The organism is Nocardia sp. AB354 (assembly GCF_049538315.1).
GTDB classification, from domain to species: domain Bacteria; phylum Actinomycetota; class Actinomycetes; order Mycobacteriales; family Mycobacteriaceae; genus Nocardia; species Nocardia nova.
Genome location: NZ_JBMVFU010000013.1, coordinates 171913 through 225356, shown reverse-complemented (window position 1 = coordinate 225356; position 53444 = coordinate 171913). Strand labels below are relative to the sequence as shown.

The following is a 53444-nucleotide window of genomic DNA, read 5'->3' as shown; positions in this document are numbered from 1 at the left end:
TGGCGGGACCACGGAAAAGACCGGGGCCGCGGAACCACCCTCACGCGAGCAGGGCCCAACGATCGCGGCCGACGGAGCCGGTGGTCGACAGCCCGGGCAACCCATCCGTCCCGCATCTTCCGACGCCGCCGCGGCGCGGTCGGGAACACATTCCGAGACGGCGGCTCCGGTCGAGCGGCCACCGGCCGAGAAGCCGGTCGCCGCAGGGAAGGCGACCGCACCCCGATCGGTCGAGCCGGTGGGCGAGACCTCGCCGCCGCCGAAGCTCCCGACGAGCGCCCCGCCACGCCCGGTCGGCGAGGTTCACGAAAAGACCGGCGCGCCAACAGGAAACAGCGCGCACGCGAAAGCCGGGCCGAGCCCGGCCGGAGAACACACGGCGGTCGCGGACGGTGCCGGTACGCAAACATCGGCACGACCCCATCCAGCTGCTGCGGGCGAGGCGGGAACTCCCGGCGCTCGCGGCGAACCGGGATCGTCCAGTGCTCGCGGCGAACCCGGATCGTCCAGTGCTCGCGGCGAACCCGGATCGTCCAGTGGCGAAGAGCATGCGACCCCGCAGCGAGAGGAGACTGCCGAGCAGTCCGGTCAGGAAAGACCCGAAGGCTCCGGCCGGACCGAGGCGGACGGCACCGAAACATCTGCCGTGGAGGAACATTCGTCGTCGGTGCACGACGAGCAGAGCGTTCCGTCCGCCGATCACGACAGTCTCGCCGACGCCGCCGGTATGCCGCGCAGCGACCGCGACAAGGCGGTCGATCTGCTGATCGACTTCCACCGGGCATCCGCCGAGCATGTTCCGGAAGGTCAACGCCTGTCCAACCTTCCGGACGACGTGCTGATGGCCGGCCTGCACAGCGGCGATGAGCACCAGTCGTTGCTGGCGACGATGGAGATCATCCGGCGCGGCACGATCAGCGAGAAAGTGCCCGGCGGAATGGTGTTGCGGGTCGAACAGGCGGAAGCCGTCTACGCGATGAAATCGCGTCCGGTGGAAATGAAACCCGGCGAGGGCAAATCGCTGGTATTCATGGCCGGCGCAATCCAACGTGCGGTGCAACACGGCTCGGTTCTGCTCGTGACCACCACCGATGGACTGGCCAATCGCGAAGTCAGCACGTATCGGAAGCTGTTGACAGGCGATGAGGAATTCGCCGACATGCAGAATGTGCTGGGCACATTCGGGATCGACGTGTTCCGCGCCGATCAGCAGAACGGTTTCGGGCCGATCACGAAGGGGCGGCCTGCGATCGTGGTCGCGACCGGCGAGACAGTCGGGCATCTGTGCAACGCCGGTATCAAGCCACCGCGCCATGCGCTGATCGACGAGATGGACGGCATCATCGACCGCGGCGAACGGCAGTTCCTCCGGTCGGAAGGTGCCGAGCAGGCGGCGCCGGAGGCCACGGCCCAGCAGGTGTTCGGCGCACACGACTTTCTCACCAAGGCACTGGCGGACGGGTCGCTGACGCACGACGATTTCGGCCTCAGGCGAATAGCCGAGGAAATCGGCATGCAGGCCGACGGCACACCGGAGGTCATGTACTGGTACGACGGTCAACCCGAGCTGACCCCCGAGGGTCGGGCGAAGGTCGAGGCGCTGCCCGGCGGACAAGACTGGCTGGATGGAATGGGGGCCTCCCGGCTGGAGACCGCGGCCCACGCAGAGTTCCTCGTCCGTAAGGGTGTCCACTACGAAATGGACACGGGCAAGATCGTCATCATCGATCAGGCCGAACATGGGCTGCAACGCAACCCGAAGACCTCGAGCGAATCACGGTGGAGCGCGGAGCCGGGTAAGGCGAGCCTCGCGCAGGCCATCGAGGCCAAGGAGATCCGCGCGGCGGAGAGCCGCAGGGAGAGCGCCGAGGAGCATCGGATCGTCGTGCGCGCGGATGCGGAGTCCGCCAAGCGTATCGATTCGGTCGAAATCTACCGTGTCGGAAGCGAATCCTTCTTCGATGAAGTGACAGGTGCGTCCGGCACTCTCACCGACCTGAACCCGGTGCTGCAGAAGATTTACAACCTGGAGCCGGCGCACGAGGTCGGGCGGTCGCAGACCCATCAGCTGGTGGAGGGCCAGCACGATGTGGTCGAGAGCACACACGCCAAACTGCGCACGATCGCCGAATACGCGAACGAGATGCGAGCCGACGGCAAGGGCCGGTTTCAGGAGATCCTCTGTCACCGCAACGATTTGGTCGCCCGTCAGGTCGAGGCGCTGGTGCGCGCGGGTGTGCCGAGAGATGCGATCGAAGCGGTGGACGCCAAACGGATCATCGGCTGGGGCGCGGACTGGGAAGCCCAGTTGCAGAAGGTGTTCGACGAGGCCGGTGAGCAGGGCAAGATCCTGGTGATCAACCGGCAGGGCCAGCGCGGGGTCGATATCTCGGTATCGGATGCGGTGAAGGCCAAGGGCGGCATGCACGTCTGGATGACCGAGGCGCCGGAACAGTCCTATATCCACGAACAGGCCAAGAACCGCACCGCACGAAACGGTCAGCGCGGTAGCGCGCAAGTGGTGATGTCGACGCAGGACGCGTTGATTCGCAATGCCATGCATCTGCGCGGGGTCCGTGAAGCAGTAATTCATTACGAAGAGGCCGTGGCCGCCCACGACGCCGACCCCACGCCCGGTAACCACGAGGCAGTCGTCGAGGCGAGCCGCGCCGTGCGGGAACTGGCGCCCGAACTGCAGCAGCGCGCTCTACGGCATTCCACCGCGGAGTTCATCCGGCACCACGCATACGCCACGCACCACTTTCCCGTCACCCTGGCCGAAGCCGACACCGGGCTCTACTCCAGTGAGGCCGACTTCACCCGCCCGGATCTGCCGGCGGACCGGACAGCGCGCCTGGCCGGGTTGCTCGGAATCCCCGCCCCGGCCCTGGCGAGTCACCTCGCCGCACTCGAGCGCAACGGTGCGATCGACCCGATGGGAGAACTGCTGCACCGGGCAGGTATCCCGCCTGTCGCCGCGGAGGCATTGCGCCAGCATGTCGAGGCGACCGCTCCCGCGACGGCACTGCAACGCTTCCTTGCCACAGATACACAGGCACTGGACGAGCTGACCCCGATGCGAAACCGGCTCGCGGCCCAGCTCGGTCTGCCGCTCGCGCAGGTCGAAGGGGCCGAAGGTTTGCGCACCGTCGATCCGTTGGTGACGGCAGCGCGGGACAACCTGGCGAAAGCGCTCGGTTATCCACCTTCCGGCATTACTCCCGGGGTCGCCCGCGACATTCTCGGCGAAGCGCTCGACGACCGCCTGACCGCCACGAACGCCGCACAGCCCGCCGACCGCGGCGATACCACGTCGGTAGCGATGGACTCCGAGGATCTTGATGCCACGCACTCCGTGGCGGTGGATTCGCACGCGGTGGGCGTCGACGGCCGGGCGGCCGCAGACATCGTCGCCGCCGCGTCACAGTATCTGGCCCTCGCCGCCCTGTTCGATTCGGTCGTGCAGATTCATCGCCGCAGCCCGAACAGCTGCGTCAACAATGCCGTGACCGGAATGCGAGTGTTGTGCCCCGGCAAGGCCGACCGCTTCGCGATGCCCGCCGCCACCCTGAAAGGCCACGACCGGAACGTGGTGCGGCAGATATTCGGCGCCGGGCTCGAGCGTGCCGCATCACTGGACGAAGTGGCCGAATCGTTGAAGTCCCGGCCGGGCGGCATCACCGTGCTGGTCTACAAATGGAAAGACACCCAGGCATCCGGTAGCACCGACGCCGACAACCACATGGTGCTGCTGGTCAACGACAGTACCTCGGCCGAGAACCCGAACCTGGTCGTCGTCGACCTGGCTGCCACCCGCGACGGCGACGCCACCAACGACTACGGCCCGAAGGACCTGCGCAGCCGGCGCGCGATGCTGAACAAGGCCGTCGGATTCGACGAGTGGCGCCTCGAGCAGGAAGTATTCATCAATCGGGTGCCTGCGGACCAGCAACGGTTCGAGACCATCGAGTTCGACCGGGACGGAAACCTCGCCTCCGGCGCCCGCGGGGGCGCCCCCGACGCCGAGACCCTGCCACCACCACAACGAGTCACCGTCGCGCCGGAATTGATCGACGCTGTCAATTCGAGTTTCTCCGGGCTGCCGGACCTGGACGAACTGACGCCGGTTCGAGCCGGCGCCGCGAGGGTCGCGGTGGGCGACCCGGACGGAGAAGATTCGATCGGCAGTCGCCCGCACGATGATTCTCACCCTTCCGAAAATGCTGGATTGCAACATATTTCGGCGGACAACGCAACGAGCACTCCGGTACGCCCACAGCTGTCACCGGACGAGCCGACGACGGACGAATCATCGCTGGACCGGGCGCGTGCGGAGTGGATCACCGCTCGGCGCACCGGCACCGGAATGACCGTGGCGGGCCTGGCCCGAGCGGTCGGCGTGCACCGCAGCAGTATGGGCCGGATCGAACAGGGAACCTCGCGTCCGCGCCCCGGGCTCTTCCTGGATATCGGCCGCACACTGGGGGTGCCCCGATCCGAACTCATGGCCGCAGCACGCCGTTTCTATCCGGACGACGACTTCGACCTGGACCCGCGTGCGTATCCGCCGGCCGCGCCGGGGCGCTGGATCTCGGCGCTACTTCACGACCGAGACATGTCGTGGGAGCAAGTGGCGGAGGCCGGCGGGATCAGCGCGAAATATCTCAGCTCCGTCGGCAGAGGCGAAACTGTTCCCACCGTCGATGTGCTCCGGTCGCTGGGTGAGGCATTGAACGTCGGCAGCGACGTGCTGAGCGTGGCCACCGATCAATTCGATCCGGCGGCGCGATTCGATCTCGATCCGTCCGCGTATACGCCTGGGCAGCAAGGGCTTTGGCTGAGATCGCAGCGTCTGTCCAGCCTTGTTTCACAACAGGCGGCGGCGCAGGCCGCGGGTATCAGCGCCATCCATCTCCGCTCGATCGAGGCGGGCGAGCGGGCTCCCGGAGTGGTTGTCTTCCTGTCACTGTGCGACGCGTTGAATATCGAGGCCGGCGCGATCAACCAGGCTGCCGGTCGGTTCTATCCGGATGCGAGGTTCGATCTGGATTGGTCTTCCTATGCCCGTGGTGAACAAGGGCTGTGGCTGCAAGCCCGGCGTTACCACCATCGCCGGTCACGAGCTGATGTGGCAGCCCCCGCGGGTTTGACCGCGAAGTACATCGGCCAGATCGAGCGTGGCGAAAGGACACCGAGCCGCAACGCTTTCCGGCTGCTCGGCCGGCACCTGGGGATCAGCCCGATAGACCTGCACGCGGCCGACGACCACTTTTACGCTTCGGCCGTCACGGGGCCGTCGAACCCCACCGGGAGCCGCCCGCACGACCCTGTGCTCACACCGCTCGACCCCGGAGCGTCGGACACCATCGGCAGCAGGCCACCGGCGAACACGGCACACTCGCCGACGCCCGGCGCGCGCACGCAGTACACCGTGCGTGCATCCGGCACGGCGCAGGGCCCGTCCGGCAGAGCGGGCGAAGAAGCACGCACCCGCGAGGTTCGCGCGGAGCGTCACCGCCTCGAGGAACTGCTGAACGAATCGTTCGGCTGGCTGGACTCCGACGGCGTCGACATCGCGATCCTGCTCATGTCGGAACTCATCGCGAACGCCCTCGCCGACACCGACGGCAAGGTCGAGGTCGTCATCACCCGGACCGATACCCCGGCAGGGCGCGTACTTCGTTTCGAAGTCCACGACGAGAGCACCTTCGTGCCCGAAATCGGCGACATGCCCGCTGAATTCTCCGAACGGGGCCGTGGTCTGCCCATCATGGCAGCCGCCGCGGACGAATCCGGCATCACGGTATTCGAGGACGGTTCGGGGAAATCCTCGTGGTTCGAACTGCATCGGCTGCTGCCGGCCGGCGATTCGGCGGAGACCGCGACCGAGGGGCATACCGGTCGTTCGCAGCACTCGACGGCGCTGGATCGGGCGCAGCGTGGAAATTTCGTGGCGTTTCGCGAACTGCGTGAACGCCATGGCGAAAAGACGTTTCGTCGCGTGTACGGATTACTGACGCGGGGCGTACGACTTCCGGCCGGGGAAGCCGCTCGATTACGGCGTGTGAGTCAGTACCTCAACGAGGAGATCTACCGGGCCGCGGAGAGCCGACGCTGGCCTGTTGCTGCGGAGGAAGATCCCGGCGCGTGGATCCTCGGCGTTGCGCAGCAGGCTGTCCAGGCATGGTCCGGTCTGACCCCAACCCAGCGCCGGGTCATCACCGAAACGATCACATCGCAGCGGCAGAACCGCGAGCCGGCTGAACGCGCGGCTGTCGAAACGTTTGTCCAGTCCTTCCGTGCACGACTGCCGAGCGATATCGCACCGGCAGCCGACGACCATCGTGAACGGCTTTCCCTAGGAGTGGAATACGGCCTGACCGATTCCGAGCTCCTCCTCATTCGAATGGTTGCCGCTGGGCTGTCGAACGAGGCCATTGCCGATCGACTGAACCGCTCGGCGCGCCGAGTCCAGTTCTACCTCAGGCAAATCGGCAACAAGCTCGGCGACAGCGGCCGGCCGGGCATTGTGTCGGCAGCACGAGACCTGGGTCTGCTCTCGGATGACGAAATCGCGGTGCCGCTGCAGAAACCGTCGAACCTCGCGTTGACCGCGCGGGAAGTATCGATTCTCACAATGGTTGCCGACGGCAGGTCGAACAAAGAAGTCGCGGCGGAACTCGGTCTGGCAGCGCATACCGTGAAGGCTCATCTCGCCCGCATCGGTGGCAAACTCGGCATCGGCGATCGCGCCGGGATGGTGGCGCGGGCCTTCCACGCCCGCCTGGTGCCGGTGACCGACGGTGCCGCCACCGCGGAATTGCCCGAGGTGGACCGAGCGGTACTCGGGCTGGTTGCGGAAGGTATGAGCAACAAGGAGATCGCAGTCCATCTCGGGCTCTCTCCCGGCCAGGTGGATCACAGCCTGGACAGGATCGCGGCCGATCTCGGTGTTCGTGATCGGGCCGGCATGGTGGGGACCGCGCTGCGCACCGGCCGCCTCGAGGTTCCGCCCGCCATCGCGACTACCGAGCCCGGTTTGCTTCCGGGCGCCGGTTCGTTGTCCGAGGCAGAAGTCGCGATTCTCGGCCTCGTCAAGCGGGGCATGACGACCAGGCAGATCGCAGCGGCCCGGGGCATCGCACCCTCGACCGTCAGCACGTATCTGATTCGCATCGGACTCAAACTACGCACGAGCGGACGGGCCGCCGCAGTGGAGGAGGCGGAAAACCGAGGCATCGAATTGACGGGAGGGGCGCTCGGCGCCCGTTCCACGGCCGACAACGACTCTTACGAAGGAAATATCGGCGCTCGCCCAAGCGAACCCCCTGCCGCCGGTACAGGGACGTCCGCGCGCGCTGGGCGGAGCGACGACTCGGGGGCGCAAGCCGAGCTGTGGCGCCGGGTGACGGAGGGGGTAGTGCCTCCGATCAGCGACCTGGCGGCAGTTTTCAAGAGTGAAACCGATGATGTCCCATATTCCCTGTCCGGAACCGGCGCAGCACAGCCGAATTCACTGCCGTCCGGATTCGAAAGCACTGCCGCGGAGCCTGCTTCCGAGCCGGTCCGACCGCGCTTGAAGGTCGTGTCGGCCACACCCCACTACGAGCTCAATACCCTGCTGTCCCGCCTCGCCTATCACGCTGACGACGATTGGACCGGCGGGGACAGCACGTATATGCGCAGGCTGCCGGACGGTCGCTATGTGATCATGTTCTCCGACACATTCCTGGGGCGCGTAGAAGCCGATGGATCGCGTTCCCGCGAAACCCCTTTCGTGAGCAACAGTTTCGTCGAAATCGATCGCCGCGGCCGAGCGCGGACGATTCTCAGCGAAACGCCCGACGGGCAGGTCAGGGCGGTGATGCCACCGCACGACGGGCAGTTCTATTGGCTCGGCGGATCCCATGTCACCAGCCGGAACACCCTCGATGTGATGTTCCTGCGGTTCACCGGAGATTCACGTGTGGTCGACACCGGCGGTGACTTCGACGCCGCCCGCCTCCAGATGGCCATGGTCCCTGGTGGCAATGGAGAACTGGAGTTCCAGGGCAATGTGCTCGTTCGCTTCGATGCGGGCGATCTGAGCCGGATCGACGTCACCCCGATGCCCTCCGAAACCGGGGTGCACTGGGCGTCCTGGACGGAATACGACGACAGCGACAACTACACCTATATCTACGGAGTCGACGACGGCGGGACCGAGAAGTTCATGCACGTCGCCCGGGTACCGGGTGATGATCTACGGCAACCGTGGGAGTTTCTCGGCGAGGCGGGCAGATGGTCTGCGCGGGAGGCGGATTCGGTGCCGATCATGTCGGGAGTCGCCAACGAGTACAGCGTTTCCAAGTTGAACGACGGACACTTCCTGCTGGTCACCCAGGACACCACCTTTCCGTACAGCGCAGATATCATGGGGTATCTGGCCGAGTCGCCTACCGGCCCCTTTACTTCGCCGGCTGTCTTGTACCGCGCGACGGAACCGGGCCCGTTCGGTTTCTATCGAGACGCGGAGACGGTTGTCTACAACGCCCATGAGCAACCCGACCTGCGCCGCGAAAATCAGATCGTCATCACCTACAACACGAACAGCAGTGTTGAAGGCGTACTCGCCGACACGTCGAAGTACCGCCCACATGCGGTGAAAATCCGATTCGACATCGAAATCCCGGCCGGCGACGAGCGCAGCCTCACATCCCCGGCGCCCTCGAATACCGCCGATGACATCGCGGACCGACAATCCCAGCAGACTCAGGACAACGATGGCGGGAGCGTCATCGGAAGTCGGCCTGCCGCACGCGAACTGGATTTCGCGGGGGTTTCCCCCGAACAGTACGACGACATGCTCGAGCAACGCGTTCCGTTGGGCTTCGATTCCGGCCGGTGGGAAGAATGCGTCGCTCATATGCGGCGAGCTCTGGCGGCCGACGGCATTACCGATGCCGATGTCCGGTTGTTCGGCACGTCGGCGAAGTTCTATTCGGCGACGCCCGGAAAGTTCTTTCCTCAGAGCATCGAGGAGATGGAGCGCATGGCCGCCGAATTCGCGGCCGATCTCCCGCCGGAGGAACGCGGGCGACACGTCGAGGAAGCCGTCCGGCGCTATCGTGAGGGCGGCTTCGACAACGACGAGCCCAAACCGGAGAAGACGTTCTTCGACAGTCGATACGAGCTCGGACTGGACGAGTGGCGCAGCGACTACGACTTCCAGCTCTGCAGCGATGTCCTGGCGCGCCGCTTCGAAGACCTCGCACAACGCGAGGACCTCGACATCTATACCAAGGGCGACTGGTACAGCCCATACCTGCTCGGACGGGTGGCACCCCAGCTGCAGGCCTGGGTCCAGCACTGGGAGAGTGTGCAAGGCAGGTGGGTCAGCGTCGCCACCTACCCCGGGCATGTAGCGAACACCGATCCCGAATCCGACGACTGGATCGTGATCAGCCCGGAATATTCCACGGCCGCAACATATCGCGCCGCCGAAATGCCGGCCGTCGCATCGGATGAACGCAAAGCGCAGGCAGCGGTACCTGCCGATGAACCGGGAGAGAGCGGTTCGAATTCGGAGAACCCGATCGGCGGCAGGCCGCACGACTCGGCGGGAGCGGACGAGCCGAACTCTGCCGTTTCCCGCCCGGCCACAACAGAACTCGAAGGACTGCGTGCGACGCTGGCCGAGAAGCTGGGAGAGCGGGGATCGTCTCTCGCATCCGACGCTGGAGCGGGCTCCGCGCGGAAAGTGCGGGATCGCCTTCCAGATGAGCACGGCCTGGCGGCGGTGCTCGACTATCTTGCCGGATCGGTGTCGGCTGCTGTCGTCGCCGCGAGGGCCGAAGGGCTGGACGAGAAGGTGGTCGAGGCGGTTCGCGGGCTGGACCCGGCGGACCTCGAAGCTATGCTCATCGACCACGGCGCGGAGCGTGGGGTTGTCGACGACGTTGTCGCACGATTCGCCGGGATCCAGATCCTGGGGGCCCTCCCGAGCGCGGCACCTGCCGCAAACTCCGATGGTGTTGACTATCTGGTGCACGTGACCGCACCCGACGGGGCGGACGTGGGGCTGGCCAGGCGATTGGTTCGCCGGGTCATGGCGAACTGGGCAGGAGGGGTGGGGTGGCCCGATCCCGATCAGATCGCTTCGGCCGAACTGTTGGTGTCGGAGTTGGCGGGCAACATCTCCCGGCACGCCGGAACTCGCGGTTTCGTCATCGCGACCGTTACCGAACGTTTCGGCGCTCCGGTTGTGCGAGTGGGGATTCGCGACTACAGCCATGTGCTTCCGACGTGGCGGAACACCGCCGATGCCGATGCCGATGACAACGCGGAGTCGGGCCGGGGCGGGCCCATCATGGACATGCTCGCCACCGACTACGGTGTCGTCGAACACGTCGACGGCAAGACCGTGTGGTTCGAGATCCGTGGTGAGCGACCGGGCAGCGACTCCGACCGAGACAGCGGCGACGACGAATTGGATCGTCTGAGTGAACTGTTCCCCGACCTCGACGACGATTCGCCGAACCCGCCGTCCGGGCCGGAGGACCCGATCGGGAGCGCACCGTACCGACCGGGCGGCATCGGGTTTCCCGCGCTTCTCATCGAGGGCCTGAACGCGGGTGTGGTGCGCCGGGAACCGCTGCCGGGAGCGCAAGGGGTCAGCGTCGAGCGGGTTACCTTCGGTAATGACTACCAGAGCGACCGCGAGGTCTACGACGACGCCGACGATGCGGCGAAACAGTGGCTGACATCGCTGATCGGCGGTGCCATGGGCGCGCCGGTCGCCGGCACCCACCCCGCAACCGACGACTCCAGGGTGCTGTACCGGGAAATCACGCCCGGCGGGGCGGCCGATACCGTGCTGCCGCAAGGGATGTCACGGGCATACGATCTGGGATTGGTCAGCGAGGACACGGCGAGCGAAGGACTCGCGGTGTTCGGCCCGCTGGATCGTAGCTATCTGGATTCGGCTTCCGGCGAGTTGCTCGGTCTGCTGGACGCTGTCACCGGGACTCGGCGCAGCACACGGCATTGGAATATCGGCCCGGACGGTGAGGTGACCGGCGGGCGGACCGCACTCGACTCCGAGCAGGCCGTGCCGAGCCCGTTTGCCACCAAGTTCACGCGGTATATCGACGGTCGCTCGGTGTGGCAGGGCCACAGCTTCCCCCGCGCCGACATCACCGAGATGCGGGAACAGGTGTCCTACCTCGAGGACCGGCTGTTGGACTTCTCGAGTGCGCAGGAAGCCATGTTGCTCGACCTGCACTCACGGGTGATGACCGAGCTCGGCCGGGCCGAACGGCATGCGGTGCACACCCCGGAAGAGACCGCGCACGTCGGCGGTGTGAGCGCTGACGCCCAGGCCAAAGCCCGGTTGGTCGAGGAGTTCAACCTCAACCATCCGTACTTCGTCATCGCCGGATTCGACCATCCCCGCGTCCCCGTCGACGCGGTGCGAGAAATTCTGGAGACACTGGACGACCTGCTCACCCGATACCGGCACGCCCCGAATCTGGTTGCGCACATGAGCAATATCCGCGAACTGCGCATCGATTTCCTGGCGGACCCCGGCGTCAACGCCGAGACCCTCAACCGGGGCACCCGGAGCAAGTGGATGACGCTGAACCTGTCCCGGGTGGCCGACCGAGCTCAGGCACTCGAGGACGATCTGTACGACCGCTCGACCGGGTTCCACCCGGCCAGCGGACGGTCCTACCACGACGATGTCATCCATGAATTCGGGCACGCGATCGACCACGCCACCGGCAACCGGCTCAGCCGGGATATCGAGAGCGTGCTGCGGCGCGCATGGGCAGCGCTGCGAATCGCCGGCCTGATCACCGAATCCTACGAAGAATGGCTCGAGCGCCTTCCGGAGGCGGCCTTCACCGACGGAACGAAAACTACGCTCAGGCCGGCGGAGGCGATCGCGGTCGGGTTCGCCGTTGTGGAGATCGACGGCCCCGTCATCGGCAGTCCGCAATGGGTGATCCATCAGTACGTCACCACCCTGCGCCGACCGGAGATCTCACCGGACCTGGTGGTGAATCTTCCTTCCGGCGACACGAAATCGGGAACCGCCACCACAGCGGACCGGTCGGGGCCCGACGACGCCATCGGCAGTAGGCCACACGATCCGGAGAGGACGGAGTCGGCCGACCCGGACCTTCCGCGATCGGCGCCGATCGCGCACGCCGATCCGCCCGGCCAAGGTGTCGACGATGAGGAAAACCCCTCTGCCACAGCGGCTCCTGCCACAGATGCGATCGGGGGGAGGCCGGACAGCGAGCCGACCGGCGCTCGGCCGAGCCGAACGGAATACGACGGCGCAGAACTTGTCAGAAAGTACCATCCCGAGGTAGACGAATTCTGGAAGAAGCTGGTCGAGGTCGTCGTTCTCGACGAGAACGAGGAAGGTTCCTTCATCGGACCCGACGGAGAGCCATTCACAACCGGGCGCGGCCAGAATTGCTTCCTCATGCTGCGCTCCGGCAAAATTGTCACCACTAAAGACGGCAGTGGTGAACATCCGAATCTTTTATACTCTTATATAGAAACCCATGCCGATGAAAACGAGCGGCGAATATACAATAAGATCGAAGGACCGAGTATCGTCGCAGGTGGTGGCATCTGGCGCCTCGTCGGCGGAAGGCCGGAGATAATCATATTCTTCAGCGGCCTGTTCTTCGAACATGCAACCAGGTCTCCAAAATTCTGGGCCCAAGCTCGGCACCGACTGAGCCAGAATTTCGATTTGTCGACTATATTCATAGAGTTCGATAATCTTCATGTCGGAGGGGCGTGGCAGAATCCACCCGAGAACGAAGACAACTCCGCAGAAGAATTTATTCGAAGTTCGAGTTCTTTCCGAGATCGACCGGCACTCGCGGAAAAGGTAGCGAAGCATCTCCGCGGTGGTAACGAGGAATTCTGGTTCGAGGTCGAAAACGTCGGCTTTCCGCACGACGGCGGGCTGTCGATCGATGCGATCGTCCATCCCGTTCTCGGCGAACCAGCGGCAGTGACGATCGACGTCGGCCGAGGCGACACACCGGAGACCGCCCGTTACCGTCATTTCGATCCCGGCCCCGAACCCGAACGAACGGTCCCCGCATTTCGGATCGTGCACGAAACACTCACTCAGTGGCTCAGCGCATCGGGGATCGCCATCACCGCCCCGATCGAGGGCCCCACCGATGTGATCGGGGCGAGACCGGACCGGGCGAGCGGCAATCGCGACAACACCGCGGCATCGGCTCTCACCCCGTGGCAGCAACGCCCCGGGTCATCCCCAGCCATCGGCGCCAGACCGTCGAACGGTGAAATGCCCGACGGCACGGAGGCTTTCCGTCGCCGACCCGACGGCTCACCCTGGTCGCGCAGGAAGCCGCGGCGAGAAAAGCATGCACAGAGCACAGGTACCCACCGACAGACGGAGCCCCTCGCCGCTCCCTCGACCGAGAATCCCCGAGCCCAGCGAGCCATCGCCACACTGACGGAGTACTTCGGCGCGGATGCCACCGAGCGGACCTTGGTCCAGACGGTGGACCCCGACGATGTGACCGGCGCCTCCACGGCGCATACCGAGAAGGTCGCGCAGTGGTGGGAGTCGCTGGGCGCCGGGGCTCCGAATCGGTCCGGGCTGCCGCAGGTGCAAAGAGAGCTCGACCTTTCGGACGAACAGTACGAGCTACTTGCAGCCTATTCGTGGTTGATCGGCAATGCCGATGGCATCCCATACTCGGTGCGCGACCGAGCGAATCGGCTGGCGATCGAACAGCGCATCGAACAATTCCTGGAACGACGGCCCGGCCAGCTCCGGCGCTTCCGCACCACCCTCACCGCGGCCGAGCGAGCCGAGCTGAGGAATCTGCTCCACCTTCGGGACCAGCTGCCGCTGATCGAGAAGACAGCCGCGGGACTGACCGGCGGGCCGCGAGTTCAAGTGGTGGCGTTCGACCCCGCCGCGCACGGCGAGAACGGCCGCGTGATCGTCTCCATCGGTGACCTGGACAACGCCGAAATCATCAACGTGATGGCAAACGGTTTCGGCTCGACCACGGAGATGCTGTATCACCGTTCGGGGTATGCGATGAGCCTCAACGAGATGGCCACACTGCGCGCCGACGGCGCAGCGGTCGCGACGATCGGGTACATCGGCTACCACTGCCCCACCGATGCCTCGGTCGCGGTCCCGCGCAAGGCCGCGGACGGCGGTGACATGCTGGCCTGTGATATCACCGCCGTCCATGCCACACGCGCGCATTACGCCGGGCGTGGCAGTGGCGCACCGATGCCGCGGTTGTTCAACGCTGTCGGGCACAGTTACGGTTCCACCACCACCTGCTATGCCGGACAGGGCGGGCGCCTGGCCGGTGTGATCGATCAGGTGATCCTCACCGGATCCCCAGGTATCGGCTGGGCCATCCGACACGCCGATGATTTCGGTGTACCGGTGTGGGTGCTGGGCGAGCCGGCAGACCCCGTCGCTCAGCTGGGAAGCACTGCGCTGCAGGAGCAGCGAAGCAGCATCGACATCGGTTTGGGGCTGGCGCCGACGTCGGCCGAGTTCGGCGCCACGGTGCTGACCACCGAGGTCCCGGCGGGACCGAAGTTCGCAATGAGGCGATCGGATCGGCTCGACCGGAGTGTATTCAAGCCGCACGCCTCGTACTACCTCTGGCACGATTGGCCAAGCCGGATTCCCGCTCGTGCCCTGGACAATATCGGCTGGGTCGCCGTCGGGCGTGGCGAGCTCGCCGAGGTCAGGGAACACCACGCGGCCGATCGCCGCGGATGGTTGCGGGCACGGAGCACCGGCCGTCTCGGATCGAGGGATCGCAGCGAAAAGACGTCCGGGCCACCGCAATCGCCCACCCATCCGGACGAAGGCGCCGCCATCGGCAGCAGACCGAGGCCGAGCATCTCTCGGCCGCCCATGGGCGCGGCGCCGACGGAATACGCTGTGGCGACACCGGTCCGGCCGGACGCATACCAGCCGCACATGGCCGAGGACGTGCGGGTCCGGAAGCTGATCGTCCGCGACGGACTGTTCTGCGATTCGGATGGAACGCCGCACAACAGCGATGATTACGAGTACTTTTTGATCGGCGTCCAACCGGACGACTTCCGAGTCGTCGGCCCGGGAGACTTTCCGGAAGACGAAGTGGACGACGATTCGTACGACTTCGTGCACCCGCACGACATCGTCTTCTGCTCCTATGCCGATCCTGGCGATGGGCCGATCGGGGCCGGCCACTGGCGCAGGATGGTCAACGGTGTTCCGCAAGAGACCCTCCTCACCTGCCGTGCGTTCCCGGACACACTCGAAGAACGCGTGAAATTCGTGATGCAGACGCTCCATTGGCTTTCCGGGCACGGAATGGACCTCGCCGCGATAAATCTCAGTGGCACATTCCACGGCACCATTTTCCGTCTATCCGCACCCCTGCATTCGGCAGCGGAACTGATTTCACAGGAATACGCGCATCCGGAGTCGGTCTTCGCTTGTGCCACAACACAATTCTGGGTCTACCCCGCCGTGGTCGAGTCGACGCCGGCACGACTGTCGGTGTCGTTGCCCGTCACCCTGCTGAACGGCACCAGTGTCGAACACACAATGACCCTGACCCGCCACGGCGACACCATCACCGCGTCCTTCACCGAGCCCACTCACTCACCCGGCGCCACCGAAGCCGCCGCGGCGTGGACGCAACTACGGTCGGAACTGATCGATCCGTGGTTGGCGAATTCGAATGTCGTTGTCACCGTTGATATCTCCGCATCGGTCGCTGCGACGGACGAGGCCGCCCACGAGGAACAGCCCGGCCGCACCGACTCGGGCGCCATGTCGTCGGCCGACGAGGTGCCGGATATGCCGGACGCAGCCGACCAGCGCACACCGCAAGACCGCCGGGTCTACCACCGCCTGCTGGCCCAACTCGGCGACCCCCGCACAGCCCGCGACCTCGCCGCCAGAGCACACTTCCGCGCCGAGCGAGAACAACCACCCACCGACCCCGACGCCGCCGCAGAACACCTGCTCCACATCGCCGACACCATCCTCGCCGAACACCGCGCCGCCATGGCACAACTCGACGACGTTGTCGGCGACCAACCCGCGCTCCGACAACAACGCCTCACCAACCCCCAACACGGCGGCGTCTTCTTCCACAACCAGCCCGATGAGCCCCAGGACGCTGTGGGTACGGACGATGTTCCGGCGGAACCGAATCCACACCGTCTGACCGACCGCGAGATCGAAATAGAACACGAACGGAGCGAAACCGAGCGTGCGCGTGTGGATCTCGCGAGGGCACTCGGCGTGGACCCGCGCATAGTGGAACTGCGAGGGGCGCTGCTACAGGTCCTCGATCAGGCGCAAATGGAGTTGCGCCTCCTCAGCGACGAGGACTGGCCTCGGATCCAACCCGAGAAGCTTCCCGGCTGGCTGGGACGAGCTCTCGACCGTGAGTACCGCGCCCAGCGCGCAATGAGCGACGGAGCCACCGCGGAAGAACTCGCCCGGCTGGACGCGGATACCCGCCAACTCGAAGCAGATCTCGCGACGATTCTCGGGCAAGATCAGTTGGCCCCCGGTTGGCGCGCCGCCGACAGCGACGACAAGCTGCACGAACTTCGGCGACTGGCCACGCGCGCAAACGCTCCTCGAGAGATCGCAGATCTCGTCGATGCCGCCGCACGCTTCTTCGGCCTGGCCCGGCCGACACCGCCTGCCACGGATTCGCCGGCCGTGGCAGGAGCGCGCGCGAGCATTCGTGAATTGCTCACTGCCGAAGCCGATATCGCCGCGGCGGAGGAAATGCTCGATGCTCTGGTTCGCACGGCGGAGGGTCCGGTCGCAGTCCGGGTACGGCCGGAGGGAACCGAACGCGTGCGGGTCGAGGTGCTCGACCACAGCCGGATCGTGCCGGTGCGTGATGAGCCGGATGAGTCGACAGGGGAGGTGATGCCGACCGAGGCGGGTGAGGTCACCGCGCTGTTGGACAAGTCCGGCCGGTGGGGCTTCCGGATACACACCAACGGGTCGCGCACCCGATGGTTCGCTGCAGGGCAGACCCAGGCGGTACCGGTGTCGACCGAACCCGCGGTGCGGATGAGGTTCGAGCGGGGGCAGGTTCGGCAGGGCGTGGCGCGGGCTCGCAGGGATGTCGGCCGATTCCTGTCGCACAACACCCGGATGCCCCAGACGACGATCGACGCCGCGGTGCTCGCCCTGTCGGAATTGCTGGGGAACTCCGCACAGTACGCGAAACAAGGTGGAGCGGAGGTCACCGTGGAGGCGGACGACACCCGCGTGCGGATCGGCATCACCGACACATCACTCGGATTGCCGAAGTGGCGTATCGAAAGCGACGTCGATGCAGCCGACGAGGTCGCTCCCTCACCCACCATCGACCTCGACGACGTCGACGCGTTCCTGGCCGGTATCGACCTGGCGGCGCTGGACTCTGCCAGGACCGACCCGGACGAACTGGGGAACCGGGCCGATGGCGAGCATGGGCGGGGCGCGCGGATCGTGAGGGACAAAGCTTTCGCCGTCGGTACCGATCTGACCCGACACGGCAAGACCGTCTGGGTCGAATACCGCACTCCCCCAAGGAGCTACCCGGCCTCCCTGGACGACGTGCTCGACCTCCCCCGCGGGAGCGCGACCCGCGCCGACGGGGCTGTGATGCCCCCGTCACCGTGGACTAAGCGAGGGCAGTCCGCGGAAGGCCCATTCGCTTTCAACACGCCGCCGGGGAGCACGCCGGGGGCCGGGCTGGTCGGCTCCAGACCACGTGCACTCCGAGAAACACTGGCCCGTGTCGATGAGAGCGGCGTCGATCCGACGACCGCAGCGCAGGTCGAACGGGCCATCGTCCGCCGCTACGAGCAGCAGCACCGGAAAAGCGCCAAGAACGGTCGGTCGCAAAATTCGAGAAGTAGTGAAGCCGTAGCACAGACCATCCAGTGGCTCGATGGCCTCATGCTTTTTCGGGCACTCGAAGTTCTCGCATCCTCCGGCCGAGCGATGCCGACGCCGCCGCCGGATACCGGCCCCACAGCCGAGGACCTCGCTCGGGACCCCAGTCAATTGCCCGCCACCTTGGCGACAGCGCTCTCCGACCTCGCGAACGCAGATGCCACGGTGGCCGAACAGGCGAACCTTGCTGTTCTCAACATATTCAGCGAATACCTGCAGTCGACCACCAAATCGATATATCGCGATCACCAGTTGAGCAAGCTCAACTCTTCGATCGGCCTCGGCTTCCCGGAAAATGTCGCGAGTGTGCTGGCCCAGCTGTCAGCCAATTCCTTTATACGGACACCGAAGGCCCGCGCGCTGGTCGCGGACATCGCCGCGAAAACTACGACCCAGTGGCTCGACAAGACCCGCAGAAGGGCCGAGCGAAGCGAAAGTGACCCGGCGGACCTACTCGCCGACATCTACCGGCGCAATCACATGCCCCTGTCGCAGGCGCGGCGACGTGAACTCCAGGGCCGTTTGCGCGGCATACGAGCCGAATTCGAGGAACTTGCATCCCGCCGAGCGGCTGTACTGGCGCGGATTCCGGATTCGGCAAATATAGACGCGGCACGCTGGCCGGCGGGTTTTCTCACCGGACTCGCCGAGGTCGAACAGCTGACCGTCGCGGTCGACGCTTGGCTCGCCGACGGGGTTCCGATCACCCCCCGCATGCTGAAGGAAATCATGACTAGCGACCTCGCCCAGCTCGGCGGAGCCAAGGGAGAGGTCGCATTGGCCGAACAGCTCGATGGAATCCACGCGCTGGGCACTCCGGTTCATGCCGAGACGCCGGATGGCGGTCGTTTGGAGAGTGAAGTCGACGTCTCGACCGACGGAGGCAGGACCTGGCACGAGGCGAAGAATTACACCCTCGAGTCGCAGCGGCAGCGCCAGAGCAGGCTGGAGGCGCAGGCACGCAAGCAACTCCGCATCGCATATCTGAATCGCGATTACTGGGTGGATGGCCTCCCACCACAGATCAAGTGGCACTTCACGATCGGCGTCGACTCGGCGATCCAAGCCGCCCTGGAGGCCATACGGATCGAAGACGAAAATGGGCGGACCCTCGAGGACTACCGCATCGAGGTGATCGATGATTCCACCACCGCAGTCGCCGCTGGACCGCAGTCTGCCGCCGGGACCAAGAGTGAGCCCAGGAATTATCCCGCTTCTCTCGACGATGTGTTCGACCTGGCGCCGGGCCGAGTACGGCACGCAGACGGAACTCCAGTTGTGTCGTCGTCGTGGGCGAAACGGGGCGCACCGCACGAAGGCCCCTCAGCCTTCAACACGCCGCCGGGCGGCGTGCCCGGTGCAGGACGATCACAATCACGATCGAAGCCGGAAATCCGTCCATCCGCGGAGACTGCGCCTGAAAGCGAGGCCGACCTGGAAGCGAGGATCGCCGACCGCTTGTCGGCGCTCGGATTGGAAACCCAGGCCGAACTCCTTCTCGAGGCGAGCCTGTCGCTCGAGGAGAAATTTCTGGGCGTTGCGATCATCGCGGGGCAGCCCCGGCCGGAAGTCATCTTCGGCAAGCGCAGGTGGGCGGGTCACCTGGGTGCACGGTTGGTTGCACGACAGCACGGCAATCAAGAGCTGACCGTGGATTTCATCTTGGAATTGGACCGTGCCTTGACATTGTCGGAAGACGTGCCGAGAGGCCGAGAAATTCTGGAACCGAGATCAAGGGTAGGGATCTTGTACTCGGAGCAGACTTCCGATCAGATAGCAGCTATCGACGACAATCCACTCTTGACATATCTGCCACCACCGGCGGGTCCTGGCGACTACGGCGTGATCAAGTATCCGGATTTCGATTCACCCGCAGATCTCCGCCGAGAACTACAGGCGTTGTGCGACTGGTACAACGCGGCAAAGCGCGAATCCAATTACGATCCATACGAGCTCGCAGCAAGACTGCAACGCTGGTTCGTCTCCATCCACCCGGTTGAGCACAATGGACAAGCTTCTCGGATCCTGATGCATTGGTCTTTGGAGCAGGACGGAAAATTTCCGAGCGCAGTCCGAGAATTCGACAGCGTCCAGAATCGACCGTCGGACTGGGTGGCTGCAGTCCGGGCGGGGAGCCTGCGATACGGCGAATTCCTCGCCAAGCTCGGAGAAAGCGGCTCGGAAATAGATCCGGTTGCGCTGTTCGGTTACGAACAGCAGCGTGAAAATTATCGACAGATGAACGGCGAGACTGCCCCGTTTGCTCCAGGGCAATCGCGCGACCGCGTCAGATATACGCGGCTGTGGAAGTCGCTGACGTCAGGCGAAACTCGGCCGGAACCCAGCGCCGCGATCGACTCTCCGCCCGATGCCGCCACGGCCCCGCTCGAAGAGCTTCGTGCATGGGCGGCAAGCTACGATGATCGACAGCTTCGGCATCTCCTCGCCGAGAAACACGCCGCTCTCACGGCCCGCGTATCAACATTCGCCGACGAACGAGCATCGGCCGGCGAAATGGCGGGCGCAACGCGGGAACTGAGCGTGTATCTGCGAGAGGCGGTTCGTCGGCTGATGGCCAGGGCGTCCCTAGCCGGCCCAGTTCCGGATGATGCCCGCGGACTACTCGCCACGGCGCGCACCCTGACCGATCACTTCCCTGACGCGCAGGAGCTACATGCGGCCGCGCGCACCTTGGTCACGGTCCACCGTGTGCTCGAAACCGAGGATGCCGTGGCTCTCCTGGTCGCACCTGTCGGCACTACCATGGAGGAAACAGCGGCCGGGAGTGCTGCCGACCGCGATCCTGCCGCTCGCGCGCCGAGAGATCACGCCGATACGGATGCGCAAGCCGATGCTGAAATACAACGCGCAGCCCGGACAGCCGAGGCACAACCGGGCGAGCCGGTGCAAGCCGGCACCGCCGACCGAACGACGGCATCGGCGGCTCGGCGTGCCCTGGCCGAATTGATCTCGGCGCCAGTGCATATCGTGCACGCGGGAGCTGTGCGCTCGGTCGTGAACGCCGTCCAGCGGCGCATCGCCGAGGCGCCCGACGCCGTTCTCGTGGCGGTGGATATCTCCGAGCTGTTCGCCTGGATGTCGGAGTCGCTCGACGTGCACCATCGAGCCGAGGCGGTGACCAGGCAGTCCGCGCGGTTCGACGCTCTACCGGCGGATCGTCAGGACCGGCTCGACAATCTGCGGCGGGCGTTCGTCACATCCAGCGAAGCATTGTCCCGGCGTCTCGATCGCATGTTCGGCTGCGACCCGACGGCGCCGCTCGCCGCCCTGGATGCCGATGATCGCCTCCACAAGTTGCGACGGCTGGCCGAAGTGTCGAACTCGGCTCGGGCCGCTGCCCTGGTCGATTCGCTGACGCGCTACTTCGAGAACGGCCACGTCGAGAATCGTCGTTTCGACGACCACACGGATCCGGAATTGGCCGCTGCCGCAGCGCGATACCGCGAGCTGCAGGCAGCAGGATTCACCGGGACAGCGGCGCAGAAGGATGTTGCGAAGGTTGCCGGAACCTCGCAGTCGACGGTCAGCCAGGTACTGCGCCGACCGGCCGCCGATATCACCGCCGACCAACGAATCATCCTCATCGCCGCACGCTGGCTCGACTACCCGATGCCGGACGATCTGGTACGCGTCGCCGCGCGGTACGAATCGGAATTGCACAGCGGCACAGGTTCGATGCTGCCCAGCGCGCGGAAAACCTCCGGATCCGCAGCCGTAACGAACGACACCGGCCGCACCGACCCGGGCGCCATTTCGTCGGCCGCCGAGGAGCCGGATGCCGAGCGACCGGCCCCCGGCGCGATCGGCGCGAAGCCGGCACAAAGCACTTCGCTCTACGAATTCGAGCAGGGGCTCCGAATCGAGGGCGCCTCGCTCGTGGACGACCCGGCCGTCCCGTTGCGCGATGGCGACCTCGAGACGTTCTTCGACGCCGCGCTGAGGAGATTCGGTCCGCCGGATCTCATCGGGGGAAGACCTACCGAACCAGCGGGGCCGGCCCCCGAGGGCGATGCCACCTCCACGGCAGCTCCGACCGCTGAGGAAATCGCCGCTCGGAGGCGACGGGACTTCCTGCGCTGGATTCGTAAGGACCGACCTCGGTCGACAACCGAGCCGGCATCGCACGAAGGCCGGACAAACGCGACGGTTTCGAAGCGCGAACTGCTCGTCGTCAACAAGCCGTTCACGAAGTTGTTGTTCGGCGAGAAATTCTTGCCGGGCGAGTTCGTGAACCAAATCGGTACCGCCGCAGCGTCCTCGGGACTCACGTATGTCTTGCTGGGCCACGGGGAATCTACGACGACGACCGCCATGGCGGCTGCCGCGCTGTGGGTCCCGGGCGCATTCGAATTGCTGGCCGGCTATGCAACCGACTTCTGGAAACCGGAAAAGGTGGTGAATTCCGCACTGTGGGTGGGCTCGGCAGCCGCGACCACTGCTGCCGGGCTGGTGCTGGCCGATGCCTCCCATCTTGGAATCGCTTTGACTGCGGCGACACTGGTCGAAGCCACCGCGGGCACTTTTTATACGAGCACCTTCCTCAACGAAATGCGGAATCTGCTCACCGAATCACAGCTCGACTCCGGAAACCGCCTGATAACCAGCACCGGATCTGCCGCGGGGATCACCGGCGCAGCACTGGGCGCGGGGCTGGCCGGCGTCGCGCCCGCAGCCCCGTTCGGCCTGAACGCTCTCAGCTACTGGGGGAACCTGGCGAACGTCCGGGGATTCGTTTTCCCCCCTCGGGCCCGAAGGAAGCCACGCAACCTTTTCCGGGAGATCGGCGACGGAGTACGCGCACTGCGGCGGGAGAAATTCCTCACCCAACACACCGCTTTCGCCACTATCAACAATGCCGCGTTTGCCATGATGGGGCTCCGCACCGCCACCGTTCTGACCGACGCAGGCCTGCCGGGTTGGGCAAAGAGCGCGGCCGCTACCGCGCCTGCTGTCGGCGGGATACTCAGCGGCTTCCTGCCGAAAGCGCTCGATCGGATCGACGCCACCACCTTCTATCCGGCTGCACTCGCCAGTATGGCGGGCTTCTTCACGCTGATGGCATCGACGACCGATCCCGCTGTGATCGCGTCCGCGTCGCTCGTGGACGCGATGGTGATGGCGGCGGCGGGCAACCGGGTCATGAAATACGCACAAGACGCCTTCCCCGATGACCTTCGAGGCCGAGCGATGTCAGCGCGCCGGCTGTTCCTGAAAAGCGGACCGGCCCTCGGCTTCTTGGGGGCTGCCGCCGTGGCGAACGCGCATGGAGGCCAGGGCGGTGACGCCATGGCCGGTGTAGCCGCGGCCGCTACCGCGCTCACTGCCACGGGTTACAGCGCTCTTCTTCTCGTCAGGCGGGGCCGCGTTTCTCTCCGAGTCATCACACGAGGTCGCGGGTGGCTCGGACGATTGTCCCGCGCACACCGGGCCGAACCTGCCGAGGCGGAACGCGCCTCAACGAACGCCACCCGCCCCACCGAGACTTCGGACGAAGCTACGCGCCCGGCCGAGGACAGCCGGGTTTACCACTACCTCATGGCTCAACTCGGCAACCCGCGCATAGCCCGCGACCTCGCCGCCAAAGTCCACGCCCGCGCCCAGCGAGAACAACTACCCACCGACCCCGAAGCCGCCACACAACACCTGTTCCACATCGCCGACAAGATTCTCGCCGAACACCGCGCCGCCATGGCAGGACTCGAAGACGCCATGGACAACAAACCCGCACCCGGAAGACCACAGCGCCTCAACCCGCCCCAACACGGCGGCCGCTTCTTCCACAACGTCCCCGATGAACCCCAGGACGGTGTGGGCTCGAACGATGTTCCGGCGGTACCGAATCCACATCGTCCGACCGATCGCGAGATGGAAATTGTCGCGTTGCGCAGGGCAGCCCTGACCGACAACGAGATCGCAATGGTCACCGGACTTCCGTTGGCAGATGTGCGGGCGCTTCGGGAGAGTGCCGCGCGCAGGCTCGAAACCGGGCGGCACGCAGAGCAAGAGGTATCAGCCGGGGAAAGCGCGGTGATGCGAACCGACGGTACCGTGGCCGATTCGCTCGGGCTCCACGGGGACGATCCGGTCGTTCGCGAGACCCGGTCGTGGCCGGTGGAAGATCAGCGGTGGGCGCGCCGGCAGATCGATGCGGTGCAGTTGTTCGTCGCAGAGCTCATCCCCGCAAAGCACGGCGGTGGCGGACGAGTCGAGGGGGAGACAACGCCGGACGGACGACGAGTCTTCCACGTGCCGTTGGGTTCCGGTCGGCTGGTTCAGGTCGAACTGCATCCCGGCCGCCGGGCCGTGATCTCGATGGTGCTGCGCGAAAGCGACCGCGGAAGTTCGCACCACGGACCCCAGTTCCGACGACTCTTCCGCAATCTCACCCGGAGCTCCGGGCAGGTGGCAGGTGCACACCTCCTCGGCACCTTGGTGTCGGATATGGAGTCCGTGCAAACGGAAGCGCGTCTGGGGCCCGCGGACGGGTATGTGAGAGATATACATAGCGACGTACCGGTCACTGTCGAGGTGACATCCGGTCGGTTCGGCCCGAACATCAGGGCGGTGGTCGAGGCGTCCGGTCTTCGGGCAGGCGTGGAGCTCAGCTACGGCAACGCCCCCAATCCAACGGTCCGGAGCGATTTCCCACTTCGAATTGCTAGGCAAGTAGACGTAAATTGGGCCTCCAGTCGGGTGCACGAGATGCTGCGGGAAGCAACGGAGCGGTGGGACGGCTCGCAACATCCTGGCGAGGCGGCCGCAGCCTGGCTCATCGAGGTTGCCGGCAGCCACCGCATGGCCCATTGGAATCACGCCCGCATCTCGCGGCCGATGCATGTGACCGCCACCATATCCGGTGCGCCAGGGTTTCGAGTGGTACATCTGACTGCGACCGCCGCTGCGACCGGCCGGACTCATGAGTTCACGGCCCGGGAAAGATTCGCCCTCGCCGCCGCTGTCGTCGCGGAGTCCGCACAGCCCGCGGCCGGCGTTCCGATCGGCCCCTGCGATTCCCGGGCGGGCCGACCGATCCCCTACCTCGATCACAAGGCGTTGCTCGGGGGGCTGTCGCAGACACACCCCTCCTGGGCGCGGGTGATCGAGCAACGCGCCGACGGTCCGGTCCGATACGAGATCCACTGGCGCAACGGCGCATGGATGTTCATCGATCCCAGGACCGGAGCCACTCGACCGTTCTCGGACTACAAGCCTGCGAATTCGCCCACCTGGCAAGCGATCTTCTTCGACGCTGCCGGCGAGCCACTCCACCCCACCGCCTATTATGTCCGTGAACTGCAGCACCGGCGCAGCGCGATGTGGGAACGTCTCGGCCTCGATGTGCCGGACGACAATTCCCGCGCCGCATGGCGGCGACTCGCCCGGACACAGCGCGAGGTCGTCGACGCGGAAGTGGCCGAAATAGATGCCTCACTGGCTGAGCTGCGTTCCGATGATCCAACCACCCAGAACGCATTGGCCGAACCACTACTGATCCGGCGTGTGGCCGCGACGGATCGGCTGAACGATCTGGCCGAGCTGGATTCTCTGGCGGTGCGGTACGACCGAGCCGCATCGCGCCTGGTCGTTCCGGCCTGCGAAGAACTGTTCGCACGGGAGTTGGAACGACGTGCCGGCACGATCGTCACACCGCACGTAGCCCGCTTCGCACCGAAACTCGGTGAGCCGCAGGAACTGTGGGTCGTGGCAATCGAAGGCGGGCATATGCGGGCGCTCGAGGATGCCCTCTGTTCCAATCCGGAGATGGCTTCAGCGCTGTGGCGTGGATGGCGGATCCGGTACGTCCAGTTGACCGCCGGTGAGTCGGGGCTCGAAGAAACGATCCTGGATGCCTCGGACGTGGAACGGGCGTATCGGGCGTCGTTCCGTCGGCAGCTGGAGAAGGAGCTGATGGCCGCCTACCTGGAGTACCGCCGCCAGGACGAATCCGCCGAGAACTTCACGACGTGGTTGAAGCCGCTGAAGTCGGATCTGTCGAATGTCCCGGACGATGTGATGACCGGCGGATCATCGGCGCCGGTCCGGATTGCTATCGACCTGATGCTCGACGGTATCCCGGGCTGGGAGGATGCGCGGCCCGCCGGAGCAAGGAACCAACAGCTGATTCCGATCCGGGCCGGCTGGCTGGAGACCGTTGTCGTCCCGGTGGAGTTCCAGGAAGCGACTGTGGACGAACCCCAAGGATGGCGAGTCGCCCAGCCCCGTGGCAACGACATGGCCGACGTGATGGCTCGGGAATTCGCCCGGCTGCGGCCGTCCGAAGGCAACGGGCGCGCGATTTTCCGGTCCACCGCGCGACTCGTGCGACTGGTTGAGAAGACCCTGGCCGGCACCGGAGATCTGCCCCCTCTGCCGTGGGAGAGCGCGCCCATCGTCCTCTTCTCGGAACCACCACCCGAGTTGCCGAGGGCCGCGGCGGTGGCGCGAAGCTACGAACTGCCGACCGTCGAGGAATGGGAACGCTACCAGGTCGAGCGGAATACCGACGCGGCGGTGAATGCGGAGGTACGATCGGCGCTCGAATCGGCGCCCGTGCGGGGCGTTTTCACAGCGGCGAGCTGCGGGATCGGCGAACTCACCTTCATTCGTGAACATTTCGCCGACACGCCGGTCCAGCTCCCGGATGACGACACGGTCGCCATCCTCGACTACACCGGCTTCCACTCCCACGAGCTCGCCCAGTACGCCGCCGGACAGTGGACCGAAACAACCCTCGACGAGATTACCGCCCGCATCACCAATTCCGACGACTCTGCCCATCTGGCATTGGTCAGCCTCCAAAAACCAGGCGCTCGCGAAGATTACATCGACGGGCACCTATTCACGCTCACCACCCACATCCAACACGGACTCCGGATACACGAACGGGTCCCGGCCGCCGACGGCGGAGTCATCGACCGCTATCTGTCCGACGAGAAAGCGCGCCAACGCCATGAAGAGCTCCTGCAGCAGCAACTGGAGGGCGCCACCTTCCACGCCATCACCTACACAGCCGACGGCATGCCGGAAGACCGCCTGCACACCGAGGACCAAGAAACCAGCACGAACTGGCATGACGCACCCTCGCCCACCACCCGCCTGGGCCGGGCCGCCGATGAATCCGCTTTCGTCGCGACAAACTTCGCCGAAGCCCACGCACCGGAGACCACACACAACACAGCACCTATCGAAGGCCGAGCGACTCCATGGCGTACTCACCTCGAGTCCGATGCGCTCGGCCGGGCCACAGAAGCTGCCGAGGAAACTGAACTACAGGTAAACCCGCATGCGCGTACTCCGTGGTCCGAGCCGGTCGCGATCACGGTCGACAAGGATCGAGACGCTCTCGACGCGCCACATGATCAGCCTCGTAACACCGAGCAATCACCCGACCTCCCGGGCGTCCAATCGCCGGATGAGATCGGATCGCGGCCGACAGATCCCATCGGCAGCAAGCCGACCCTGTATGTAGCCGAACCCCACCGGCTCGCAGCGGAACTATTCGGTTTGGACCCGAGCTTCGCCTACATCGATGACCTGATGCGGATCGCGGCAGGCGAACCGCATGGCCCCGCCTGGATCGACAGCCCTGATTACTGGGAATGGCAACTGAATTGGCTGGCCGGGCGCGGGCCCCGGCTCAGTACGCTCGCTGCTTTCTCCGCCGCCGCCCTCGAAGCCGAAACCGTTCTCGGCCTTCCCAATACGAGCGGCCGAGGGTTGCTGCTCGCACAACTGCGGCCCCGGACGCCCGGCGAGATGATGGCGATCTACAAACTCGAAACGATGCGGGCAGACGAGCCGGACCGGCCGAGTGGCCCGGACACCGCGGCACATGCCAGCGCCATCGGCCGCGTCGAGCGCGAGCTGTCGCTGGACGAACTTCCGCAGTACGCATACCTCCCGACGGTGGCGGCGCGACCGATACTCCAGGCCGATCGCGACCTGACCAGGAAGTATCAGTCACCGGCCGAGTTCTGGTATTTCGATCCGATCCCGCGGGACGGGGTGTTCGGGGCGAACTACCCGGGCTGCCGCGCCCTGGACCGACAGTCGCCGGCGTACCACCGAGCGCGGCACGCGGGCGACAGCCTGCTTCCGCTGATCGCCTGCCGCCCTGTGTACGACCGCTTCCTGAACCACTGGATCGAGCCGTATCAGTTGCGTCACGCCGAACAGTTGCGCGACGAATTCCACGGCACGAGATCGTCGCCGGAGAATCGTATTGCCCAGTGGTTCACGTCGGTCGTCGCGAACGTGCTGGCCGCTCCGCCCGATGCCGCTCCTGAGATACTCCACCGTGCCCTGCACTCGCAGCTGCGCCGCCGAACCGGTAGGTCCGTCCCCACGGACGATGCGCATTGGCGGTTCGTATCGGCAGTGCACGAATTGCTGAGCGGAGACTACGACTTCGGCCACTACCTCCAGAGTCGCGACCATCCGGAAACCGAGGGATATGTCCGGACCGTGCGCGAGACCGTCCTGCGTCGTCATTCGCCGACGGCGGTCGCCCGAGTTCCGTTCATCGCCAACGTCATCGGTGCGTTCCCCGCCGACGCGAACCCCAACCCACCCGCACCGGACAGCCCTCGGGCCGAGCCACTGAAAGTCGGCGAATACGTCAGGGGCGAAACCAAGCTGACCAACGCCACTGACTCACTGGCCGACCCGACGGCAGTGGATGGACCGCGAAATCGCACGCCACTTCTCCACGGCCTACCCGGCGACGAACGACAGCCGAGCATGGACTTCGGTGTTCCGCTACTACCGCCCCCGGCGCAACGTCGCGGCCGTGGCGCCAGGCCGCCTTCGCTCGATGGAGTACTCGATGTTCGGAGCGAGATCGAATTCGTCGATCCGGGCGTCGATCGGGGGAACAGACGGGGCCGTCGAGGTGACGTCCTGAGTGTGTGGCACCGCTTCGGCAGTGACGACTCGACTCCGGACCCCACAGAGCTTTCCCCCGCTCTCGGTCGTGCGCTTCGTGCTGCTGAGGCGGACGCCGAGGACGTGGTCACCTATGCGCTGCAACCGGCGCAGGCGCTCGGCCTGGATGCGACGAAGCTGCGGCAGCGCGACCCCGAGGCAATCGCGCGCACGGTCCGAGCGCTGCGGATTCGACAGCGCCGCCGATTCGAATCGGTTCTACGCCGGCTCGTAGCCGACGACGCGTTGACCGAGTTGCTCGACCATCAAGACGCGATTTCCGAACTGGATGAGCGCGTCCGCTCGCTGCCCCGGCATCTCGAAGCCGCGAAAACATACCTGGACGAGGTTCGCACAGCGCTCGCGATCATGGCCGTACCGGAGCTGTTCGCAGCTGCCGGAGTGAGCCCGTTCATCGATGACGACGGGCAGATCGTGGAGGCGATCGGATACACCTCGGACGGCCGAGTGATCGTCGCATCGCCACTGCGCGATCAACGTGCGCTGCTGGACCTGCAGGCGCCTGGGTTCCGCCGACAGGCTCCGAAAAACGGCGTGTCGATCGAGTACTGGCACGTTCGTATCGACGACCAGGGACGCCTCGTCGTGGAAACGATATCCGGAGCACATCCGGACCCGGAGCGCACCGCGTACTACTACCGCGACCGCGACTACGTCTGGTGGCGTAAGGACCTGGCCGACGAAAGGCCGTTCGCCGAGAAATACGCAGAGGCCCTTGCCTCGGGCGAGATCGCTCGCGAGCACCTGAAAGGCGATACCGGAGATGCGACGATGTCCGCGGGAGTAAGCATTGTTCACTACCGCAACGGATTTCGTCACATCGAGAAGAAGGTACGCGATATCGATCAGCGCGACGCCGAGAAGCTGGCGGCCATCACCCTCGCGGACGCCGGCTCGCGGCCTGCCGAGGTACTGGGCGCGGATGAAATCCTGCCTGGCGGCAGCGAACTGGTGCTGCTCATCGAGTATGTGCCCGGATTCGACGCGAGCGACATATTCGGGGATTTCGAAGACGCTTGGCGAGATTTCTTCCACACTCCGACCGGGCAGCGTCTCGGTCGGGGCGATACGCTCGTCCGCCCCTGGGACAGACACGAGCGCGGGAGCAAGAACTGGCGACTCCAGCTCGGTTTCATCGTTCGGCCGATCGACAACGGGAACGCGTACCAGGACGCACTACCGCCAGGGGGATTCACCCTTCACTACGCCACAGTCGTGAACGAAAAGATCGAGTGGCGGAAGCACTACACTCCGCGTGCGGAGCTCGAGGCGGTCCGGGAACGAACACTCACGTCGAAAGCGGCATACGATCGGCGCAACCGAGCCGAGTGGTACCAGGACGTGATCGACAACCTCGCCCGAATCGAAGCGAGCGCCTGGTACAACACACCAGCCGACAATGCCGAGGCGGTGTTGACACTCACCAACCTGCGGGACGTACTGGCCGAAAGACTCAACCTCCCAGGCGCCCGCAACCTTCCGCACCCGTACGACGAATTGACTCCGAGCGACTGGCGTACGGTGATTGCGTCGAAGTATGAAAGCCTTCGCCGATTCCGTGAAATGGGCTTCCCGGCCGACCGGACGGCTCGCGATCTCGACACACTCGACAAGTTGACCAAGTTGCTGTTGCACGCGCAGATGCGGCAGGTCACCCCCGATGCGCTCGACGACAGCTGGGTCGTCGACCCGGACAGCGACACCGTCGGGCAAACACTGACCGAGGTCTACCTGGATGGTCTCGCAGTCCGTTTGGCCGACGTGGAGGCCGCCGCGCAATCCGTGGGTCATGATGCCGAATCCCACATCGCCTGGGTCGAGGAATTCGGCCCGGAATCCGGAAGCCAGGCGTGACCGAATCCAGCAGTACTCTCGGCCCCATCGAGTAGGCACGCGTGATCAATGTGGCGCCACCGCAGGGATCCGCAACCGGAGGGCAGGGCCGCACTACACCCCGCACCCGCGCCGTACCATGGCCTCATGACCGAACAGGACATCCTTGCCCATATCCAGGACCTGGTGAAGCAGGAGCATCAGCTGCGGTCCAAGGCCACCAGCGGGGAGCTCGATCCCGAGACCGAGCGGGCGAAGCTGGCCGATCTCGAGGTGATGCTGGATCAGTGCTGGGATCTGCTGCGGCAGCGGCGGGCCCGCATCGATCAGGGCGGCAACCCGGACGAGGCCCAGGCCAACCCCGTGAAGCAGGTCGAAGGGTACCTGCAGTAACGGTTAGCATCGGGTAATGGTTGACATCACGACCGCCGACGGCGTTGTCCGCGGTCTCAGGCGTCGTCGCATCGTGCAGTGGCGTTCGATTCCCTTCGCCGCGCCGCCGGTCGGCGATCTTCGTTTCCGCGCGCCGCAGCCCGTCGAGAGCTGGTCCGGGGTGCGCTTGGCCACCGAATACGGATTCGCCGCGATGCAGCAGCGGGACGGCGCCCGGATCGGACCACGCGGCCCGCAGCCGACGAGTGAAGACTGCCTGACCCTGAATGTGACCGCGCCCGCGGAACCGGCCGCCACACCCCGGCCGGTCATGGTGTTCATCCACGGTGGCGGTTACGTGCTGGGCACCTCGGCGCTGCGGTTGTACTCCGGCGCCCGGCTGGCGTTGCGCGGCGATGTGATCGTCGTATCGTTCAACTATCGGCTGGGCGCCTTCGGCTACGTCGACTTCGGTGAATTCTCCACGGAGACAAGGCCGTTCGAATCGAATCTGGGTCTGCGCGACCAGGTGGCGGCGCTGCGGTGGGTGCAGCGCAATATCGCGGCCTTCGGCGGCGATCCGAACAATGTCACCATCTTCGGCGAATCGGCCGGCGCGCATGCGGTGGTCAGCCTGCTCGCCACCCCGGCCGCGGCCGGGCTGTTCCACCGCGGCATCGCGCAGAGCGCGCCGGCGGACTGGTCGCTGACGGCCGAGGCGGCGCGGATCTTCGCCCGGCGCTGCGTCGACAACCTCGGCGCCACGCCGGAACAGGCGGCCGAGGCGCTCAGCACCGCCGGCTCGAACGACATCCGCAAGGCCGCCGATCGCGCGATCGGCGATGTGCTGTGGCGGCAGCCGGGCAGTTTCCCCGCCGCCCCGGTCGTCGACGGCGACTTCCTGCCGATGGATCCGATCGACGCCATCGCCGCCGGGCGCGCTCACGCCGTCCCGCTGATCATCGGCACCAACCGCCACGAGGCGACCCTGTTCAAACGCTTCGATCGCTCCCTGCCCACCACCGCCGAACAACTGCACGTGGCGCTGTCGCGATGCGGCGACGCCGACCTCGAAAAGCGGGTCGTGGCAGCCTATCCCGGGTACCCGTCGCGGCGGGCCGCCGTGCGCATGGGCGGCGACTTCGTCTTCTGGCGGCCCACCGTGGAGGTGCTCGAGGGCCACAGCCGCCACGCCCCGACCTACGCCTATCGGCTCGACTACGCGCCGCGCGCGGTCCAGCTGGCCGGTTTCGGCGCCACCCACGCCCTCGATCTGATCCCGGTGTTCGGCGGGGTGGACAGCCCCATCGGGCGCGGGCTCACCGCGGCCGGCGGCTATCGGGACTTCCTCGCGGTGCAGCGCGAATTCCAGGACAACTGGCTCTCGTTCGCCCGTAAGGGCGAGCCGCTGCCGTCCTGGCCGCAGTACACCGAGCAGCGCCGCAGCACCCGCATCATCGACAGCCCGGCTCGGGTGGAGGTCGATCCGGATCGTGCGAAACGCCTTGCCTGGCAAGGAGTCCGGGTTCCCGCGCCGGTCTGACCTACTTCAGCAGCCGGGACATGCGCCGGTCGGCGAGGATCTTGCCGCCGGTCTGACAGGTCGGGCAGTACTGGAACGATTTGTCGGCGTAGGCGACTTCCCGCACGGTGTCACCGCAGACCGGGCACGGCAGTCCGGTCCGCGCGTGCACCTGCATGCCGGAGCGCTTCTCTCCCTTGAGCCGGGCCGCGTCCTGGCCGACGGAGCGGGTGATCGCGTCGGTGAGGATTTCGCGCATGGCCCGGTACAACTCGGCGACCTTGTCCGCGCCGAGCGTGGACGCGGTGGCGAAGGGCGAGAGCCGGGCGGCGTGCAGGATCTCGTCGGAGTAGGCGTTGCCGATGCCGGCCAGCACGGTCTGATCGGCCAGCACGGTCTTCAACCGTTGCGAGGTGCCGGCGAGGAGTTCGGCGAAGCCGTCCTCGGAGATCTCGAGCGCGTCGGGGCCCAGTCGGGCGATGCCCGGCACCGACTGCGGATCCTCGGTGATCCAGACCGCGAGCCGCTTCTTGGTGCCCGCCTCGGTGAGATCGAAGGCGGGTGTCGCGCCCTCGCGGGTGAAGAAGTGGACCCGCAGCGCGAGCGGGCCTTTACCCGGTTTCGGCGGCGCGGCGCCCGGTTCGTCGATCCAGCGCAGCCAGCCGCCGCGGGACAGATGCGTGATCAACCACAGGCCGTCGCAGTCGAGGCCCAGATGTTTACCCCAGTGCCCGGCACCGGTGACGTCGCGTCCCGACAGCGCGGTCACCGGCGGATCGAACGTTTTCAGCACGCTCAGCGCCGCGACGTCGACCCGCCCGACAACCGCGCCTACGGCATGCTCGACCAGAAACTGTTCGAGCGCCATGATCTCCGGCAACTCGGGCATTCCCGCAGCCTACCGGCGTCCACCGACAACCGGCCGCTTTCACACGGCGAGCGGAGACCCGGCCGATGCGAACGGCCGCGTTCCCACTGGGAGAACGCGGCCGTCGGCCTCGCGGCACGCGATTCGATCACCGCGGCACGCGACTCGCGTCACATCTGGGCGGGCCCCTGCTGCGGCGTGGCCACACCGGGGGCGACCGCACCCTCGATCGCGCCCACTCCTGCGCCGATCGCGGCACCCGCGGCAGCGGCCGGCGCCGCGATCACCGCGTAACCGATGGCGGCGCCGACGACCGGCATGACGACCAGGCCCGCCGGCAGGAACGGGATCCCGGCGATCAGACCGGCGACCGCGCCGACCATCGCGCTGGTGCTCGCGATGGGGCTGCTGACGATATTGCCCACGCTGGACCCGATCACCGCGCCGCCGAGGGTGTCCGCTGCGATGCGATCCGAACGCGACGGCTCGAATCCGGCGGAGTCCATGGTCTGCGCCAGCCCGGCCTCGGCCTGCGCGGCGGAATCGTTGATCTGCCCGGTCAGCTGCGGATCGATGAAGTCGGGCCGCGGCGTCACGACCGAACCGATCCGGATGGTGCCCTCGGGCGCCTTGATCGGCGCCACCGGCGGCGCCGGATGGGCGAGATCGGGCAGATGCAGTGCGCCCGGATTCACCATTGCCGGGGCGGTGAGATCGGGCACCGCCCGAGTGCTGTTCGCGGCGTTACGGTTCGACGAGATGGAGCCGGGGGCGGGTGCGGCGGCCGGCGCGGTGGCGTCGGCGGTGGCGGCATTCGGTTCCGGATCCGCGATCGGCGCGGCGAACGGCGGCACGGCCGGGTCGGTCGCCGCGCTCGGCTGGAACTGCCAGGGGTTGGTCTGCGCGACCGCGCGTGCGGCCGCGTCCGCCGCGTTCGATACGCCGGCGGCGACGGTTCCGGCGTCCGGCAGCATCCCCGTTGCCGGCGCCACACCCGAATCGGTGGTCGGCGCGGCCGCCCCTGCCACGCCCGTCTGCCACAGTGCCACGGTCAGTGGCAACGCGCCGAGGACGAGCGAGGAACCAACGCGCCGGCACCACTGTCCCGATGCCGCCGAATGCTGCCCTGCCATGAAAACCTCCAGTCGGATTTCGATCGATTGACAGTGATTCGAACCGGCCGGTGGCGTGGATCACATTCGTATCGATTTATTCCACAGCAATTTTGGAGCTATTTCGGACATGTCCGCGGAACGCCGGGCGGCTAACCGATTCTGCGCAAAAGGTATATGTCCATTACCCACCCCTTCGCCTCCCGAAGTTCGTTGCGGCGCCGCACGATTCGATCCTCCACCGCGCGCAGCGGCCCCTCGATCAACGTCTCGTCCGGCATCCCCAGGTAAGCGCCCCACCAGATGTGCAGATCGTCGCCCGGCACCTGCGTGAACGAACACTCGCCGTCGAGCATCACCAGTGTCGGCCCGTCCGCCGCCACGCCCTCGGCGCGCACGCGGCGACCGGTGGTGATGTGCACCGGTTCGCCGATCTCGTGCAGCACGATGCGGTGGGCCGCCGCCAGAGCCTGGGCACTGGTGACGCCCGGGATCACCTCGTACTCGAATCGCGTTCCCGCGTCCAGCACTCGCTGCACCATCCGCAGGGTGCTGTCGTAGAGCGAGGGATCGCCCCAGACCAGAATGCCGCCGACCCCCTCGGTGGCATCGAACGCCTCGGCCAGCAGTTCGGCACGGCGGCGATGCCAGTCCTCGACCACCTCGCGATAGTCGTCGGCGCCGGAGACCGCGCGTTCGCGCGGCGGATCGGCGATGGCCACCACGCGATGTTCCGGATCGGCGTGTGCGGCGAGGATCGCGGCGCGGACCTCGGTCAGTTCCCGCTTGGTCTCCCCCTTGCCGATGACGAAGAACGTGTCGACCTGCCGAATCGCCTCGACCGCCTGCACGGTCACCTGCCGGGGATCCCCGGCGCCGATTCCGATCACATAGAGCATGCGCACGGTGCCCCAGGCTAGCCAGCGGACCACCACGCGATGAGGGCGGTGGTCGCCCGAAGGCTAGGCTTGCGGATATGGACGGCGCGCCCGGAAACGACACCCAGTACGAGGATCTGCTGCGGCTGGTACTCGAGCGCGGTACGCCGAAATCCGACCGCACCGGGACGGGTACGCGTTCGATTTTCGGACATCAGCTGCGCTACGACCTCTCCGCCGGCTTTCCGCTGATCACCACGAAAAAGGTGCATCTGAAATCGATCGTCTACGAATTGCTGTGGTTCCTGCGCGGCGATTCCAATATCCGCTGGCTGCACGAGCACGGTGTCACGATCTGGGACGAATGGGCCGACGCGCACGGTGAACTCGGGCCGGTCTACGGGGTTCAGTGGCGCAGCTGGCCCACTCCGGACGGCACCCACATCGACCAGATAGCGCAGGTCCTGCAGACGCTGCGCACCGATCCCGATTCCCGGCGGATCATCGTCTCGGCGTGGAACGTGGCGGACCTGGACAAGATGGCGCTGGCCCCGTGCCACGCGTTCTTCCAATTCCACGTCGCGGACGGAAAACTGTCCTGCCAGCTGTATCAGCGCAGCGCCGACCTGTTTCTCGGGGTGCCGTTCAATATCGCGAGCTACGCGCTGCTGACCCAGATGGTCGCGCAGCAGACCGAATTGGAGCCCGGCGATTTCATCTGGACCGGCGGCGACTGCCACATCTACGACAACCATCTGACGCAGGTTCGCGAACAGCTGAGCCGCGAGCCGTACCCGTTCCCGCGGTTGCATCTGCGGCCCGCGCCGAGCCTGTTCGACTACACCTTCGACGACGTGGAAGTGCTCGACTACCGCCATCATCCGGCGATCAAGGCACCGGTGGCGGTATGAACCGCATCGGGCTGATCTGGGCGCAGACCCGGGCAGGCGTGATCGGCGCGGACAACGCCATTCCGTGGCGAGTGCCCGAGGATGTGGCGCATTTCAAAATGGTCACCGCCGATCATCCGGTACTGATGGGCCGGCGCACCTGGGATTCGCTGCCCGCGCGCTTCCGGCCGCTGCCCGGACGGCGCAATATCGTGATCACGCGGCAATCACAGTGGTCGGCAGCGGGCGCCGAACGCGCCGATTCGGTGGCGAGCGCCATCGCACTGGCCGCCGCGAAGACCGTGTGGATCATCGGTGGCGGCGAAATCTACCGGCAGGCAATGGATTACGCAACCGATCTGATGGTCACCGAAATCGACGCCGATATCCCCGGCGACGCCTACGCACCCGCGATCGAGGGCGACTGGCAGGTGGAGGACGCGCCCTGGTCGCAGTCGCGGTCGGGGCTGCGCTACCGGATCCGGCGCTTCGCCCGCGACACCGCCCCCGCCACCGTCGGCTGAATCGCACCCGGCTGGTATCGAACCCGAATCGCATCGGCGAAACGGCCGACCGCGCGAGGTGGGTCCGGCATACTCAGCGATATCCAGCCTGTGACCACAGCCCCGATCCCGGCTGAACCGCGAGAGGCAGATCATGGACAAGAAATCGCTGACGGCGGCGGCTCGCCAGCAGCTGAAGCTGGCCGCGTCCGCCACGAGTGGACGCAGTTCGCAAACCCTCTACGGCGGCCACACCCACAGCCTGCGCCAGACCCTCATCGCGCTGACCGCCGGCCAGAGCCTGGCCGAGCACGAAACTCACGGCGAAGCCACCCTGCAGGTCCTGACCGGAACCCTGATTCTGATCTGTGGCACCAACGAGTGGAAGGGCTCGCCCGGCGATCTGCTCGTCATTCCCTCGGCTCGGCACAGTGTGAAGGCCATCGACGACGCGGTATTCCTGCTGACCGTCGCGAAGTGAGGCCGGTCTCGCGAGGTCGGGCCGTCCGCACGCGCTGTCGGCCCGGCACCGTACCCTGTTGATCATGGGTGAGCCGCAGCCGATCCTCGATCCGCTTTCGCGCGCCGCGATCTTCCTCGTCGCGACGATCGACGAGGGCGGTGAGCCGGTGGTGCGCGACCTTCTCGCGGATCTGGCGGGACTGCGGCGCTCGATCGGGTTCCGGGTGCCGGAAACGCGGCTGTCCTGTGTGACGAGTATCGGTTCCGCCGCCTGGGATCGGCTGTTCGCCGGCCCGAAACCCGCGCAGTTGCACGAATTTCCGGGCTACGCCGGGGAGAAGCATCAGGCCCCGGCCACGCCGGGCGATCTGCTGTTTCACATCAAGGGCGAATTGCCGGACGCCTGTTTCGAATTGGCGATGCTGATCGGTTCCCGGTTGAAGGGTGCGGCCACGATCATCGACGAGACGACCGGGTTTCGCTATTTCGAACAGCGTGATCTGCTCGGCTTCGTCGACGGCACCGAGAATCCCGAGGGTCCCGCCGCCGTCGCCGCGGCACTCATCGGCGACGAGGATCCCGAGTTCGCCGGCGGTAGTTATGTCATCGTCCAGAAATATCTGCATGATCTGGAGGCGTGGAGTTCGCTGACGGTCGAGGAGCAGCAACTCGTCATCGGCCGTACCAAACTCGAGGATCTGGAGCTGTCCGACGAGGACAAGCCGGCGGATTCCCATGTCGCGGTGAACACCCTGATCGATCCGGACGGCACCGAGCGCCAGATCCTGCGTGCCAACATGCCCTTCGGCAGTGTCCGCGAGGGCGAATTCGGCACGTACTACATCGCTTACGCCGCTACCCCGGATGTCACCGAGCGGATGCTGGTCCGCATGTTCCTCGGCAGCGACGAGGCGCCCTACGACCGCATTCTCGATTTCTCCACCGCGATCACCGGCACCCTGTTCTTCACCCCGGCCAACGATTTCTTCGACGACCTTCCGGACGCCCCCGCACAGGAGGCGGCTTCGGAGCAGGACCTGGAACTCGAGGCAGCCGGAATCGCCGAGCTGCCCGCGGCCGCGTCTTCCGGCGACGGCTCCCTCGGTATCGGCACGTTGAAAAGGATCCCTCAATGAACAATCTGCACCGTGAACTCGCGCCGATCACCTCCGAGGCGTGGTCGGCCATCGAGGAGGAGGCGACGCGCACCTTCCGGCGTCATATCGCCGGTCGCCGGGTAGTGGATCTGTCCGGCCCGCACGGCACCGACTATTCCGCGGTCGGATTGGGACGCACCACCCTCATCGACGCGCCCGATCAGGGCGTCCAGGCTCGCCAGCGCCTGGTGGCGCCGCTGGTCGAGCTGCGCGTGCCGTTCACTCTCTCGCGCGAGGAACTCGACAACGTCGAGCGCGGCGCACAGGACGCGGACCTCGATCCGGTCAAGGACGCCGCCCGCAAGATCGCGTTCGCCGAGGACCGCGCCGTCTTCGAGGGCTACCCCGCCGCCGGGATCACCGGCATCCGCGCGGCCGTGTCGAACACCCCCGTCACCGCGCCGAGCGATCCGCGACTCATCCCCGAGGCCATCGCACAGGCACTGAGCAAGTTGCGCCTCGCCGGTGTCGACGGGCCGTATTCGGTGCTGCTGAGCGCCGATCTGTACACCGCGGTGAGCGAGACCTCCGACCACGGCCATCCGATCCGCACACATATCGAGCGGCTGATCCCCGAGGGCGAGATCATCTGGGCGCCCGCCATCGACGGTGCCTTCGTGCTCACCACCCGCGGCGGCGACTTCGATCTGCAACTGGGTCAGGACCTGTCGATCGGCTACCTGTCCCACGACGCGGAGAGCGTGCAGCTGTACTTCCAGGAAAGCCTGACCTTCCTGGTCTACACCGCCGAGGCCGCCGTCCCGCTGCGCGGCTGAGTCCGACGCGAGCGAACTCCGAGGTGTCACCATGAGCGACGACGTCCCGCCCGTATCCGGACCCGACATCTCCCGGCGGTCCCGCGGACCGGTCCGGGCGGTGCGGGCCGGTGTCGTCACCGGCCGCCGCACCCTCACCTACAGTGCGCTCGCCATGCTGTCGGTGCTGGTGATCTGTGGTGCCGTGGTGGCCCTGTTCGGAGTGAACCGCATCTTCACGGGACTGCTGGCCGGCGCGGTGGCGGGTATCGCGCTGCTGGTGGCGCTGTTCGGTCGCGATGTCGTCGTTCTCACCGACCGCGCGATCTACCGGCGCACCCCGTGGGCCGAATCGCGGCTGGAGTGGGATCGGGTGGTGGCCGGGCGGTTCGCCCTCGACGAGCGCGCCCGCTGGTCGCTCGCGCTGGATCTGACCGGCGGCGACGAACCGCACGACGAACTGGTACTGCTCAGCATTCCGCCGGTGCGGCATCCGGTCTCCAACGCCTACGAACATCGCAAGCGCGAACAGGTCGCCGAGATTCGCCGGATCCTGCGTGAGCAGCGTATCCCGGTCACCCTGCTGCCCGAGATCGCCGCGGCCCTGCACGAACACTGGAAGCTGGCGCCTGCCACCCGGTGAGCTCCCCGCCCGCACCGACCGTATCGTGAAGGCTCCCTTTATGATTCGCACCGCCGCACTCGCGCACATCCGGAATCGCCGTCTGCTGCAGGCACGTTCGACCGGCAAAGAGGTGTTCTACATGGCGGGCGGGAAGATCGACCCCGGTGAATCACCGGTGCAGGCGTTGTACCGCGAGGTGCGCGAGGAACTCGGTGTCGACGTGGCGGCCCACGACGAACTCGGCGTCTTCGAATGTGAGGCGTACGGGCACACGCCCGGTACCGCGCTGCACATGACCTGCTTCACCGCGGACCTCACCGGCGAACCGACGCCGACCAGCGAGATCGCCGAACTGCGTTATTTCACCGTCGGCGAGTACGCGGCCATGCCGCATGTCGCGCCCGGCTCGATGCTGGTCTTCCGGCGCCTGCACGAACTCGATCTGATCGACTGGTGATCCGGGGGAATGTCGGCCGCCGGGATCGCTACGTCGCTTCGCCGCGTTCGACCGGCGCGGCGCCCTCCTCGTCGGTGATCCGGCGCGCCGCCTCCGGCTGCTCGGTGACCCGGTGGCGGGCCACCGCACCGGGCGGTTCGGCACCGGGCGGTTCGGCATCGATCTGATCGGTGTCGATCCGCTGGGCCTCGGGCGGGATGCGCGTGGCCACCACGAAGGCCAGCAGCAGCACCACCGCGACGCCGAGCAGCGCCACCCGAGTCGCGTCGGCGAAGCCGTTGGCCAGCGCGTCGGTGACCGCGGTCGGCGCGTGCTGGGTACGCAGTCCGACGATCGCGTCGCCCGCCGAATCGCGGGTTGCCGCACCCACGGCGCCGGCGGCCCGCGCGGTCAGGCCCGGGACGTAGCTCAGCCGATCGGGCAGGAAGTGGCCGAGACCGATCGAGAGGATACTGCCGAGGACCGCCACGCCGAGCGCGGCACCGGCGGGCCGGGCGGTGGCCGCGGTGATCGATCCCGGATCCGATGCCACGGTGCCCGCGCCGGTGCGCCGGATATTCGCCGTCAACGGGGCGGAGGCCAGCCCGAGTCCGATTCCGTAGCAGGCGAGTAGCACGGTCGGGGCCCACGCCGGAATAGTGGAGGTCAATGCCAGCGCGGTCACCGCCATCGCGAGCAACGCGATCGCCAGGCCGATCCGGATCAGCCACAGCGGAGGTACCGCCCGCAGCGGCCCGGCGGTCAGGATCGCCGAGATCAGCGCGCAGCCGGTCAGCACCACGAGAATCGAACTCGTTCGCAGCGTGGACAACCCGAGACAGTTCACCAGGTACAGCGGCAGCACGAAGAGCACTCCGAACTGTGCCGCCGCGATCAGCAGGGCAGCGCCGTCACCCCAGTGCCGGGGATCGCGCAGATGCGAGAAGTCCACCAGCGCGGCATGTTCCACCCTCACCCGGTGTCTTTCCCAGAAGACGAACAGCACCAGCAGCAACACGCCGACAGCGAGCACGAACGGTATGGGCGAACTCGCCGATTGCATCGACCAGGTCACCCCGAACACGGTGAACTCCCGCCGCGGCCGCACCCAGCCGTAACGCTCGCCCTCGATGAGGGCGAAGATCACCAGCGCGAACCCGGCCGTACTGAGCAGCCAGCCGTCCACATCCGGTCCGGTGGCCGAACCGCCGATGCGGGTTTCGGGCACGAGAACGGTCCCGAGCAGCACGACCACCGCGATCGGCACGTTGATCAGGAAGATCCACGGCCAGGTGAAGGAGTCGATGAACCACCCGCCCAGCGCGGCGCCGACGACCGCCGCGGCGGCCGGAGCGACCACCCACGCGGTGAACGCGATGACGCGCGCTCGCCCCTGGAACATCGCCGCAACCGTGCCCAGTGATCCCGCCACGACCGCCGCACCGCCGATCCCCTGCACGATCCGGCCCCAGATGAGCGGACTCGCCGAATCCGCGGAGGCGGACAACAGACTGCCGCCGACGAAGATCAGCACCCCGAGCACGAAGATCACGCGTCGGCCGTACCGGTCACCGATCCGGCCGACGACGATCAGCAGAACAGCGAGCACCACCGAATACACGCAGAAGACCCACTGCGCCTGGGTGAAATCGAGTCCGAGATCACCGATGATCGTCGGCAGCGACACACCGACGACTGTGCCGTCCAGCGTCACCATCGCAAGCCCCAGCGCGAGGACCGCGAGGGCGTACCACCGTCTGGCACCGGTGGGTGGCGAACCGAGTTCAGCGTCTGTTCGAACGTGATCAGCCATGCGCCGCTCCCGTCGTCGACCGGTGTCGCTGGGAAGTAACTCGTATCGGTCGAGTCTACGAGTCGAACCGGGCGAATCTCGGCAATAGGGACCGGGCGATACCGGACCGTGCGGTGAACGCGAGCATTCGGCTATGCGGCTGCGAATCGGTCCGCGGCCGGTCGACAGCTCGGGGCCGAGGTGTCACTCGGAGATCCGGCCCGCCTCCGGGAAGGTGGCGTCACGGATGATCCGCAGGCCGCTGATCAGTGCCTCGCACTGCTCCGGGGTGAGCTGACCGTAGAACCAGGTGTCGAGGATCTTCAGATATTCCGGCAGTACCTTCGCCAGCCGGGTCGCGCCGGCGGCGGTGAGGGCGGCGTAGGAGCTGCGGCGATCGTTCGGATCGGGCTGGCGCCGGGCGAATCCGTTGCGCTCCAGCCGGTCCACCAGACGGGTGACGCCGCTGGTCGACAGCTGTGCCTGATCGGCCAGATCGGTCATCCGCAGCCGGCGGCCGGGCGAGCGGCTCAGCCGCATGAGCGCGGCGAAATCCAGCAGCGACATCCCGTTCGCCGCCCAACTCGGCTCGAGTTTGCGGCGGATCCCGTTGGTCGCTTCGAACAGCATCCCGATATCGGTCAGGCGCGGGTCGTCGAAGACGTCGGCGTCGTGCGTGTTCTCCACGCCGTCAGCCTAACGCACAGTTGCCGTGCGGATAGTTGACATGAGGAATATCTTTCATATTATTGCTGCGAGGATATTCCTCATGTCAACTAAATGGAGATGTCATGACCAGCACCTGGCTCGCCGGATTCCGCTCCGCGATCATCAGCCCCTACGAGCAGTTCCAGTTGACCGAACCCCGGGAGTTCACCGATCAGACCGTGCGCCAGGTGCTGCACATGGCCGGTGGCGGCCGACGGCTTCGGGTGCGATTGAGCAATCGGTACGGACGCGACACACTGGAGATCGGCGCGGCTCGAATCGCCCTGCGCAAGAACGGATTCGCCACGATCGCCGAAACCGATACCGTGCTGCGTTTCGACGGGGTGGACACGGTGCGCATCCCGGCGGGTGGCGAAATGGTTAGCGACACCGTCGATCTCGCGGTGAACGGCGGCGACGATCTGTTGCTGAGCCTGTATCTGCCCGGGGCGACCGGACTCGCCACCTTCTCGCATCAGCCGATGGAGATCGCCGCCGTGGTCGCCGGTGATCACACCGCCGATCCGGACCTCTCCGAGGTGGAGGAGGTCGCCTCGCGCTTCTACGTCACCGGTGTCGACGTGCTCGCCGACGCGGACACCCCCGTCGTGGTGGCTTTCGGTGATTCCTGGTTCGACGGCGCCGGGACCACGCTCGGCGCGAATCGCCGCTCCGTCGACGCGCTGAATTCGATGCTGACCCGCGGCTGGGTGGTCAACCAGGGCATCGGCGGCAACCAGTTGCTCACCGACGAGGTCGGCGAACGCGCCCTGGCTCGGTTCGACCGCGACGTGCTCGACGTACCGGGCGTCACCCATGTGGTGGTCAATCTCGGCATCAACGACATCGGGCTGGGCGAGGTGGCCGCGGCCGATGATCTGATCGCCGGGTACACCGAACTCGCCGCGCGGGCACATGCCGCCGGACTGCCGATCTACGCCAACACGATCGGCCCCTTCGCCGGGGTGATCTATCCGGAGGTCAATGTGGCTCCGGCCCTGCCGGTGCGCGTCGTCGTCAACGAATGGCTTCGGACCACAACGGTTTTCGACGCCGTCTTCGATGTGGCGGCCGCCGTCGCGGATCCGGAGCGGCCCGACTTCATCCGCCCGGATCTCGACAGCGGCGACGGCCTGCACCTGAACAACGAGGGCGCCCGCATCATGGCGGAGACGATGCGGATCCCCGGGCTGCGCTGACGACCGGCTCTGCCGCCGGCGTGCCGAGGCCGGCGTCGGCGTACTGCCGGCGGTAGGCCTCGGGCGTGGTGGCGAGGCGGCGGACGAAGGCTCGGTGCAGCGTTTCGCCGTGGCGGTAGCCGACCACGCGGGCGATGGCGGTGACGGTGAGTTCGGTGGACTCCAGCAGGCGCCGGGCCGCTTCCAGGCGCAGTTCGGCGACGAACGCCGCTGGGGTACTACCGGTTTCGGCACGGAACGCGCGGGCGAAATGACGTTCGCTCATGCCCGCGCGCCGAGCCAGCGCGGACACCGCCAGATCGCCGGCGAGGTGATCGGGCAGCCATTGCTGGACGGCCCGGATCGCGGGCGTGCGCGCCGGCTGCATGCGCAATTGGGCGCTGAATTGCGTCTGACCGCCGGAGCGCCGGGTGAAGACGACGAAAGCGCGAGCGACCTGCTGAGCCATCTCCCGGCCGTGGTCGTCCTCCACGAGGGCCAGCGCGAGGTCGATGCCGGCGGAGACACCCGCCGAGGTCCAGCGGTTGCGATCGTGAACATAGATGCGGTCGGGTTCGACGATGACGCGAGGATACGAGCGGGCCAGTAGATCGGCCGCACCCCAGTGGGTCGTTGCTCGGTAGCCGTCGAGCAGGCCGGCCGCCGCGAGCAGCAGCGCGCCGGAACACACCGAGGTGACCCGACGGGATTTCCTTGCGAGGGCGGGTAATTCGCGAACCACCTCCGCCGAAACCGGCCCGGAGATCCGGCCGCCGACGACCACCAGGGTGTCGATCTCCGCGGCGGAGGAGGCGAGGTCGTGCAGCGAATGTCCGACCCCGAGGGTCAGGCCGCCGTCGGCCTCGATCGACCGGCCGTGCGGCGACGCCGTGAGGAGTCGGTAGGCGGCTTCGGTGCCCATCGTGTTGACGGCGCCGAAAACGTCCATCGGCCCGGCCAATTCGACCAGCTGCATGCCCTCGTAGACGACGAAGACGATGGTGCGCGGCGCGGGCATTTCGCCATCATCGCAGCCGGGCGGGGCGGCCGCCACGGTCGACGGCCAACCGTGGCGGGGCTCCCCCGCGCATCCGGCAGGGGCGCACCAGGGCACGCACATCACACGGCGCGCCGGACCTCGGCGCTCTCGTCCCGCGCCGCGCACCGGCCGAGGAACGGAATGATCGCTGCCGCAACATCATCCGCCGATTGCGCATGCGGGTAATGTCCCCCGTTCTCGATCATGACGACGCGACCCACACCGTCCGGCAGCGCGGCGACGATAGCATTCGCCTCGGCCTCGGGATCGGCGAAATCCGGGTCGGCCGAACCCATGATCACCAGGGCGGGACAGCGGACCTCAGCCAATCGGGCATGCGCGTCGGCGGGAGTGGTCTGTCCGGTCTTCATGAATTCCGCAAACCGGCCGGGCCGGCGCAGCATGCTCTCCACGTCGGCGAGGTAGCGGTCGTAGTCGGCAGGCTTGGTCGGATATGCGACGTCGAGGTAGCGCCGCCACCAGGGCATCGACTTCAGCGTCATGGTGAGGGCGAGGCGAACCATGCCGCGGCGGTATCGGCGACTGCCGAGCAGAGCGCCGACGTGCAGCCGCTGTGTGCGGGTGAAGGGTCCGATCTCGACGATCCCGCTCACCAGCTCCGGAGCCTGTGCCGCGGCGATCGTCGCCGAACCGCCCGACAGCGAGTGCCCGACGATCACCGCCGGGCCGCCGAAGTGCCGGATCACGCCCAGCAGGTCCGCCGCCACATCGGCGCGGCTGATGGCGGCCTTCCCGGTCACCGAGGGCCACTCCGTACCGGACTCGCCGTGCCCGCGCATATCGACGTTGACCACCCGGTACCCCGCCGCGGCCAGCGGCCCGAGCAGCAAGCGGAAGTCCTGGCGCAGGGTGCCCATGCCGTGCGACAGCACCACCAGCGGTCCGTCCCCGACCAGATCGCAGGCGAGCCGTCCGTGTTCGAGCGTCACGTACTCGGTCATCATCGTTCCTTCCAGCGGGAGCATCCGGTCGCACATGCGGCCTGCTGAAATGGAACGCCAGGAATCCGGGCCGGTCGATGGCGACGGCCGGAAGGGTCAGGGGCACGGCCGAAATCGTCAGATTCCGGCGAATCTCCCGGAGGGGTTCAGCGCGGTTTCACCTCGGCCAGCAGTTCCGGCCCGCGGGCTTCGACGCGGCGGGTGGCCACCTGTGCGCCGAGCAGTGCGGCGCCGGCACCCAGGACGATTCCGACCGGCAGCGCCGACCATTGCACGAGGGCGTTGTGGAGATAGGCGCCCAGCGCGAGCAGGCCGAGCACCGGCAGGTTCACCACGAGCTGACCGAAGCCGACCGCCAACTGGACCAGCGCCCGCGCACATCCCGGATTACCGGAATTGCCGGCAAAGGGGTTACCGCGTTGCTGCGGAAGCGGATACGCGGCGTAGACCGACAGGAACATCGACGCCGCCACGCCGACGCCCACCACCACCGGCAGCGTCGATACCGCCCACGGATACATCTGCGGGCGCCCGGCCGCACCCGGGAGCACGAGTGTGAGCACCACGGCGAGCGGGCCGACCATCAGGAGCCAGGCGATCATGCGGCCGCGGACGTCGGCGCGCACGGCACCCGGAATGACCAGGGTGTGCCAGAGGGCGGTGCCGTCGAAGGCGTACATGTCGGCGCTGGCCATCGCGGCCATCCACACCACGAACACGCCCGCGAAAGGCAGGCTCGCGCCACCGTTCTGCAGTCCGAGGAAGAGCGGCAGGACCACGCCGATGAGCATCAGCGGTAGCAGCGCCGCCCGCCGCCGGCCGTCGCGCGACCAGGTGCGCAATTCCTTGAGTACCACCGCGCCGACCGGTGTCGGGCGGACCATCCGGTCGAGGCGTCCCGAACCCGCCTGTGCGCGAACGGGTCCGGCGGGCGCGGCCGTGGTGGTGAGGCGCCGGCGCAGCAGTACCGCCCACGCCTGCCACAGCAGCGCCGACAGCGCGGCGAGTCCCGCCAGGGCCCCGACGCCGAACCACCAGTGACCTTCCTCGGCCGCCTGGACCGCGTAGGGCGCCCATCCCGAGGGCAGGATTCGCAGGGTCGCGCCCAGGCCGGGCGATACGTGCTCCAGGCGCGGCCCGAGATAGGACACCAGCAGTTGCAGGGGGTAGTAGGCGAGGCCGGTCAGGCCCGCCAGGACGACACCGAGATCGCGACCGCGGCGCGAACGCATCGCGGCGCCGATCCACGCGAGTACCGCGCGGGAGAGCAGCACCACGAAGATCAGTTGCAGGCACATCCCGGCCACCGCGCACAGGGTCGGTACCACCCCCAATTGTGCTGCGAGCGCGACCAGTCCGGCGAAGGCGATCAGGTTGACCGCACCGGCCGGCCCGGTGAAGGCGACCGCCGCGAGACCGATCGCCAATTGGCGATAGCTCAGCGGCAGCAGCCGGAAGTGTTCGGGCTGCAATGTTTCGTCGCTGCTGCCGGTGATGATCGGGCCGGCCAGCCAGCCGAGCGTCCACACCGCGTACAGCGTCGCGGCCACATTGATCGCCGCGCGGGTATCCCAGGCGTGGCCGGCCGCCGCCATCACCACCGCGGTGGCGACGGCGGCGAGTATCCCGAAGACCAGACCGAGCCAGAAGCCGACCGCAGCCCGTCCGTTGTTCATCGCGCGGACGGTCAGCCGCCAGCGCATGCGGATCAGGACGCCAACCACGACAGGCCCTCGTCTCCCCCGATGCGTCCGCCCACCAGCCGGACGAACGCCTCCTCGAGGCTGCCCTCCCCCCGCACCTCGGCGACCGAACCGGCGGCGACCACCCTCCCCTTGTCGATGACGGCGAGGTGATCGCACAGGTTTTCCACCAACGCCATCACATGACTCGACAGCACCACGGAGCCACCGGCGGTGACGAACCGCCGCAGAATCGTGCGAATAGTGCTGGCGGACACCGGATCCACCGCCTCGAACGGTTCGTCGAGCACCAACAGCTTGGGTCCGTGCAGCAGTGCGGTGGCGAGCCCGATCTTCTTGCGCATACCGGCCGAATAGTCCACGACCAGAGTGTTTTCCGCCTCGATCAGCTCGAGGACCGCGAGCAGTTCCTGCGCCCGCTCGGCCACCGTCGCCGGCGGCAGACCGCGCAGAAGCCCGGTGTAGGTGAGCAATTCACGTCCGGTGAGCCGCTCCGGGAGCGCGAGACCGTCCGGCAATACGCCGACGATCGTCTTGGCGCGCACCGGATCCGCCCACACGTCGGCGCCGAAGATCCGCGCCTGCCCGGCATCGGGCCGCAACAGTCCGACGGCCATGGACAACGTGGTGGTCTTCCCGGCGCCGTTGGGCCCCACCAGCCCGAAGAACGACCCCGGCCGCACCGCCAGACTCACCCCGTCGACCACCCACGGCCCACCGAACCGCTTGTACAGCCCGCTCAACTCCAGCGCGGGTGCGGTGATTGTTTCCATGTCCCCCTCCTCTGCAGAGCCTCGCCACGGCCCACGCGAGGAAAAGCCACCCCGCCCGGTCTGTGCTGTGAACTGTCTCGACTCTACGTCGGCGCTCACGGTCCTACCCGTTTCCGGTGGAAAGGCGCAGCGAACGCTTCTTCCGAGCGCTGCCCGAGTTCAGCAGTGGCGGATGCGAAGAGCCGGTGCCGAGATGCGACCGCACCCCGTTCACCGGCCTTTCCGGCTCACTCCGACTCGATCACTCGCACTTCGCCGTCGGCGGCGTCGGTCGCCTCACCCGCCACGGTGAACCAGTGGCTGACCTCTCCCTCGGCCAGGTCACCGGAGATATCACCGCTGGGCAGGACCGAGAGTGCGCCCGCGGTCGCGGAGGTCAGGAATTCCGCCAGCGCTGCCGGACCCGCCGTCGCCGTGGTGTACGTGGTCGACTCGTAGTCGATCTCGTGATCGGCGCGCAGGGTGTCGGCGTGGTCGAGGGCCTGCTCCTGGGTCAGCGTGCGCAGGGTGCCGTCGGCCGCCCGCACCACGAAGGCCGGATGCTCGTCCTGCAGGGGCCGGACGCGGTCGGCGTAGGACACCGGATGCGCCTGTGCCGCATCGATTTCCGCGCGCACCTTCGGATCGGTCGGGACCACCCAGCGCACCGACTTGGCCGCCGGCTCCAGGGCGATACCCCAGCCGGCACCCGCGGCGACGATCTCCCCGAAGGACAGGCCGTCGGCGAACAGCGCCGCGGCGCCGGCCTTCTGGATCGCCCACAGCGCCACCACGGCATCCACCGAATGCGGCAGGGCCACCGCGACGATGTCGCCCGGGCCGACGCCGCGTCCGATCAACACCCGGGCCAGCTTCGACGACCGCGAATCCACCTCGTGATAGGCGATTTCGGCATCGCCGGACAGCAGCGCGGGAGCCTGCGGATCCTCCTCGACCACATCGCCGAGCGCCTTGGCGACCGTCCGGCTGCCGACCCGGCCGGGTTCGGCGACCGGATCGGCGGCCACCGCCGCGCCGGCCAGGATCCGCGCCCGCTCGTCGGCATCGAGGATGTCGATATCGCCGACCGCGGCCGCCGGATCGCCGGTCAGCGCGTCCAGCACCCGGTCCAGCCGCTCGGCCAGGGTGTGCACTTCCTCGGCGGTGAAGCGACTGGTCAGGTACTTCCAGGTCACCTCGATCGTCGATTCGGCGGTCACCAGCAGGGTCAGCGGGTAGTGGGTCGCGTCGTTGGTGCCGACACCGGTCACCGACATGCCGTCGATCGAACTCGCCGCGGCGATCGCATCGGTATCCATCGGATACGACTCGAACACCAGCAGCGTGTCGAATTGTGCTCCGGCGCCGGCGATTCGCTGGATATCGGTGAGGCCCACGTAGTGGTGGTCGAGCAGATCGGCCTGATCGCGCTGCAGGCCCTGCAGCAACTCACCGACCGACGAGCGGTCGTCCACGCCGACGCGCACGGGCAGCGTGTTGATGAACAGGCCGACCATGGATTCGACCCCGGTCAGCTCCGGCGGGCGGCCCGAGACCGTCGCGCCGAACACCACGTCGTCGCGGCCGGTGAGCCGGCCGAGCAGAATGCCCCACGCGGCCTGCACCAGCGTATTCACCGTGACCCCGACCTCGGCGGCGTACTTGGTGATCCGGCGCGTGCGAGCCTCGTCGACCTCGGCGACGAACTTCTCGATCTCGTAGTGCTCGGGTCCCCGCGCCGCGGGTGCGAGCTGGGTCGGCTCGTCCGCACCGGCCAGCGCCCGCGACCAGGTGCGCAGCGATTCCTCGCGATCGCGCCCGGCCAGCCAGCTCAGGAAGTTCCGGTACGAGGACACCCGCGGCAGTGCGGCGGTATCACCGCGCACCGCGTAGAGCACCAGCAGATCGCGCATGAGCAGCGGCATCGACCAGCCGTCCACCAGGATGTGGTGGGTAGTGATCGCCAGATGGAAGGCATCATCGTCGGTCCGGTACAACGTGAACCGCAGTAGCGGCGCGCGCGACATGTCGAAGTGCGTGGCCCGATCCTCTTCGAGCAGGCGCTTCAACTCCGGAATCCGCTGCTGCTGCGGCAGATCCGTCAGATCGACGGTATGCCACGGCACCTCGACGCGATCCGAGATCAGCTGGACCGCGCGGCCGCCGGCGTCGGTGACGAAGGCGGCACGCAGGTTCGGGTACCGGTCCAGGATGCCCTGACCGGCCGCGCGCAGCCGGTCCTCGTCGACCGCGCCGCCGAGATCCACCACGGCCTGCATGGTGTAGACGTCCACGGTCTGCTGGGTCATCATCGCGTGGAACAGCAGACCCGACTGCAGCGGCGAGAGCGGCCAGACGTCCGAGAGCCCCGGATACTGCCGTTCCCACTCGTCGATCTCGGACTGCGCGACCTCGACCAGTGGCAGATCGGACGGCGTCAGACCGCCCGCCTCCGGCTGCCGGACATGGTCGGCGAGCGCGGTCAGCGCCGCCACCCACAGATCCGCGAACTCCTGCACGCGCTGCTTGCCGAACAGCCCGGTCGGGAACGCGAAGGATGCGGACAGCTGCGCGCCCTCCGGCCCGTCGGTGACGATCGCGTTGATGTCGATCGCGGCGTTGGCGGGCATATCCGGATCCATGTCGGCATCCAGCTGTCCCAGATCCACCACCGGCGCCCAGTCGAAACCGACCGGCTCCGAGCCGCTTTCGGCGGTCTGCGGGCCCGCACCGGTATCCGCGCGTCCCAGATAGTTGAAGCTGATCTGAGGCGCGGTACCGGCCGCCAGCTCCGAACCGGTCTCCGGGTTCAGGTAGCGCAGCAGGCCGTATCCGATGCCCTTGTCCGGGACCGCGAGCAACTGCTCCTTCACCGATTTCACGATGTCGCCCAGGGCTTTTCCACCACGCAGGGCGGCCGCGACGTCGGCGTGGCCCAGATCCAGCCGCACCGGATAGGCATTGGTGAACCAGCCCACCGTCCGCGACAGATCGGCGCCCGGGACCACACTCTCCTCGCGGCCGTGTCCCTCGAGCTTCACCAGCGCGGCGCCGCCCGCGGCGTCACCGCGCCAGGTGCTGACCGCCAGCGCGAGCGCCGACAGCAGGCCGTCGTCGACACCGGCCCGGTACTTGTCCGGCACGCCGGTCAGCACCGCATCGGTCACCTCGGCCGGCAGCAGCACCTCGACCCGATCGACGGTGTCGAAGGTGTCGACCGCCGGGTCGAAGGCCCGCTCGCCCAGCACCGGATCCTCGGACGCCGCGATCTGCTGCCAGAACGGCAGTTCCGTGGCTCGCGCGGCCGCGGCGTCGACCAGGGCGTGCGCCCAGCGGCGCATGGACGTGCCGTTCGCGGGCAGCGCCACGGCCTGATCCGACCTCAGCTGCGACCAGGCCACCGCGAGATCCGGGATGAGGATGCGCCACGACACACCGTCGACCACGAAGTGGTGGGCGACGATCACGAGCACGTCCCGGCGGGATGAGCCGGCACCGGTGAAGGCGAACCACAGGAACTGCGTCATCACCGCATTCGCCGGATCGAGGCGGCCCAGCGCGGCGTCGTATTCGACGCTCGCCCGGCGTGACAGTTCCGCGTCGGAGATGTCACCGGGCAGGTCGATCCGATGCACCAGGGCATCGACGTCGATCGCGCCCTGTTCCAGGGCCTCGAAGGTCCACCCGTCCCGGCTGTCCACGGCGGCGGACTCGTTGCGCCGCAAGCGGGTCCGCAGCACATCGTGGTGATCGACGACCGCGGCGACGGTCGCGACCAGCGTCTCCCGGTCGGTGTCGTCGGGCAGTCGCAGCGCCATGGCCTGCGAGAACCGCTGATACGACGATCCGGTGCCGAGGATCGAGGCCATGATCGGCGTCAGCGGGATCTCGCCGACACCGCCACCGGGCAGTTCGGCGAGCACCTGCTGCTCGGCCTCACCCGCGCGGGTGGCGATCTCCGCCAGCGCGGCCACGCTGCGCCGTTCGAAGACCTGCCGCGGCGTGAAGAGCACACCGCGTGCCTTGGCCCGCGAGACCAGCTGGATCGACAGAATCGAGTCACCGCCGAGCGCGAAGAACGAATCGTCGAGTCCGACCTGTTCGACGCCCAGCACCTCGGCGAACACCTCGGCGATGGTCGCCTCGAGCGCACTGGTCGGCGCCCGGAACTCGCGCGGCGCGAGCTGGGGTTCCGGCAGCGCCTTGCGGTCGAGCTTGCCGACCGGGGTCAGCGGAATCTCGTCCAGGACCACGATCGCCGAGGGCACCATATGCGGCGGCAGCACCGCGGCCACATGGTCGGTCACGGCGGCGGGGTCGACCGCACGTCCCGGAACACCCAGCACGTAGGACACCAGAATCGTTGCACCGGCGGCGGTTTCGCGGCCGATGGTGATCGCGAATTCGACATCCGGGTGCCGGCCGAGCACCGCGTCGATCTCACCGAGTTCGATACGGAAACCGCGGATCTTCACCTGGAAGTCGGTGCGGCCGACGTAATCCAGCTCCCACGGCACCTCCGGGCGAGCGATATTGCCGGCGCGCACATCCGGTTCGGCGTACCACCGCACCACGTCACCCGTGCGATACATCCGGGTTCCGGGCGCGCCCCACGGGTTGGCGACGAACCGCTCCGCGGTCAGCCCCGGCCGATGCTGGTAGCCGCGGGCCACCGCACCACCGGAGAGGAACAGCTCACCGGCCACCCCCGGCGGCACCGGGTTCATGCGGGCGTCGAGCACCAGCGCCGACATACCGTGCACCGGGGTGCCAATGGTGATGTGGTTGCCCGGGAACAACCGCGCGTACGAGGAGATGATCGTCGTCTCGGTCGGACCGTAGGCGTTGAAGTACTTGCGCCCCGGCTGCCACTTCGCCAGCAGTTCCGGCGTGGTCACATCGCCACCCACCGACGTCACCAGCAACTGCTCCTGGTCGGCCGGATC

28 protein-coding genes and 2 pseudogenes (1 of these 30 running past the window's edge) are annotated in these 53444 nt (G+C 66.9%); 13 read left to right on the top strand and 17 right to left on the bottom strand.

Annotated features, from left to right (window positions below; translation table 11 throughout):
* Nucleotides 1–40 precede the first annotated feature (40 nt).
* From ACPCUW_RS20215 to ACPCUW_RS20200, 4 genes are all read right to left on the bottom strand, one after another.
* Complete coding sequence (locus ACPCUW_RS20215; RefSeq protein ID WP_423426438.1) at nt 41–1741, bottom strand: hypothetical protein; 1701 nt, start codon at nt 1739–1741, stop codon at nt 41–43.
* Between the two features lie 33 nt (nt 1742–1774).
* Nucleotides 1775–2644, bottom strand: coding sequence for a hypothetical protein (locus ACPCUW_RS20210; RefSeq protein ID WP_423426437.1), 870 nt, complete (start codon nt 2642–2644; stop codon nt 1775–1777).
* 63 nt (nt 2645–2707) lie between these two features.
* Entirely contained in the window at nt 2708–3352 is a 645-nt protein-coding gene (locus ACPCUW_RS20205; protein WP_423426435.1) for a hypothetical protein, read from the bottom strand.
* Nucleotides 3353–3631: 279 nt separating this feature from the next.
* The gene (locus ACPCUW_RS20200; protein WP_423426434.1) at nt 3632–4210 is read right to left on the bottom strand and encodes a hypothetical protein; all 579 of its coding nucleotides are present in this window, start codon (nt 4208–4210) and stop codon (nt 3632–3634) included.
* On the opposite strand from ACPCUW_RS20200, the pseudogene ACPCUW_RS20195 reads away from it, so the two are divergent.
* A pseudogene (locus ACPCUW_RS20195) lies at nt 4154–4738 on the top strand (helix-turn-helix transcriptional regulator); the annotation flags it as partial. The gene ACPCUW_RS20200 and the pseudogene ACPCUW_RS20195 overlap by 57 nt on opposite strands.
* Before the next feature lie 378 nt (nt 4739–5116).
* On the opposite strand, the gene ACPCUW_RS20190 reads toward ACPCUW_RS20195, so the two are convergent.
* Nucleotides 5117–5980 (bottom strand): hypothetical protein, encoded by an 864-nt coding sequence (locus ACPCUW_RS20190; protein ID WP_423426432.1) that lies wholly within the window; start codon nt 5978–5980, stop codon nt 5117–5119.
* Nucleotides 5981–6406: 426 nt separating this feature from the next.
* Here ACPCUW_RS20190 and ACPCUW_RS20185 point away from each other — a divergent pair.
* A pseudogene (locus ACPCUW_RS20185) lies at nt 6407–7207 on the top strand (LuxR C-terminal-related transcriptional regulator); the annotation flags it as partial.
* 753 nt (nt 7208–7960) lie between these two features.
* On the opposite strand, the gene ACPCUW_RS20180 reads toward ACPCUW_RS20185, so the two are convergent.
* Nucleotides 7961–8131, bottom strand: coding sequence for a hypothetical protein (locus tag ACPCUW_RS20180; protein WP_423426431.1), 171 nt, complete (start codon nt 8129–8131; stop codon nt 7961–7963).
* Between the two features lie 111 nt (nt 8132–8242).
* Nucleotides 8243–10789 carry a hypothetical protein gene (locus tag ACPCUW_RS20175; RefSeq protein WP_423426430.1) on the bottom strand — a complete coding sequence of 849 codons (2547 nt, stop codon included), beginning with the start codon at nt 10787–10789 and terminating at the stop codon, nt 8243–8245.
* 261 nt (nt 10790–11050) lie between these two features.
* Here ACPCUW_RS20175 and ACPCUW_RS20170 point away from each other — a divergent pair, with 261 nt between their 5' ends.
* The 3 genes from ACPCUW_RS20170 (at nt 11051) to ACPCUW_RS20160 (ending at nt 32699) form a co-directional block, all read left to right on the top strand.
* A complete protein-coding gene (locus ACPCUW_RS20170) occupies nt 11051–30805 on the top strand; it encodes an MFS transporter (RefSeq protein WP_423426428.1) in 19755 nt (6584 codons plus the stop codon).
* A gap of 126 nt (nt 30806–30931) precedes the next feature.
* Nucleotides 30932–31177, top strand: coding sequence for a DUF2630 family protein (locus tag ACPCUW_RS20165; protein WP_030517178.1), 246 nt, complete (start codon nt 30932–30934; stop codon nt 31175–31177).
* Between the two features lie 16 nt (nt 31178–31193).
* Entirely contained in the window at nt 31194–32699 is a 1506-nt protein-coding gene (locus tag ACPCUW_RS20160) for a carboxylesterase/lipase family protein (RefSeq protein WP_063014219.1), read from the top strand.
* Nucleotide 32700: 1 nt separating this feature from the next.
* Here ACPCUW_RS20160 and ACPCUW_RS20155 read toward each other — a convergent pair whose 3' ends face one another.
* From ACPCUW_RS20155 to cobF, 3 genes are all read right to left on the bottom strand, one after another.
* Nucleotides 32701–33567, bottom strand: a complete 867-nt coding sequence (locus ACPCUW_RS20155) for an Fpg/Nei family DNA glycosylase (protein ID WP_030517176.1) — start codon at nt 33565–33567, stop codon at nt 32701–32703.
* A gap of 149 nt (nt 33568–33716) precedes the next feature.
* Nucleotides 33717–34679: a DUF456 domain-containing protein gene (locus ACPCUW_RS20150; RefSeq protein WP_305780624.1), complete on the bottom strand. Its 963-nt coding sequence runs from the start codon at nt 34677–34679 to the stop codon at nt 33717–33719.
* Between the two features lie 131 nt (nt 34680–34810).
* Nucleotides 34811–35563 carry a precorrin-6A synthase (deacetylating) gene (gene cobF, locus ACPCUW_RS20145; RefSeq protein WP_423426422.1) on the bottom strand — a complete coding sequence of 251 codons (753 nt, stop codon included), beginning with the start codon at nt 35561–35563 and terminating at the stop codon, nt 34811–34813.
* 71 nt (nt 35564–35634) lie between these two features.
* On the opposite strand from cobF, the gene ACPCUW_RS20140 reads away from it, so the two are divergent.
* The 7 genes from ACPCUW_RS20140 to ACPCUW_RS20110 all read left to right on the top strand — a co-directional run bounded on the left by ACPCUW_RS20140 (nt 35635) and on the right by ACPCUW_RS20110 (nt 40385).
* Entirely contained in the window at nt 35635–36447 is an 813-nt protein-coding gene (locus tag ACPCUW_RS20140; protein ID WP_030517173.1) for a thymidylate synthase, read from the top strand.
* Nucleotides 36444–36950 carry a dihydrofolate reductase gene (locus ACPCUW_RS20135; protein WP_423426419.1) on the top strand — a complete coding sequence of 169 codons (507 nt, stop codon included), beginning with the start codon at nt 36444–36446 and terminating at the stop codon, nt 36948–36950. Before ACPCUW_RS20140 ends, ACPCUW_RS20135 begins: the two co-directional genes overlap by 4 nt.
* Nucleotides 36951–37083: 133 nt before the next feature.
* Complete coding sequence (locus ACPCUW_RS20130) at nt 37084–37410, top strand: cupin domain-containing protein (protein WP_030517171.1); 327 nt, start codon at nt 37084–37086, stop codon at nt 37408–37410.
* Between the two features lie 64 nt (nt 37411–37474).
* Nucleotides 37475–38527 carry a Dyp-type peroxidase gene (locus ACPCUW_RS20125; RefSeq protein WP_063014213.1) on the top strand — a complete coding sequence of 351 codons (1053 nt, stop codon included), beginning with the start codon at nt 37475–37477 and terminating at the stop codon, nt 38525–38527.
* The gene (locus ACPCUW_RS20120) at nt 38524–39324 is read left to right on the top strand and encodes a family 1 encapsulin nanocompartment shell protein (protein ID WP_030517169.1); all 801 of its coding nucleotides are present in this window, start codon (nt 38524–38526) and stop codon (nt 39322–39324) included. The genes ACPCUW_RS20125 and ACPCUW_RS20120 overlap by 4 nt, the downstream gene beginning before the upstream one ends.
* A 31-nt stretch (nt 39325–39355) precedes the next feature.
* The gene (locus ACPCUW_RS20115) at nt 39356–39946 is read left to right on the top strand and encodes a hypothetical protein (RefSeq protein WP_305780627.1); all 591 of its coding nucleotides are present in this window, start codon (nt 39356–39358) and stop codon (nt 39944–39946) included.
* Nucleotides 39947–39986: 40 nt separating this feature from the next.
* On the top strand, nt 39987–40385 hold the full coding sequence (locus ACPCUW_RS20110) for an NUDIX hydrolase (protein WP_030517167.1): 399 nt from the start codon (nt 39987–39989) through the stop codon (nt 40383–40385).
* Nucleotides 40386–40413: 28 nt separating this feature from the next.
* Here ACPCUW_RS20110 and ACPCUW_RS20105 read toward each other — a convergent pair whose 3' ends face one another.
* Nucleotides 40414–42177: an MFS transporter gene (locus ACPCUW_RS20105; RefSeq protein ID WP_305780628.1), complete on the bottom strand. Its 1764-nt coding sequence runs from the start codon at nt 42175–42177 to the stop codon at nt 40414–40416.
* Nucleotides 42178–42360: 183 nt separating this feature from the next.
* Entirely contained in the window at nt 42361–42843 is a 483-nt protein-coding gene (locus ACPCUW_RS20100) for a MarR family winged helix-turn-helix transcriptional regulator (protein WP_305780629.1), read from the bottom strand.
* Between the two features lie 104 nt (nt 42844–42947).
* Between ACPCUW_RS20100 and ACPCUW_RS20095 the strand changes: the two genes are divergently transcribed.
* Nucleotides 42948–44063 (top strand): GDSL-type esterase/lipase family protein, encoded by a 1116-nt coding sequence (locus tag ACPCUW_RS20095; RefSeq protein ID WP_423426415.1) that lies wholly within the window; start codon nt 42948–42950, stop codon nt 44061–44063.
* Here the strand turns inward: ACPCUW_RS20095 and ACPCUW_RS20090 are convergent.
* The 5 genes from ACPCUW_RS20090 to ACPCUW_RS20070 form a co-directional block, all read right to left on the bottom strand.
* Nucleotides 44026–45060: a GlxA family transcriptional regulator gene (locus ACPCUW_RS20090; RefSeq protein ID WP_423426414.1), complete on the bottom strand. Its 1035-nt coding sequence runs from the start codon at nt 45058–45060 to the stop codon at nt 44026–44028. The genes ACPCUW_RS20095 and ACPCUW_RS20090 overlap by 38 nt on opposite strands.
* Nucleotides 45061–45161: 101 nt before the next feature.
* A complete protein-coding gene (locus tag ACPCUW_RS20085) occupies nt 45162–46043 on the bottom strand; it encodes an alpha/beta fold hydrolase (RefSeq protein ID WP_064903719.1) in 882 nt (293 codons plus the stop codon).
* Nucleotides 46044–46189: 146 nt separating this feature from the next.
* Complete coding sequence (locus ACPCUW_RS20080) at nt 46190–47767, bottom strand: hypothetical protein (RefSeq protein WP_423426412.1); 1578 nt, start codon at nt 47765–47767, stop codon at nt 46190–46192.
* Nucleotides 47752–48519: an ABC transporter ATP-binding protein gene (locus ACPCUW_RS20075; protein WP_305780633.1), complete on the bottom strand. Its 768-nt coding sequence runs from the start codon at nt 48517–48519 to the stop codon at nt 47752–47754. The genes ACPCUW_RS20080 and ACPCUW_RS20075 overlap by 16 nt, the downstream gene beginning before the upstream one ends.
* Nucleotides 48520–48746: 227 nt before the next feature.
* Nucleotides 48747–53444 carry the final stretch of a non-ribosomal peptide synthase/polyketide synthase gene (locus ACPCUW_RS20070; protein ID WP_423426426.1) on the bottom strand. The gene runs 39264 nt beyond the window's last position, so the window shows 4698 of its 43962 coding nt (coding positions 39265–43962); the start codon falls outside the window, past its right edge; its stop codon occupies nt 48747–48749.

What these genes read in the sequence shown, in the direction of transcription:
- ACPCUW_RS20190 (WP_423426432.1), bottom strand. Translation starts at nt 5,980, where the DNA reads ATGGCGTTCACGCAGTTCGCGAAACGCCACGAAATTTCCACGCTGCGC.
- ACPCUW_RS20095 (WP_423426415.1), top strand. Translation starts at nt 42,948, where the DNA reads ATGACCAGCACCTGGCTCGCCGGATTCCGCTCCGCGATCATCAGCCCC.
- ACPCUW_RS20215 (WP_423426438.1), bottom strand. Translation starts at nt 1,741, where the DNA reads ATGTTCGGCCTGATCGATGATGACGATCTTGCCCGTGTCCATTTCGTA.
- ACPCUW_RS20150 (WP_305780624.1), bottom strand. Translation starts at nt 34,679, where the DNA reads ATGGCAGGGCAGCATTCGGCGGCATCGGGACAGTGGTGCCGGCGCGTT.
- ACPCUW_RS20155 (WP_030517176.1), bottom strand. Translation starts at nt 33,567, where the DNA reads ATGCCCGAGTTGCCGGAGATCATGGCGCTCGAACAGTTTCTGGTCGAG.
- ACPCUW_RS20120 (WP_030517169.1), top strand. Translation starts at nt 38,524, where the DNA reads ATGAACAATCTGCACCGTGAACTCGCGCCGATCACCTCCGAGGCGTGG.
- ACPCUW_RS20130 (WP_030517171.1), top strand. Translation starts at nt 37,084, where the DNA reads ATGGACAAGAAATCGCTGACGGCGGCGGCTCGCCAGCAGCTGAAGCTG.
- ACPCUW_RS20125 (WP_063014213.1), top strand. Translation starts at nt 37,475, where the DNA reads ATGGGTGAGCCGCAGCCGATCCTCGATCCGCTTTCGCGCGCCGCGATC.
- ACPCUW_RS20160 (WP_063014219.1), top strand. Translation starts at nt 31,194, where the DNA reads ATGGTTGACATCACGACCGCCGACGGCGTTGTCCGCGGTCTCAGGCGT.
- ACPCUW_RS20115 (WP_305780627.1), top strand. Translation starts at nt 39,356, where the DNA reads ATGAGCGACGACGTCCCGCCCGTATCCGGACCCGACATCTCCCGGCGG.
- ACPCUW_RS20105 (WP_305780628.1), bottom strand. Translation starts at nt 42,177, where the DNA reads ATGGCTGATCACGTTCGAACAGACGCTGAACTCGGTTCGCCACCCACC.
- ACPCUW_RS20140 (WP_030517173.1), top strand. Translation starts at nt 35,635, where the DNA reads ATGGACGGCGCGCCCGGAAACGACACCCAGTACGAGGATCTGCTGCGG.
- ACPCUW_RS20085 (WP_064903719.1), bottom strand. Translation starts at nt 46,043, where the DNA reads ATGACCGAGTACGTGACGCTCGAACACGGACGGCTCGCCTGCGATCTG.
- ACPCUW_RS20090 (WP_423426414.1), bottom strand. Translation starts at nt 45,060, where the DNA reads ATGCCCGCGCCGCGCACCATCGTCTTCGTCGTCTACGAGGGCATGCAG.
- ACPCUW_RS20165 (WP_030517178.1), top strand. Translation starts at nt 30,932, where the DNA reads ATGACCGAACAGGACATCCTTGCCCATATCCAGGACCTGGTGAAGCAG.
- ACPCUW_RS20075 (WP_305780633.1), bottom strand. Translation starts at nt 48,519, where the DNA reads ATGGAAACAATCACCGCACCCGCGCTGGAGTTGAGCGGGCTGTACAAG.
- ACPCUW_RS20135 (WP_423426419.1), top strand. Translation starts at nt 36,444, where the DNA reads ATGAACCGCATCGGGCTGATCTGGGCGCAGACCCGGGCAGGCGTGATC.
- ACPCUW_RS20110 (WP_030517167.1), top strand. Translation starts at nt 39,987, where the DNA reads ATGATTCGCACCGCCGCACTCGCGCACATCCGGAATCGCCGTCTGCTG.